This window comes from Shewanella psychropiezotolerans (assembly GCF_007197555.1).
Taxonomy (GTDB): domain Bacteria; phylum Pseudomonadota; class Gammaproteobacteria; order Enterobacterales; family Shewanellaceae; genus Shewanella; species Shewanella psychropiezotolerans.
Genome location: NZ_CP041614.1, coordinates 115,344 through 173,014, shown reverse-complemented (window position 1 = coordinate 173,014; position 57,671 = coordinate 115,344). Strand labels below are relative to the sequence as shown.

Here is a 57,671-nt window from a genome sequence, read left to right as displayed (position 1 = left end):
ATGTCATGGTGTTCTCTTATCTCTATGCAGGTGCTTCATATTCGAACTACACAGAATTATGGCTAAAAGTCGGCAAGCAATTCGGTCAGGCAAATATTCAACTGGAAGTCACCCCAACAATCGATGATTGGTTTGGTGTCGACGGCTGGCAAGGGGTTAACTACGCCATTCATCCGAGTTATGAATTCAGTAACGGCGTGAACGTTTCCGGCTCCGTGGGCTATCAAGACTTAGACGGCGAAGGTGCCGAAGGTTGGGGGCACTGGAATCTGGGTGTAAGTAAGGTCTATTTAGGACTTAAATTCGACCTTAGATACCATGGCAGCACAGTCGATGAAACCCACAAGGTTTACGGCACTCAAACCAAAATTTTTGATGACAGATTCGTTATCGGCATCAACAAAAGCTTCTAAAATAGTTTTATATAAGTGCTTAGAAACAGTTTTACCCTGCAACCTAGCTCAATACACAGTTCAATACACGTCGCTATCTATTGCTTAACTTTTGACAAACTTTCGCCAGCCTACTCCAGGCTGGCCTTTTTTATGCTGTACCCTTCCAGATAAAGCAAAAGGACTATGCAACTCATAGATAATTTATTGAGATGAGTAATTAATTTCCCCTTGCTACCGGATTTTTATGGAAAAAATCTACCAGAAAATCAATTAAGGCTCGCTGTACTGGCCCCATCAGCTTATTGCTGGTAAATAGTAAAGAAACCTGCTGAGGGGGAGCGCTGTACTCAGGTATTAGTTCAACCAATTCTCCCTGTTCGATCAAGCGCCTAACTTGGAAAGTCGGCAACTGTATGATCCCCTGACCTTGCAAACAAAATTCCAGTAAGCATTCAGAATCATTCGACTCAATGTCGCCATGCACTTTTACTTGTATAGGATTATCGTCAATTTGATAAAGCCAGCGCCTCGGAGTATGTCTCGCATTATTAATCAAACACCGATGACCTTTCAGTTCCTGTGGGGTAAGAATGACGCCATAACGCTCCAGATAGCTGGGAGATGCGAGGGTTTTGATCTGGTACTCTCCTAGCGTGCGCGCAATCAAACCTGAGTCAGGTAAATTACCTACTCGCAGTGCCAGATCATAACCCTCTTCGGCCAAATTTACGTTTCTATTCGTCAAAAAAAGTGACAGGTTAACCTCTGGATGCTGGTTTGAAAATTGCGATAACACAGATGGCAAAACATATTTCCCTAGAATTAATGGCGCCGTAATCCTTAAGTCGCCCTTTAATTCTGTACTGGATGGAATCGCCCCTTTTAGCTCCGCCACGCTCTGGCTAATCAACGCCATCTGTGCCAAATAACTTCGCCCTTCGCTAGTTAAGCCTATGCTCCGCGTTGTCCGCTGCAATAAGCGTACTCCCAACCACTTTTCTAGCTCACTCACCTGTCGACTCACTGCAGAGGGAACTAAATTCATAGCATGGGCCGCACCGGAGAAACTCTTATATTCAACCACTAATTGAAAGGTAGATATCGATTTAAGAAGATCCATGACGTTCTCATTGTTCAGAATTAATCACTAATGTTGTGAATTTTAGATTATTGCTCACATTTATTGAACCATTTAATCTACCGACAATATAAATCCAACATTGAGGATGGTTTATGGCGCTCATAACCGTAGAAGAAAATAGAGTGATAGACCAAGCCAGTAATGAGGGAACCAGAACCTTCGGGACTAGATTAGCTAAAAATCACTAATCCAGTCTGCCGCACTATGAAAACTCGAAGACTCAGTGTTCAGATCTCTCTGGTCATCTGATCCCCCTATACATTCACCTTACACATAAGAGGCATACAAGATGACTTATCGCTACCAAATAACACTGGTTTTTTTACTCGGTTTCTTTATCGACTGCATTAATATCTTCATGTTGGCAATCGCCCTGCCTTCGATTGCCAGTGAATTCCACACCGATACCTCAACCGTAGCTTGGGTTGCCAATGCTTATATCCTGGGAATGACTTTAATCATTCCCATCAGCCCTTGGTTAGCCAGCCGGTTTGGGCCAAGGAATATTATCAGCCTATCTATGGCCTTATTTACCATTTCAGTGCTCTTATGTGGTTTTTCAAGCAGTTTTTATGAACTCGTCAGCTGGCGATTTATCCAAGGATTAGGTGCGGGCCTTATGATCCCCATAGGACAATCACTGACCTTCAGCCAATTCAAAAATAGTCAGCGAGCCAAAGTTTCTACCTTAGTGATGGCGGTAGCATTAATTGCCCCTGCAATCTCACCAATGATAGGAGGGATTATTGTCGAACACTTCTCTTGGCGCTGGGTATTTTTCAGTAATGCTCCGCTCTCAATACTGGTGTGCCTGCTAGCATGGAACTGGATTCGAAATGAAAGAAGGGCCGCAGTCTCAAAGCCAGATATCTGGGGGTTGCTACTTGTAAGTGTAGCGTTAACTGCACTGCTAATGGGAATGTCAGTTTATGCTAACGATCAAAATAGCTTAGTTGGGGTATTCACCCTGCCCACAGTGGCGGCACTTACCCTACTTTATATCAAACACGACAAAAACCATGAAGACGCCATTATTAACCTAAGCCTACTCAAAAATAACAAGCTGACCTTGTCGGTCATCATCTATTACGCCATTCCTGGGGTATTTACCGGCGTTAATCTGCTCAATATATTTTTCTTACAAGACATATTGAATTTCAGCGCAGATAAAACCGGTATGTTTATGATTCTCTATGGTTTTGGAGCTCTTATTGCCATGATGTTCTGTGGCCGGAGCTACAACAGAATTGGACCAAACAAGCTATTTATCAGTAGCTTAATACTACACAGCGCAGGTATATCTACCTTGCTATGGGTTCACCCAGGCTCACCACTCATGGTAATCATGCTGGCGTACACACTGATGGGCATTGGCGGAGGCTTAGGAGCTAACTGTGCACAGACAACCGCATTGATGGATTTTGATAAACATCAAATGTCAAAAGGCAGCGTGATCTGGAACATCAATCGACAGGTATCTTTCTGCGTCGGAGCAGCTTTCTTTACCATGGTCTTTAATCTGCTATGTGTTGCCTTGCAGCTCCCAAAAATCGAAGCCTATCACCTTACATATTTAATCGCCGCCCTGATTGGCATATTGCCACTCTTGTACATCAAAAATCTAAACTAAGGTACTTCAATGAAAAATACAAAAATACTCGCCACAGAAAGCGTGCACACAATCCATCAATTGATCCATCAGGTTTTTACTCATTCAAAAGAAAGAGGAAAAAACGCCTTATCCGAGCTACTAACGTATTTCGATCCGAAATTTACCATGATCACTCAACAAGGCATCGTCGTCGGTTTACCTCAGGTAACACAGCTGTTCAATAGTGCTTTAGGAAAACGCCCTGAGTTAGAGATAATCATTAAGGATGTTATGCCAGTCTTCGACGAGAATGGCATAGTGACGATCCGCTACCGAGAAATCCACCATGAATATGCTCAGACTACAGAGCGTCTTGGAACAGCAATCATTGATACAACTGGTGAGAAATTACGTTGGCTTTATCTACATGAAACGCCTGTCAGTCCATAATTAGCACTTAGTCTCATCGCATATTTCAAGCAGGCTTAGATAATGACCTATCAAGCCTGCATCATAGTAGTCTGTTCATAACCAAGTAAAATACTACATAGCCACCTCAAGCTTTTCTTTCACTTAAAACTTACAGCTCGTAGAAAAAACCTAAACCCTATTATCCCCTACGCCACAGGCCAGAATGCGGCTGATATTGGCAAGGCTACGGCCTGACTCTTGTTGCCAGGTGTTGAATACTGCTTGCACTTGTTTGAGCCCACTCTTTGAGCTGAAACCAAAGTCCACCAGCTTGTGCGCTTTCATATAAGCTTGCACATCACTGGTTAACAGGAAGGTATCCTTGCCCATGGCTCGCAGAAAGTAGGGACCCGTATTACCACCAAGTCGAGTGCCTCTGCGTTTAAGCTGTGCCCATAAGCCGATAATATCCTCACCAGGCCAGTTGGCGATATATTCGGCCAAGCTGCCATGCTCTCTGGCAATATCTTGAATCATCAGCGCATTATCATAGATGGCCATGGTCTTCTTCATGTGTCTGATAAGTGTCACATCGCTGGCCCTATCATGTAACTGCTCAGGCGATAGCATCAGCACCTTCATAGGCTCGAAACCGAAAAAGGCTTTCTCGTAGGCAGGCCATTTATTCTCGACGATGCGCCAAACAAACCCTGACTGAAACACCTTCTTGCTCATCTCAGACAGCAGTTGAGCATCGTTATACTCACCTATCTCATCGACACTGAGAGTCACCTCTAGCAGGCTTTCCAGGCCTTCATCACCACCTTTGCGGTCACTGGCTCTTTGATAGATGGCAGAGAAAGATTCTTGTCGACTCATATTGAAATATCGATTCCTAACTAAATAATCTGTCCATAGTAAGAAATATAATACAGAAAGCAATGACTTCCCTTAGAGACTCCAATGATACTGGACAAAAACCGAGCAAACATCTAGTTTTAATAACGAGCCAATTAATAAACAATCAATATTTATCGGCAAGTTTAGTTACTACGATTTAACTATCGGTTATTTTGTCATTGGGAGAATCTATGGACGCTGGGCAACTGTATAGAATGCTAGTCTTTGCAAACGTCGTCGAACAAGGATCCCTCACCGCTGCAGCTGAGGAACTGGGTATTAGTCGATCCATGGTCAGTCAACATCTGAAGAAATTAGAGCTAAGATGTGAAACACAGTTGATTCAGAGAACCACGAGAAAAATGGCGCTCACCCATGAGGGTCAAAATTTCTATTATTATTGTGCCGAACTGCTTCAGCTGGCCAAACAGGCCGAAAATGCGACTCACCCCGATGACATTGAGCTACATGGCAGTATTAAAATTTTAGCTCCGATTTGTTTCGGTGAACACGATCTGATCAAGCATATAGGGGCGTTTCATCGACTTCATCCTAAGATACACATTTCGATACAGCTCGAAGATCGACACATGAGTCTTCGAGAGAATAAGATCGACATAGCGATTCAGGCTGATGCCCAGATAGTTCCACAAATAGAAGCCATCAAACTAGCACAATTCGATGAATATCTTGTCGCCAGTCCGCAATACCTTGAACAACATGGTTCGCCACTACACCCGGATATGCTACAGATGCACCAATGGGTGTTGCAGGCGTCGAATCAACTCCCTAAACGATGTCAGATCAAAAATAGCTATGGCGATAAGTTTACACTCAATATCAATCCATTTATCAGCTGTAATAGTAACTTAGGGGTCATGAGCCTAATCAAGCAAGGGCTCGGCATTGGAATATTACCAAGTTATTTAGCCCAGCCTCAGATAGCCAGCAAACACTTGGTGCACATTTTGTCCGACTATCATCTACAAGAGGGAGTCATCTACGCAACTCACCCGTTCAACGATGTGGTACCACCTAAGGTGAAGGCTTTTCTCGACTTTATTGAAGAGCGGCTAAAGGCTTAATTGAAAAACGGCTAAAGGCTGAATGGCCTCAAAAGGGAATAACCATTTCTTCAACAATGCGCCTTGAATTTAAAGCCCTGAGAAAGCTCTGAATTAATCATAAATTTAATGGAATTGGTATCATACTCGGATAGCTTATGGGTTTGCGCTCTAAACTGTAGCGACTAAAGTTATCTATAGGACTTACTTTTATCTTTGAGGGCGATAGCTGATGGAGCTGTTTTATCATCCACTTTCCCGCTATTCACAGAAAGTCCTTATTGCCCTCTACGAAAAACAAGCCAACTTCTACCCAAGAATCATAGAACTCACCGATCCTTTTTCCCGCAAAGAGTTCAGTCAGTTTTATCCTCCGGGTAAGGTGCCACTCCTCAAGACCAAGGCCGGAGAGTTAATTCCTGAATCGAGCATTATTATAGAATATGTCGATCATGAATTTTCCACTGGCACTCGCTTGCTACCTAGAGAACAGAAAGTCGCTCTGGATACGCGCTTACAAGACCGCCTGATAGATCAAGATTTCAGTAATATATTATTTGAACTCGAACGCCAAAAACTCGAGTCTGGTGACAATAATCAGATACGCATTAAGTATTTAGAAAATGACATTAACCGCTTTCTTCATTACTTAGATGCCTTGTTAGAACATAATCACTGGTTATGTGGCGATAGTTTAACCTTGGCAGACTGCGCGCTTTTCCCGTGCCTGTATTGCGCACAAGACCATTTTAAGTTATTTGAATATGACAACTTGGACAGATACTGGCATCAGGCTCAATTAAGAGGCGCATTTCAACAGGTAACAGAAGAGGTCGTTCTGGCACAAATAGAAGTCCTCTCAGGAAGGAGGCCAATACCTTAGGATAAGTACCTAGATTCTAGTAACTTTTAAATATTCCGCTCTTTCTTCAGTTGTAGAAACTGCTTCCACTTAATCACTTCCGGGGGAAGTTCCGGGGCCGGACCTTCGAAGTTAACTTCTTTGATCATCGTCTCTATGGGGACTTGCTTACCTCGACACACAAACACGCCGCGTACATGTACGATGCAGTGTAGGGTAGCGCCACTGACAAACCTTTGTTCGATATAAAAGTATTTCTCATCCCAGCCCACCAGCTTGGTCTCTATCTCGAACTTAGTGAAGGGCTTGATGTCTCTGATGTAGGTAAATTCGGCGGCATTGACGATTGGCATCCATTTCATCTTGATGAACTTCTTCAGGAACCCCATCTCGGCCATCATATAGGTACGGGCAAGATCCAGAAATGCCGGATATCTTGAGTTAGTCACATGCAAATTAATATCACAATCAAAGGGCAAGGCACGATAGGTGATACGGCTGGTGTCGAGGAAACCGATAGAATTACAATGGCGTACTCGCCAGACAAAAAGCCAAATTAACCTGAAATAGAGATTCATTCACAGTCCTTACAACTAATACTTAAAACATACTTAAAACGATACTTAAAAAACGGCATTTAATACATGCTACTTTAAAGAGCTCGAAAGGCTAACAGAGGTCATACCAGATCACAAGTTGCTAATGTAAGAGTAAGGGCATATCCAAGCCTTAAGATTTAATCGCAGCATTCTGGTATTTATCAGTGTTAAATGGTATTTATCACTTCCTTAAAAAAACCAAGAGCCATTTGGCCTCCGATATAAGATTATTATTTTATGAAATCAACACTTATGATAATGGTTTTATCTATGCTGTTCATCACGCTAAATTCGAATGCGCAGGATAGACAGACCGAGATATACCTCTATGAAACAGCGACATCTGTAGACATCAAGATATCAGCAAGCCTATTCGGAGAAGAGTTAACGTTTAAAGACCAAAAACATGACATCACCATCAGAAATATGGGAGAAGATACTTTTGATGTTGATGCTAAATTTTTCCGCCACTCCATAGAATCACTACCTGGATCTGAAACAGGTGCAGAGCCAGAATTTGCATTCAGTAATCAAATCATGACAAGCCTGAAACTTGTACCCCATGAAAAAGTGATCTTAGGAGGCATTGAATCCTGGTCTAGTAATACTCAGGAAGACGGAACAGTCACTGAAACTCAATCCAAGAAAGTTTTCACCTTAGAAAGGCTCGACTGATCGAGATCTCATTCCAGTCGGTATATGTCTCAACATTCCTATCTTAAAAAACGCCCCAAAGCGCTAAGTTACCGACTCAAATCATCGTTAAACAGCCAATAAAAATGCCAATCGGAAAACCGATTGGCATTTTAATAACTGGTACAGCATAGAAGCTAAGCCAGCTTTTTACTCGCCGCCGATACCACTGTGGCGCAGCAGAGCATCTATCTTAGGCTCACGCCCACGGAAGCGTTTAAACAAGACCATAGGCTCTTCACTGCCGCCCATCTGTAAGATATTTTCAAGGAAGCTACGACCAGTTCCTAAGTTAAATATCCCCTCCTCTTCGAAGCGCGAGAAGGCATCGGCAGAAAGCACTTCGGCCCACTTGTAACTGTAATACCCTGCGGCATAACCACCGGCAAAGATATGGGCGAAGCTGTGCTGGAAACGATTAAAGTCGGCGGCTTTGACCACGGCAACTTGCCTACGCACTTCATCCAGTTTGGCTTGAATCTTGGCACCCTGCTTAGGGCTGTATTCCAGATGTAACCTGAAATCGAATAACGAGAACTCGAGTTGACGCAGCATCACCATGCCAGATTGGAAGTTCTTCGCCGCTAACATCTTATCTAACATGGCTTTCGGTAACGGCTCACCCGTTTCATGATGTCCGGATATCTCGGCTAACGCCTCCTCCTCAAAACACCAGTTTTCCATAAACTGACTAGGCAGCTCTACCGCATCCCAAGGCACACCATTGATACCAGAAACTCCGGCAACATCTATCTTGGTCAGCATATGGTGAATACCATGACCAAACTCATGAAACAGGGTGGTCACCTCATCGTGAGTAAACAAGGCAGGCTTGCCGTCCACTGGTGCATTGAAGTTACAGGTCAAATAAGCCACAGGATCTTGCAGACCATTTGGTGTCAGGCGACGGCCACGACAATCATCCATCCAGGCACCGCCACGCTTACCTTCACGGGCATAAAGGTCTAGGTAGAAGCTTCCTCTATGTACACCGTCACTATCGGTAATATGGAAGAAGCGCACATCTTTGTGCCAGCTATCAAACTCTTGCTGCTCTTTAACACTCAGGCCAAATAGACGAGACACGGTATAGAACAAACCCGAAAGTACCTTGTCTTCAGGGAAGTATGGACGCAGTAACTCTTGAGAAATCTCATATCTGTGATGTTTCAGCTTCTCGGCATAGAAACTTAGATCCCAAGGCTGAAGATCACTTGCATCGCACTCTTGCTTGGCAAACTCAGTCAATTCAGCCAGCTCAGTTTTGCCTTGCTCTTGAGAGCGGCTCGCAAGTTCATTAAGAAACGCCAGCACTTGCTCAGGTGTTTCGGCCATCTTAGTGGCCAATGACTTATGCGCAAAGCTCTCGAAGCCTAACAACTGGGCTAGCTCGTGGCGCAGAGCGACAATCTCATCCATCAAGGGGCCGTTATCATATTCACCGGCGAAGGGTCCCTGATCGGATGCACGAGTCACAAAGGCGCGGTAGCACTCTTCACGTAGGTCACGGTTATCACTGTAAGTCATAACAGGGAGATAGGATGGGATATCTAAGGTAAATAGCCAGCCTTCTAGCTCCTTGGCTGTTGCCATGGCTTTAGCTGCGGCAATCGCAGACTCAGGAAGACCGGCTAAGTCGCCCTCATCAGTGATCAGTTTACTCCAGGCCTGAGTGGCATCGAGTAGCTGATTCGAAAAGCGACTAGTCAGCTCAGACATACGCTTGACCAGCTCACCATATCTGAGTTTGTCTTCATCGCTGAGGCCGATACCTGACAACTCGAAGTCACGCAGACTATGTTCGATAACTTGTTTCTTGGCCTGGCTCATCTGTTCGAATTCACTCGACGCTCTCAATGACTTGTAGGCTTCATAGAGTGGTTGATGCTGACCGACGAAAGTGCCGTACTCAGACAGCAGAGGCAGACAGGCATCATGGGCCTCGCGCCACTCTTCACTACTGACAACAGAATTCATGTGAGAAACTGGTGACCAAATCTTGCCTAGCTCATCGTCCACCTCTTCTAGAGGGGCAACTAAATTATCCCAGGTAAAGGGAGTCGACTGGGCTAGCACTTGATCAATTTTACTGCGGCAGTTAGCGATACCTTGCTCTACAGCTACCTGAATATGTTCAGGTTTAATCTTCGAAAATAGGGGTAACTTGGTGCTGGTAAGCAAAGGGTTGCTCATGTTTATTCCTCAGCAAATTAACGAGTCTGTCTATGAGATATGGGCGAAGTGAGTCATATTCAAGAAGAATCACTAAATTCCGGTATAAAATGCTTACCTAGCAGACGAAACCATAGAGAACATTGATCTGGTTCAAAATATTGATTTACTCATAATTTACACTTTAGCTATTGATAACCAGCCCACAAATGAAACACGTTCTCATTTACATTCAAAGAGTAAGGAATATCATCATCCCATAGACATCACTTCGCCTAAATCAGTTTAATTATGCACAAGATTGTTAAATTATCGCTTATACCCAGCCTAGTCATTGCCATTTTTTCCGCCCATGCAGATGATATTTCAAACATAGATGACTCTCATAGCATCAATAAGTTTCCAGCAAAAAAACAGGTTGAAACTCAGTTAGTTGTAGACTTAGGCTGGGACTCTAAATACGTGTCTGAAGGCCGTAATAATCTCGACGGAGGCGGTATAACTTGGGGCACAGTTGCCGTTCAGCACGGCGATCTCAATGTGTATGCAACCGGCGGCCGCGCCGATAGCCAGGACTACACCGAGTGGAACTTTGGTCTGGAATATAATATCTCACTTTCAGACACTGTCGGGGTCAATTTAGGTTACCAGAGGCTCGAATTTTATGGTGATGAGCGCTGCAGTGATAATGAGTTGTTCGCAAGCTTAACTTACCAGGCGAAAACCTGGTTAATCCCCAGCCTTAGCTACACCTACTCAACCGAGGCAGGCGGCTATTTCGTCGAAGCAAGCATACATAGCCCTTGGACATTGAGCCAAGGTCTTACCGTTACTCCCTACATTACTCAGGCATTTGACTTCCAATATGTCACCGAAGAACATCAGGGGGTTAACCATTTTCAGTTCGGTGTAGAAGCCGAATGCCTCATTAGTGACCGACTCACACTATCGGGCCATTTCAGCCACACCTTAGCCCAGGAAGATATCAAACTTGAGGCCAGAGCCGATGGTAATGAGACGAATCTGGATCAGACCTATGCAGGCATTCATCTGACTTGGAATTTCTAACCTAAATATGGCTAAGCAAAACTGTGTAGAGATAAACTTGGTTAAACCTCTCTTTATCGTCTAAATTTACCCTTAACTTATAGTTAAAAATGGATGGTGAGAAATCATCTCACCAAATCTACACTAATGGCAGGGAACGCCGTTAGCCTAATCTATATTTGAAGCATCAAGCATATAGACTCGAAGCTAGCAATACAGAGTAATAGAGGAACAGGGAATGTCACTCTTCAATATCCACAAACTCGTTGCGCGTCAGCGTTGGTTAATCAAGCCTATATGGGTATTGCTGATCTTGTTCGTTAACTCTCCTTGCCAAGCTAACGGCAGGACCTTACTCACCAATGCCGATGCACCTCCTCTGGGCATAGGTGTTGCCTTAGACAGTGAAGGGAAACCGATTGCCATCCCCACCACGAGAAGTGCCCTTGAGTATCACCCACCAGAGATCCACACATCTAAAAAAACCAAGAGTAAAAAAAGTAAACCCACTAAACGTGCTAAGAAAAAAAGTGCCAAAACCCTGTCGAGAAAGCAGAAGTTGGCCAGTAGAACCAATGTCGCCAACGATCCAGGTTGCCGCTGGCTCGACAAGCGCATGGATAAATTAGAGAAGAGCCTGTCTTTCGCAGGAAACCAAACAAACTATGGATTTCATCGAGATGAATTAAAAATAAGACATAGGGAGTGGCTGTGCATGAAGTGTGGTGCAGAGGGGCCAAACCAGAAAGATCATGACTCTTGCCAGTATCGGCGTTAACTGCAATTTCTGTCTTACAGGTAAGATTGCAATTTTTTCTCTGTATTTCGGGTCTGAAGATAGAGCACTGGTTCAAGACATAAATTCCCTCTACAATGAGGCATGCTTTTTTCGAGCAACCTTTTAAAGACTTTTTGGAGATAAAGATGGCCCAACATTTTGACTATATCTGTCTTGGCGCAGGTAGTGGTGGTATTGCATCGGCGAATCGTGCGGCTATGCGCGGCGCTAAAGTACTTCTTATCGAGGCTAAAGCCCTCGGCGGAACCTGTGTCAATGTGGGCTGTGTACCCAAAAAAGTGATGTGGTATGGCGCACAAGTCGCCGAAGCTCTGCATCTTTACGCCAAAGATTATGGCTTCGATGTCACGGTAAATAAGTTTGACTGGAGCACCTTAGTCGATAGCCGTGAGGCCTATATCGACCGCATCCACGGCGCCTATGACCGCGGTCTGGCAAGCAACAAGGTCACCTTAGTCCGTGGCTATGGCCGCTTCGTCGACCAGCGCACCATAGAAGTCGATGGCGAGCACTACACTGCCGATAATATTCTTATCGCCACGGGTGGCTCACCAACAATCCCAAATATTCCCGGCGCCGAACACGGTATCGATTCCGATGGTTTCTTCGCGCTCAGAGAGCAGCCTAAACGTGTTGCCGTTATCGGCGCCGGTTATATCGCCGTCGAACTAGCCGGTGTACTGCATTCTTTAGGTAGCGAGACTCATCTATTCGTGCGTAAACACGCGCCACTGCGTAGCTTCGACCCTATGCTAAGTGAAGCCTTGATGGAGTCTATGGCTACAGATGGCCCTAGCCTGCACATCCACAGCACACCGCAAGCGGTAGAGAAGAATGCCGATGGCAGCCTGACCCTTAAGCTTGAAAATGGTGAAAGCTATGAAGTCGATACCCTAATCTGGGCTATCGGCCGCAAGCCTTCTACTGGTAATATCGGTCTTGAGAACACTCAAGTGAAGCTTAACGATAAAGGCTATGTCATCGTCGACGAACAGCAAAATACCACCAACCCGGGTATCTACTGTGTCGGTGATATCATCCAAGGTGGCGTCGAACTCACTCCGGTTGCCGTTAAGGCTGGCCGTTTATTATCTGAACGTCTGTTCAATGGCATGACCGATGCCAAGATGGATTATAAGCTTATTCCGACTGTCGTATTCAGTCACCCAGCGATTGGTACCATGGGGCTCAGCGAGCCTGAAGCCATTGCCGAGTATGGCGAAGACAATGTCACAGTCTATGTCTCTGGCTTCACCTCCATGTACACGGCAATCACTGCTCATCGTCAAGCCTGTAAGATGAAGTTGGTCTGTGCCGGCCCGAACGAGACCGTTGTCGGTATACATGGCCTAGGCTATGGCATGGATGAGATCCTACAGGGTTTCGGCGTAGCTATGAAGATGGGCGCGACCAAGAAAGACTTCGATGCAGTAGTGGCTATCCACCCAACGGGTGCGGAAGAATTCGTTACCATGAAATAAAGCTCAATAAATAGTTATCAGCCCGACTGCTATCTAATACCGATAGGTATACAAAGCGTCGGGCTTTTTTGTGGTTATTTTCTAGATGACGATGGAGTCAATAAGCTAAACTTCCCCTTAAGTGAAAATCATCATCATTTCATAATATGATCTATTATTTTCCCCGCCTAAAAAATAATTTCAGATTAATATATTTAAATTTAAAAATAGGAATGAAGACCGATAAACAGTACAGGGCATGTTATAAACCATATTTCAATAAATAAGTTGAAACTAGATTGATGACAATTTGTAGCCAAATTAAGAGTCAAATGAAACAGCCTCGTGCATCCTTACAATAAACCAACAAACATTGAGTAAATCATTTGTAAACCCCTACGCGTTAATAAATTAAATCCCACGAGGTTAATTCTTCCGGTTATGAACACACCGTTAATTGACAGCCTAACCACATCAAGGGTTACAACGGAAAATGTATTATTCTGCTTCATATAATTTTAAAATGTAACCCGCAAAAATACAGGTGTAATAATAAACCATTACAATTGTCTAGTATGTTATCGATCGGTACAATAAATATGTAACCATAATTAGTGAGTTACATTATTTCCATATTAACCGACCAGTATAAAGTCGAATTTATACTCAGGATAAATCATAAATGAAAACTAGTATAATTATGGCAGCTCTTATTGCTGCTTCAGGGTCTGCTTTCGCTCAAGATAATTCAGATAGTTTTATTAATCATCATTGGGTTGATTTAGGCAGTAATCATACCGACTTGGCAATGGTACAGCGGGATTGCCAGGCTCTAGGCTCCAATTATCATGTCCCCACTGCCGAACATATGAATAAACTTCCAGATGAATTTAGGAAGGCCAATCTCTATGATCGTGCCAGCCTACTTGATGTGGTGGCTCTTGGCTTTGGAGATAAAAGTCGATATAGGAAATACAAGTCTCCTGATTTTTTAGCTAATTATAATGGTGAACCAAGAAGGACTAGCGTAAGAGCTTATGGATCAGGCGTAAGAATTAGAGCAATGTATATAGTAAAAAATAACCTTGAACCGTTTATTGAAGAAGAATTTATTGAAGAAAAGCCATCTTCAGATCCCATTGATATGCTGTTTAATGATTTCTTGTTAACGTTAAAACCTCAGCCCAAGCCAATACACAAGCCCAAGCCAATACACAATATGTGTGTGCAATTACCTATGTCTAATCCCATAGTGCCAGAAACAGAAGGCAATGCTGCAAATGTTGATGAATTAGCTCGTCACGAATTTATACTTGACCCTCTAACGGAAGAAAACAATAACTTAGTTGAGATTGTCATTGGTAAGCACCATCAAGTGGACTGTAATGCCTATGGATTAGAGGGCAATGTTGAGAAAATAGAAACAGGTTTTGATTACCCATTTTATAAACTAGCTAGTTATTCGATATCACATACATTAATGGCATGTCCAGCAGAATCTGTTCGTAAAGAGTTCTTAACAATAGAGAGTGATAAAGTTTATATTTATGACAGCAGCAAACCGTTTGTCGTTTATGCACCAAAGGATTTAGAGGTTAGCATAAAAACACGGTATATTACCCGTTAAATAAAACCGCGATATTTACTCGTCATTTTGGTGGGACTATTATATTAGTCCCACCAAAATAAAATCCACATTTACAAGATGATTTAACGCGTAACATTTACATTAAATTATACTTAACAAAGCCAAATTAATAGTGCCATTCTGATTTAGTTAATACCTAAGGTACACTTGAATGTAAGTTACTAGCTATATTTAAGTATATGGCACGATTAATATCAACAGTGATATTAGTTTATTTCATACCTAATGGTAAGTGAAACAACCACCCCCTATAACCCTCCATTAGAATCAAGAGGGATCAACTACCTTTACTTACATTAAAAAGAGAAGGCTTGAGTGCTGTTAAAACTGGCGGAGTTTTCAAGTAAGTCAAAAGAAAAGTAAACTGGATGAACGCAATAGTGTTTACCTGAATAAAGGCCGCATTGCGGCCTTTATTCAGTGTAAAAGAATTAATGATCGATCATATCGGACAGTACCATAGCCGCGTGAGTTTCAACTACGCCTGAGCTAAAGCCGTACTTGTCACCATATTTGGGTTCTAGTGCATCTTGAACTTTTGATGTGATCTCATCTTGCCAACGTTTTGCCCAGATAAAGTGATTACCATCAGATTCCAACGGAGTATAAGGTGCGATTTCAAGCTGCTTACCCACTTCCGTACGTAAATCCTCGATATAGGTAAGCAAAGCTTTAACATCTTGTTTGGACCCAATATTACCATGACCACCATTAATGAAATCCCAGTGCGAGCTTAAGCGCTTCCCAAGAAGGGAACTTAGATCTTTTTCATATCCATGAAAATTCTCCGCACCAGCGAAATTATAGAATGGCAATTGATCTGGATTGATCATATCGGCAAAATGCACAACACGATCTTCTGGGATCATAATTAGTGTATTGTCTGGTGTGTGCCCTGAGCCAATTGGTGCAATCAAATGAATATATCTTGAACCAAATTTAACCCTCTGTGGACGGGTTAAGTCGTACACTTCATTCGGTGCAGGGACTTTGGGTTCCCTAATGCCTTGCTCGTTAACCACGGAATGCTCATTAATTTTTTTTGCCACTTGTTTACCAGAGATAATCCGCAATGGTCCAACGCCTGGGTACTCTCTTTCTATGGCTTCTTTTAGCTGATTACCGCCTCCAACATGATCAAGGTGGTAATGAGAATACATAATGGCTGTGATCGGCTTATCGGTCAGCGATTTAATAGCCTCAATTAAAGGATCAATGCGATGATCCCCTAGTGGGTCAATAACTAACACGCCAGCTTCATTGATAATAACCGTCGCACTGTAATAATTAACGCCAATCCAGTACGTTTGGTCACCCAATTTTTGGATGGTCGCTTCTGTGCCGTTAAACTGACGATCGAATAAGTGATCGATTTTCTGCCCAGGTTCCAATGATTTTGTGGACGAAGGTGCAACAAAATCTTCGACCAAGGGTCTCACTTCATCAGGAAAATAAATTCGTTGCTGCTCCGTGTTTTGAGTGTAATACGATGCATGAACGTTCGCCGTCAACAGTGCAAGCGCCAGTGGAGCAAGTGTCAAAAATGGTTTCATGGTGTTCTCCTAGTTTGTTTGAATAAACAATAAAGGAGGACAAATAATTAAGACAATGCAAGATTGTTATAACGTTTATAACTAAAACGCAAGAAAATGGAATTAATAACTATGGTCACACCAGACATTAATCTTCGCTCTGTTGATCTGAATTTGCTTACGGTGCTCGAACAACTATTTGTTCATAAACACATCAGTCACGCAGCAAAGGCGCTTAATATGAGCCAGCCAGCGGTGAGCCGAGCACTAGCAAGGCTGAGAGAGCAATTTCAAGACCCATTATTAGTCAAAACCAGTTTTGGTTATCAATTAACACCTAAGGCACAGAGGTTAAGTGAACAAATCACTCAAATGCTGAGTGTGGTAAGGCAAATATTGCAAGCTGATGAGTTTGACCCTTCAGAATATTCCGGCGTGTTTACTATTAGTGCGCTGGATTTCGAGATGATGATGTTGTTACCCAAATTGTTGTCTGTGGTACATAAAAAAGCTCCAAAATTAAAGATACAAATTATCCAACACAATCCATTTATAGAGTTAGGAAAATATCTAGAACAGGTCACTCAGTTACTTTTGTACTCCACAGACGCAAGCCCAACTAATGTCTTTAAGCAACGTTTGTTTAACGATAATTATGCCGTGATCATGTGCGCAAACAACCCATTAGTTAAAGAGGTGGACTCTTCGAGTACGGGATTAACATTAGAAAGCTACATCCAAAGCAGCCATGTGATTGTATCTGGGAATGGATTAACCACGACCGATATTGATATAGAGCTAAAAACACGGGGATATGAAAGAGACGTCGTGTCTGCGATTCCTCACTTCTCTCTTATTCCCGACGTGGTGAAAAATAGCAACCTTATCGCCACCATGCCTCGTAGAATGGTCAATCACTTAAAACCAAGAGACGATTTTTACGTAACAGATTTACCTTTTAAGACGCCGGATTTTCTGGTTGAACAATTTTGGCACAAAATTCACCACCACTGCCCTATTCACCAATGGATCCGAAATGAGCTTAAAGCCATAGCGACCCATAAGTTTGACTAATACATTGTTTCAATAGGGATTGTAGTAGCGTGCTCAGGTGTTTTAACAAAGTTAAAAATTTAAATAATCGGAACGATACAATAAGATAATGCTTAATAAAAATAGTTATCAACCCGACTGCTGTCTAATACCAATAGAGCTCCATAGCAGCGGGCTTTTTTGTGGCTGTTTTTAAGATGACGATGGAGGCAATAAGCCAAACTCCTTTTTATATTTATTCAATTTTATTGAATCTATAGCTAAAATTAATTGAATTTATTGACACTAGCTCTCTGGCTATAATCATTAGCTGTTTTACTTCAACTCGATCCTATGGCAGCCGACAAACAAACATTGAAGCAAAAATACCCTTTAATTAAAGAGTATCTGCCTTTTTTCTTAATCACATGCCTATGCCTGCTCCCCGTCATCTCCTCGCCTATCGCCTTAATACTCGGCTTTACCTTAGCGAGTCTTGGCTTAGTACCTGCCAACCTAGATATAGCCTCACTGACTAAGCGTTTACTGTCATATTCGATCATAGGCTTAGGATTCGGTATTCATCTGCAGACCGCAATATCTGTCACCTTAGACAATCTGCCGTTGATCTTAGGCTCGATAGTTTTCACCTTAGTCTTAGGCTACTTATTGACTAAGGCACTGGGATTCGATGCTAAGACGGGACACTTGATATCGGCTGGCACGGCTATCTGTGGCGGCAGTGCCATCGCAGCGGTGTCACCTGCCATCAACGCTAAGAGCGAGCAATCGGCTATTGCCTTAGCCACGGTATTTATTCTTAACTCGGTCGCCCTATTCCTGTTTCCCGCCCTGGGTCACCTGTTTGCCATGAGCCAATATGACTTTGGTGTATGGAGTGCAATAGCAATACACGATACATCCTCCGTTGTAGGAGCGGCCTCGGCCTATGGCGAAGAAGCCCTCACAACAGCAACCACCATCAAGCTAGCGCGTGCATTATGGATCATCCCTATCGCACTGATCAGCGCCCTGCTGTTTGGCGGTGACAAGAAAAAGATAGCCATCCCCTATTTTATCGGCTTCTACTGCTTAGCCATCGCTATCGCCCACTGGTTTCCCCAGGGGCAAACCGCCTATCAGGCCATTTTCGAGCTATCCAAGCGATTATTGGTTCTGTGTCTGTTCTTGATAGGGGCGGGGATCACTGTGGGTAAGATGCGAGCCGCTGGGGCTAAACCTTTGATACTCGGGGTGACACTCTGGCTGTCGATCGGCACAGGTTCGCTGCTGTATATTTTGTATGTTTAAAAGAAGGACCTAGTTTCTTTCAACCCTAATTTTATTTCCCACCGACAAGCTTAGACTGCTTCACTGGATTTATATCCGAGTACGATCCATAACAAGCACGCGAAGGCGGCAAGATCGATTAAGGCTCTGATTAGGCCACTGGTTAGCATTGAGGCGAGAACGAAGACTGCACAACATAAGATAATTAACCACTGTTTCATACTCTAACCTCCGGCAGACTTTGAATAGGGCTGGAGCTCAACGACTCTGGATATAGCCCAAATAACGCCACAAAGTGGCATAAATAGAAATGCGAAGCAGATCTATCTGAAGTGGTTATTATTTATCAAATTGCGATTTAATCCCAAATACCCGTTTTTACTAACAAATAGCTAGATCGGCTAAGGCTGAATTGAAAATAGCGAGATCTTAACCACATTAAGGGGCATCACTGGCATCATCATTCCAGTGATATTCAGTCAAATGCCCGATACGCTCCACCTCTGCTTTCCCCCTAAATTGCTGAATATAAAAAGCCCAGCATCGAGTTCAGCCTTCAAAGCCTGATCCCCTGTTCTACACTTGAGAGTGTCTAGTCACTGCTGCGGATTTATCAGATATGTCTTTTCGGGATTTATATCAATGGCTCTCTCTTAACTCTATCGGCAGTAAAGTCATCTTATCTATGGTGAGCATCAGCCTCTTGGTACTCCTCCTATCGGCTTCCAACTTTCTAATAAATACCCGAGTAAAGGAAGGCACCACAGATGTGAGCACCCATGAGATCCCCAAGGCCATAGCCGCAATTAACATGCTAGACGAGATTGGTGATATGAATGCCAACATTCTCGAATATGCTCTGGGTGAAGTAGATGAAAGAAATGATTTCGATCGCAACCAGGAGGAATTTACGCTTTATCTGACAAATCTGAAGCAGGCACAGACCATCCACGACAAACGTATAGATGAAATTGAAGATCTCTTCGAAATTTTTCACACCACAGCAAGGGTTAAGGTATTCAACCGATACAATCCAAATAATGAAGAATGGGCCAGGCAGAGGGTTAAGGGCCTTAACGCAGTCACGGGACACAAGCTAGAATTACTGTTAGATAGCCTAAAGGAGAGCGAAATAAAAGATGTTGGTTCACAACCAGAACTCGATGAGGTGATATACGATGATTTACCTGGTGTTCGTTACTATCTGGAGCTGGTCGATGAAGCCGGGGACATGGTGGCCGACCTTAGCGAATATGTCACCGGCGCGTACCAAGCTAAAGAGTCTTTCGTCGAGAATGCACAAAACTTCGAAGAATACCTAACCAGATTGAAGCCTCTGGAGATGAAACCAGAAGAGATCTCTCAGTTAAAGGAAGTTGAAGCCCTGTATAAGGTGCTCAGAGATGGTGGCTTCGAGGTCTTTCAACGCTACAACTCTTCCAATAAGACCTTAGCCATCACGGCCATCGATGACCTGGAACACCAAATTTTTGCCCGCTTGGAACGGCTACTCGATGAAGTTTCTCTCGATGCAACTGAAGCTGCCAATAGTGAGCTGCTGGGATTGAGAGAGATCACCGCAGCGAATCAATACCTGCTCATTACCTCCCTGATCTTGGTACTGTTACTGTGTGCCAGTATCATCTATTTTTCATATCGTAGTATCACCCAGCCCATCACTAAGCTGAGTGGCACAATGAAACAGCTAGCCGATGGCGATACCGAGGTAGAAGTCATATATCTGGAACGCAATGATGAAGTCGGCTACATGGCAAAGGCGATAGATATATTCAAAATCAATATGATTGAAAGAAATCGAGTCGAACTGGAGCTGGTTAGCGCCAAAGATAATGCAGAGGAAGCGTCTAAGGCGAAGGCCAGCTTCCTGGCGACTATGTCACATGAAATCCGTACTCCCATGAACGGTATCATAGGCATGATAGATCTACTGCTGACATCAAATATGAATCGTGACCAACGCAATATGACCAACACAATTCGTGATTCAGCCTTCTCACTGCTCAATATTATTAACGATATACTCGACTTTTCTAAAATTGAAGCTGGCAAATTAGAGCTGGAAAACATTAATTTTTCGATTGCAGGTCTGCTCGAAAGCGTCGTCGATACCATCACACCGAGTGCCGATGAAAAAATGGTCAGCCTGGAACTCTATACCGACCCTAGTATCCCCCAACACATTATTGGTGACCCGGTTAGGATAAGACAAATATTATTTAACCTTCTGGGTAATGCGGTGAAGTTCTCTTCTAACCAAGATGACAATGGCCTGGTTAGAGTGTCTCTTAAGAAACATGAACTGACCCTTGACTCTGTCTCTTTCAACATAGAGGTGACAGACAATGGCATAGGCATTAACCCAGAAAATCTTGAAGGATTATTTCAACCTTTCACCCAAGCAGAATCTTCAACCACCCGCCGCTTTGGCGGAACCGGACTCGGGCTCGCCATCTGTCATAATCTGATCACATTAATGGGAGGGGAAATAACAGTCACTAGCACACCAGATGAAGGTTCAAGCTTCAATGTATTTATGTCATTCCCCTATAAAGATGAACAGGCATTACCACTTGAAAACTATCGAGACATCTTAGTCATTCAGGATATCAAATCGAGCTGGTTATCCCAGTGTATCGAGGAATATTTTACCGCTAAGAAAATCAATATCATTTCAGTCCCTTACACGAAAATAACTGACTTTATCCGTGATAACCATTCACCCTCGATGCAAACTGTGATGATCACAGATGACTTTGAGTATTGTGAAGCCCAACTGATGCAACATCTAAATGATAAATTAAGAAGTAGCATACGTTTTCTGGTTTTAAATCAATCCTCCAGAGGCGAAGGAATATTCAATGAGCACTCCTTCGCGATCGCTGCTTCACCTCTCAAGATGAGTACCCTTTTCTATGGGTTTCATGTCGTCTTGGGCAGAGAGAGTCCCTTAGAAATGGTCGCCCACGAGAGTCATAAACTCGAGAGGACTCATCTGCCCCTCGAGGAAGCCGAGGACGCAGGACGGTTAATCTTAGTCGCGGAGGACAACCAAACCAATCAGGAGGTGATTAAACGTCAGCTCAACAAACTAGGTTACTCTTGTATCATAGCCGACGACGGCATTCATGCCGAAGAGCTCTATGCTGATTATCAATTTGCCATGGTACTGACCGATTGCCATATGCCCAAAAGAGACGGCTATGAATTAGCCGGAGTCCTTAGAGACATCCAAGCCAAGTCAGGAACATCTGTTCCAATTATCGCCATCACTGCCAACGCCTTAGTGGGCGAATCGGAGAAGTGCATTGCCGCAGGCATGGATGATTATCTCTCCAAGCCTGTAGAGCTGATAAAGCTCAGCAAGATGTTACAAAAGTGGCTAGCTAATTCTAAAAAGCCAGCGACTCAGAGAAAAACACCTAGGCCAGGGTCAAGCTATTTAGATCCAGAGGTGATCAGGACTATTTTTGCCGATGATATGCAAGACTATACCGCCTCATTGATCGATTTTCTGGAGATTAGCCTGCCACAAATAAAAACCATGGCAAAAGAGCGTGAATTTGGAGTTTCGGTAATAGGCGAGCTAGCCCACAAGCTCAAGTCTTCCGCTAAGATGGTGGGAGTCACCTGCATAGGTGTGCACTGTGAGACCATAGAGATGACAGCAAAACAAGAAGATAAGGATTCAGCGAGAAAGCTGATTCAATCACAACTCGATACCCTCAAGAAAATCTTGCCCCTCATCGAAGATGAGATAGAGTCTTTGATCAAGTCGCATCAAGACTAAGGCAGCATTACCTAAGCTCTCGCCCCCATCCCTGACTCATCAGTGGTGTTAACGGCTTCACTTGTACGGCGCATTAGATAACCGCTGAGAATAGAAAACACACAGTAAGCAGAGAAGTAGTAGAAACCCACATCGAAGCTCGCTGTGGTTTTTAACAGCTCTCCCATTCCCGCGGAGGCATTCCCCGCCATGTAGCTCACCATAAGTGCCACCACGAACACATCGGCCATCGACCACTTTGCTATGATGCCTGTAAACTGACCGAGTCTGAATTTAGCCTTAGGTGCAATAGGAGTTTGCTGTATCAACATCAAGATAAGTTTCAATGCTGGAATAACGACACTGAATACCCCTACCAATAGAGCCACCAAGATATTCCCGGATTGATACAGCTCCTCGACAGTCCCCCAGATGCTGCGCGTTTTCTGAAAAACCTCGACCTCACCTTGGATCGTGTCTAGCCCTAACATACTCGACATCATAGTTAGCATATCTCTAGCGCTACCACTACCATCGGCCAGATGGGTGATCCCCGCCTGAGCCAGCTCAGATTTCTCTATACTTCCACTGATGCTTAGAATGGGCAGTGTCACACCTGGGACCAGTAAGGCCAGAGAGAGTAAAATAACGATTGCAGGTAAAATACGTTTCATGTTGTGCTCAGCAGATAGTGAATACCGGATTATACCTGTGATGTAATAGGCAGATCAAAAAGAGCCTAATTTAAAAGAGGGCTCTGAGACTAGTAAAATGGAGCGGGATCGACATTCAAGCTGCTTGGGGAAACACCACGTTCGATATGCAAATCAGACTTAAGTAGATCGACCATTGTCACACTGGTATAGCGTTTAAGTTTGATGGAATAGAAGCATTTGAGTACGGGGTGTAGCGCATCCCTGTCCTTTGCTTCCCAGACTATGCCTATTCGACCGTCCGATAATTCCACCAAAGAGCCCACTGGATATACCCCCACACAGCGGATAAAATCGTAAACTAATTTTTCATCCAGATGAAACGGTGTCAGGCTGAGGAGGATCTTGAAGGCCGCAGCCGGGCTCATGGCCTCCTTATAACAACGTGTTGCTGTGAGGGCATCGAATATATCTACGATACAGCTCATGCGCCCATGTAGGGGGATTTCATCTCCCTTAAGACCTCGAGGATAACCATTACCATCCAGCTTCTCATGATGCATCAGACAAATATCTTTACTGAGGTCCGATAATCCCTTGGTCTCGGCCATAATCTCTATGGCAAAAACCTGATGTAGCTTCATATGCTCAAACTCTTGAGGGGTTAATTTCCCCGGCTTATGAAGCACCTTATTATCGACCTTAATTTTACCGATATCATGTAAGATCCCACCCACGGCCATCTGCCTGAGGATCTCTTTATCCATCTTGAGGTATTTACCGAAGGTTACCAGCAGAAATGCGACGTTGATCGAGTGCTCTAACAGATAGGCGTCTTTCGTTCTCAGGGCCGATACACACTTGAGAGCATCATCGTCGAGCAATGCAGATTCGATCATATTATCGGCTAGTGCTTCAAATGGCGCGACCTCGATGGCTTTGCCCTCGAAGACCTCTGACAATACCTTCTTGAGCAGAACTTTCGCCTCAAGGATCAATTTCTTAGCATGTAGCTGAGACTTATCTCTACTTGGCTTGATTTTCTTGACTACAGGTTTAGGCGAAATGGCGCGTTTGAGTCCACAGCTATCGGCCGAACGTTCAACATCAATCCACACATATTCGATGCCACTCTTCTTCAGCTTAATAATCGAATTTTGATTACGGATCTGTCCAGCATTGGCTATGGCTACCTGACCTTTCTGGTCTATGGCCGACACAAACATACCTATGTCCAATTTAGACACAGGAAATTTAACTAATGCTTTAGAATCCGCCGAACCGACCATGTGCTCACATCCCCCCAAATGACCTTCTGGCCTAGAGTTTGTTATTAAAAATTAGACTCTTTACCTTGATACATCTTCATATAAGTATTCTAGTACGCCAGATGCCTTATCGACATTTTGTTTTTAACTTGGCGAGAGGGGGCATTCTATTCCTAGAAAGCTTAAATCACCACTTTAAAATATCAATAACAGAACCGCTCGATTTAAAAACATACTACGATCATACCAACTAATTAAGTAACCAGTTGATTTCAAGTACCCATAGAGATAAACCTAAGAAACAAGTTGCAACCCCATACATGTTAGTCTGTAATATTAGCTGGTTCCATAAAATACCATCGAGTTAAGCATCTTCATCATAAGGGCTGAATACTGTCGAATTAAAGCCCAAGTTCACAGCTTAAAGGCCTACAGCTTGACACTTTTCGGCTCGCCCTTTACTTTGTGGTAAAGATTCTTATTACCAATTGTTTTTATGAGTCTTAATAGCTGAGTTCATGTCGCTACATGAGCGTTCACTATTCTGATCTGTTTGGAGTTTTTATTGGCTGCCCTATTGCTGTCACAGGCTATTTCGTCTCTTACCGATAAGCTGAAACAATTTAATTTCCAGTCCCCTAGCGATCCCATCATTCAACTGTCTGTCAGTATCAAAGCCTTACCCGTTATAGCCTGGTTATCAGCTCAACCAATTTATCCAAGGATCTATTGGAAAGGCAGAGATACCGAAGAAGAGGTCTCCGCTATTGGTAGCTGCAAAGACTTCTTCTATGACGAGGCTGTAGACGATAACCAGCTCGCCATGGCGTACCAGGAACAACGCACACTAACCAATAATCAAGACATTCGCTATTACGGCGGTGTCGCGTTCGACAGAACGACTGAGTCCTGGCCAGAATTTGGCAGGGCCAGATTTGTTTTACCCAGAATAGAGTTAAGACGCAGTGGTACTGAATATAAGCTACTGGTTAATTTAAATTGTGAAAACCAGGATACCGAATCTGAGCGCCGAAATGCCATCGAGAGCTTAGCTAACTTAGCCGCCCCTAGACCACTACCACCGCCAAATAAAGTCAGTTTGCTAGGTCGTAGTGACAGGCCGGATCACTATCATTGGACAGAATTAGTTAATCGGGTCACTCACCCTAAATTTATCAAAGAGACCCCCAAGGTAGTGTTATCTCGCCTGACTCAACTAGAAGTCAATGAAGAGATAAATCCTTGGATGTTGCTTGCCTGCTGGCAAGGTCGTAACCCAAATAGTTTTCAATTTGGCTTTCAGTTTAGCCCGGATCGTACCTTTATCTCCTGTACGCCGGAGCGACTATTTCGCCGCCGTCAGAGGGAGCTATTTACCGAGGCATTAGCTGGCACGACGACACGGGGGCTAAATCAAGAAGAAGATGCCTTACTCGCAAAACAGCTAATGGAAGATAGCAAAAATAGCCATGAAAATCAGTTAGTAAGACAGCATATCGTCGATGTTCTCACTCCCTTAAGTAACTATGTCGGCGCAGAAGAGACACCTAAGGTGTTTAAATTAAGTCATATTCAGCACCTACACCGCTCTATTCGCGCCGAGTTAAAACCTGGCGTAGATGATTTTCAGCTATTACTTGCCCTGCATCCAACTCCAGCCGTAGGAGGACTCCCCAGAGAACCGGCAATGAATTTTATTCGTCAACGAGAAGGATATAGCAGAGGTTGGTATGCTGGTGCTTGTGGATATTTTAATAAATATGAAAGTGAATTTGCCGTCGCTATTCGCAGCGCGCTGATTGAACCTGGGCGGATAAATTTGTTCGCCGGTGCAGGCATAGTATCCGGCTCCGAGGCTGATGATGAGTGGCTAGAGCTGGAAAATAAGCTCACCACAATACTCTCGATATTAACGGAACTCTAAATGCTTAGGTGGGTGATTTAGCGGGTTTATTGTTTTATACCATTCCGAGTAAGTATCTGATCATTCAGCGGGAGTTCAAAGCACTGTAGGCAAGGCGAATGTTTGAAGCTAATAGTTATTCTATATCGAGAACATTCAACGTAGCATAAAGGGTTTTGAAACCCGCACTGCGTGAGACTCTCAGTGTTTCCACTTCTGTGTTGCATTGACTTAAAAGGGAATAACCATTTCCTCATCAATGCGCCTTGAATTGAAAAAACTGAGAGTCTCTGAACTGACCAGATACTTATATGGAATGGTATTAGCGTCACTTAGCTGAGAGGCGTTCGGCATTCTCACCTACATAATGACGAAACAGCTGTTCAAGCTCGCCACTGGCTATCAATTTTGTTAGCTCTTTATCGAAGTGAGTTTTTAGCAGCTCCCCCTTGTCCGTCTTGCTAAATACAAAATAGACCTCCAGCCGAAATACATCCTCTATAATGACAAACTGCCTTGGTTGATTCAGCTCAGCCACTTTAGTGAGCATGGCGGGCTTATAGTCGAGAACCGCATCGATTTTCCCTTGATTTACCCGGTTAAGCAGATCCAACAAGTTAACACTCTCTTCATAGTACATAGCAACGGGGATCAATTCATCGAAGCGATAATCTAACAGTGCCTGCACCTTCTTTTGAGCTAAGCTGCCTATGCCCTGCCACAATGCTGCTAACTCCGGCGTTACCGCCACATCTACGGTATCGACTTCAATAGGAATATCACTGTATATTGAGTTGGCTTTATCATCGGGATAGAAGCCAAGCGCCATATCCGCTTTATGATGATGTAGTAAATACCTGACCCGAGAAAAAGGCACCATGTCTATTTCCAGCAGCCAGTCTTCAGCGGGAAAAATTCGTCTTAAAATATCGAAGTAATAACCACTGCCATCATGATTAGTATATCCAACCCAATTTTCGGTAACGATATGTATGCGGGCAGGTTCAGTTAGACCACTGATGGGTATTGCGCTGAGTACAATCAAAATCAATCTGCAAATTAGCTGCTGCATTGCCTTAGCCCCGAGAAACCTAGCTTAAGTTTAGATGCTAAAGTTACTATTTGATCACTAAGCTGGATTTTTACTTGCCAGTACCCTCTACACCTATATACTGTGCCGCCCCTACCGGGGCAAAATAATCAAAAAACACTCACTAAGACGCCTATTCCATTAGCCACTTAATTGAGTGTTAACCATAACCAGCGGGTTCCCTCACCCCGTATCAAAGCTTAGTCTATAAAAAGGTCACAAAATGTTATCCTTATCGACAACACAAATTCGTCGTGCACTGCTTCTGCTCGTCGGCTTCCACATATTGATCATATGCGCCAGTAACTATTTAGTTCAGATGCCGTTTCAAATATTTGGCTTACATACAACCTGGGGAGCATTCAGCTTCCCATTCGTTTATCTTGCTACAGATCTGACCGTAAGAATTTTCGGCCAAAGTAATGCGAGAAAAATAATTTTTAAGGCCATGCTTCCCGCTTTAGTGATCTCTTATTTAATGGGTGTCCTGTTTCACCAGGCTAATTTTCAAGGTATTGGCTCACTGGCAGAATTTAATAGCTTTGTATTTAGGATCGCATTTGCGAGTTTTGCGGCCTATCTTGTTGGCCAATTAATGGATATCACCGTTTTTGCTAAATTAAGGGATACTAAGTCCTGGTGGGTAGCCCCAGCCGCTTCAACATTAGTCGGTAACCTGATCGATACTATCGTCTTCTTTGGCATCGCTTTTTACGCCTCCAGCGATAGCTTTATGGCAGAGCACTGGCCTGAGATTGCCAGTGTCGATTATGGCTTCAAACTTATCGTGAGCTTATGCCTGTTCCTACCTGCATACGGCATTTTATTAAAGGTTTTAGAACAAAGAATCGTCAATATAAGACAAATGTCGAACAGATAGCATTCACTGACCATGTCTGCTTCAATGCATTAAAATGGCGGCACTCAATTTTATCCATGAGATGTCGCCCTCCCCCTAAAGTGATTATCAATATTAATTGATATAAAAACAGCAATAACATTTCACTTAATAATCTTTATTTACAAAAGCTTATGTAACATCTAAATCAATAACATGCCCACTATCCAAATCTTTACAATAAAACACCTTGCCAAACTTAATGATAATGATTACCATTTGCATGCGTTCCAAGAACTCACTCTACAAGGCTAAGGTAAACACTTCATCTCTGTTTTAATTGGCTCACTATTTAGTTAACTTTTATCAAAAGTTAACTAAATAGAAAAGTTAAGCGAGTTTTGCATAGCACGACATTGCTCACACACTCTTATAGCCGGGATATCTTTTATCCCGGTATTTTTTTGCCTGATTTTCACCCTGCAGCAAACTAACAACAAAATAAACCCAAAATCACACAAATAAAACTTGCCAACGATAATGATAATGATTACTATTTACGTGCGTTCCAAGAACTCACTCTACAAGCTAAGGTAAACACTTCATCTCTGTTTTAATTAGCTCACTATTTAATTAACTTTTGTTAAAGAGTTAACTCAATAGGAAAGTTAAGCGGGTTTCGCATAGCACGACATTGCTCACACACTCTTATAGCCGGGATATTTTTATCCCGGTATTTTTTTGCCTAAAATTTTTGACTGAAGCCAATTACCGATTCGTATAAAGATGTGGTCACTCAGCGAGAGTTTAGCGCTTCAGAGGCAAGGCAACGAGTGAGTATGTTCCTACCAAGCGGCAACAGTCCTATCAACATAACCAATAGCCATGCATTATCAGTTAATGAGTATCAAGAGGAAGGAAAGGCCAATATCAGCCTATGTCCTGCTTGTAGAAGATTCAAATTGATAAAACGACAAAACAATTGTTTGTAAATTCCAATCAACAAGATACAAGGTAAGCAATTGATTTTAAATGTGGTAAACGTTAACTCAAGCCTTATTAATATAAAATACCAACAAAACACTTGCACAACCAAATGATAATGATTATTATTTACATGCGTTCCAAGGACTCATACTTACTTATGTGATTCAGCCTATGTTTTATGTCATAGGTCATAATGAAGTTGAGTTTTCAAGCACGACATTGCTCACACACTCTTTATAGCCTGGATTATATTTTCCAGGCTTTTTTTTGCCTGTTACGCGCTAGCCTCTACACTCCAACTTGCTCTTCACACGCTAGCCGCTTCCAACCTTTTCTATGATTTGTCCTATAACCTGAGGACAATTACGTGCCATTGAAGTGTAGCCCTTCATATGGCGTATCTGTCCGCTCCTCTTTAGCCTTATGATATAAACCTATGGTGAACAAGGTACCCTTGCCCACTGTAGAACTCACCTCGATAGTGCCGCCAATACGTTTGATGATGCCGTAGCTTAGAGATAAGCCTAAACCTGTACCGTCCTTTCGAGTGGTATAGAAGGGATCGAAAATTCGGCTCAGTTGCTCCTGAGGTATCCCCTTGCCTTCATCTTCAATCTCTATCTTGACGCCGATAGGTTCATCCATATAAACCCAATCATAGGTCCTGATCCAGATCCGTCCCTGCTCATCCATAGCATGGGCTGCATTAACCACCAGATTAATCAAAACTTGTAGCAGCTGAGGCCGGTTCACCTCAATGGGATAACTGGCATTGAGTTCTTGGTTCAAGATAACTTCCTGCTCCTGAATCGAATGCCTCACCAACACCAACATCTCTTCGATGATAGGGGTCAGTTGATGCATCTCCAGCGGCGCATTGAACTCTCCGGGGCGACTGTACTGTAATAGACTATGAATAATGGTACTAATACGTCCGACCTGCTGAATAACCAGATCTATCTCTTCCTCGACTATGTCTGCATTATCACCGAGTTCAGACTTAAGCAGCTCCATATTGCCTAAGATCACCGCTGTCGGATTGTTAATCTCGTGTGCTATCCCGGCGGTCAGTTCGCCTAAGGCAGTCAATTTTTCGTTAGTAACCAGCTGCTGTCGAGTCTCGTTTAATAGTGCCACGTTGTTCTGCAGCTCTTCGGTCTTCTCTTGCAAGCTACGGGTACGCTCCTCGACTTTATCCTCTAATAGCTCTGATGCCGCCTGGATCTGCGAATTTCTACGCTGCAGCAGGTCTAACATACGATCAAACTGTTCGGCTAAGTTAGAGAGTTCATTATCCCGCTCTAAGCCCAAAGAGCCGATGCGCAAATTACGCCCGGACTGGACCGCTTTAACCACATGGTGAATTCGCTCTATCGGCTGCAGCAAGCTGTAAGCGCCGCGATAGACTAAGAGTCCAGACACCAAGAGAACCAACATTAAGATAGTCCCCAACTCTATGATATTCAGCAGATAATTATGAATAAACGGCGATTCTGAGAAACCGGTATAAATCATGCCGATGCGGTTACCCTGAATATCTACCAATGGTGAATATGCCGAGATAAACCAATCATTAAACACGAAGGCTCGGTCGACCCAGAGCAGGCCCTGGGACAATACTTGCTGTTTCACCTCTTCCGATACCAGGCTGCCCAAAGCGCGTCCCTCGGTTTCGCCATCCTTAGGAAAGAAATGTAAGGGGACATTGGTACTGATTCGAATATTATCGAGGAAGATGGTCACTGTGCCTATAGAGCGCTCAGGCAAGGTACCTTTGTCATAAACCAGATCACGAATATGATCGACTATGCGAGTATCGCGGTTAAATAGAATGCCACCATCCAGATACCAGGCGATATTGCCACTAGCGTCAGGAATAGGTAACAAGCTACGGCTGAGTAAGCCCCTATCTTCAACCGTCTTAGTAAGCTTCTGAGATCTGGGAGTTTCAACCAAAATAATATTGGCAGCCGCAACCAGATCAGGGTCAATTCTGGCAAGTCGATTTGGACCCAATACCATCATGCCAGAATAGGCATCACTCCCCTTAACCTTAGGCAACATCAAGCGAAGATCCGGATCTGCAGCGGCTTCAGATACACTGACCAAACTGAGGAAATCCAAATCCAATTTTCGTTTTTGTGCCTCCAGGAAGACATCTATCCGCTGACGGGAGTCATCTTGTCTGGTGTCAAACTGCCTGAACTCATTCTGGAACTTCCAGGAATTCATCACTAACTCTAGCTGTTTCTCTTGACTCTTCTGCACCGAAACCAAGGTATTACTAGCAACCGTGAGGTCAGCCTTAACCTTCATAAACAACTGCTTACCAGTATAACTGATATTCCAGTAGATAGTGATAAACACTAAACTGACTAAGGTCAATAATATAGGTAACAGAGTTAGAATAAGAATTCGATAGCGTACCTTAGCTTGCATCTGCTTCCAATTAACACCGAATACCCGAGGGAAAAAAGACACCTTAATTTTCCTCTTCTTTATGTGTACTGAACCACTCTTTATACTTGCGATCTAAGGTCTTTCGCGACACCCCTAGGTCTCTGGCGGCGGCAGATTTATTGCCCTGATGTATATCAACAACTTGCATCACATGGTGCTTCTCTACTTCCTTTAGGCTCCAGTCCAGAGGGTAGCCCGATTCGTTTGACGATTCACTCTTAGGCTGCTGCTTCCAATATTCTGCCGGCGGCTTACCTAATAAGATGCAACGCTCGATCATATTGCGCAGCTCACGAATATTACCGGGCCAGCTATATTGCTGTAATTTAAGCATGTCTTCATGGCTCCAAACTACCTCCTTGACCCCGAGCTCGGCCGCCAGCTGCAAGGTAAAATGATGAGTCAGTTCGACCACATCTTCGGGCCGTTCTCGCAAAGGAGGGATGACAATATCTAATACATTGATACGGTAATAAAGATCTCGTCTGAAGTTACCTTGTTCAACCTCTTCCGCCAGCCTTCTGTTCGTCGCCGCTAGCACCCTGACATCGATATTAATCTCTTTCTCACTGCCTACGGGACGTATCGTTCTCTGCTCCAGAACCCTTAATAGGGCCGTCTGCATCTTGAGTGGCATCTCACCAATTTCATCGAGGAACAATGTCCCGCCAGAGGCGAAACTAAATAAGCCCTCGCGACTGCCCTTAGCACCGGTAAAAGCACCGGCCGAATGACCAAAAAGCTCACTCTCCAACAGGTCTGGAGCGATAGCGCCACAATTCACCGCCACGAAGGGCCCCTGTCTACCACTGAGGAGATGAAGCTGCCTGGCCACCAGCTCTTTACCGGTGCCGGATTCTCCCTCAATCAAGATCACCGCATTGGTTGGTGCGACACGCTCGATCACGTGTTTAACTTCTTGCATGGCATCGCTGCTACCTATTATGGTAGAAGATTGACCGATAGAGACTTCCCGACGCAGCATCAAATTTTCACGCTTGAGTAGACGCCTCTCTATGCAGCGGTCGACCGCCTTCATCATCTGCTCTAAGTGAAATGGCTTCATGATAAAATCGGAAGCGCCGGCTCGCAGCGCCTTAATGGCGACATCCATATCGGCATAGCCTGTCATAAAGATGATATCTGAGCGACGCTCCTGATCATCGAGTGCCTCATGCCATTCGATGCCTGAGCGCCCTGGTAAGCGTATATCGACAATGAGCAGATCAAAGTGACAACGACTTCTCAGCTGTTCGGCGTCTTCGACGCTCGCGGCCGTCTCCACTAAGGCAAACTTCTTGGATAAGGCTTTTTTCAGGAAACTACGCATTCCCGGCTCATCATCTACAATCAGCACAGACACCGCAGAGGGAAGTGGTTTGGAATCTTTCTTTAATTGGCTCATATTGTCTACTTTAGGACATTTTGACTCATTTTAATGATGATTCTAGCATCAAGTTTAGGCAGAAAGGTCACTGTGAACCAAAGAATGCGACGCTTGGGACAATATGTCTGCCTAGCGCTGACAAAATTTGCGACTCGACTCGCACTTTTAGCCATCTTGTGAAGCGGATGTAACTGGCTGTTACTTGGCATTGAAATTGCTAGTTATAAACAAATTATTGGATGACTCCATATGGCAGGGGGTCCTCTTATTAGAATAGCCAAGGAGTATGCATGTTAAACCTAAAATCTATCTTCAGTATTGCATTAGCCGCGACGTTAATAACGGGCATGCCAGCCCACGCCGAAGAGATAATAAAATTAGCCACCACCACCAGCACCGAAAACTCTGGTTTATTGAAAAATTTACTGCCAAAATTTGAAGCCGAGTCAGGTTACCAGGTGCAGGTCATTGCAACTGGTACAGGCAAGGCATTAAAGCTCGCTCGCCAAGGCGATGTCGATGTCATCATGACTCATGCCCCCGCCGCCGAAGCAAAATTTGTCGATGAAGGCTATGGTCTGCTCCCTCGCGGCATCATGATGAACGACTTTGTGATCTTGGGCCCTAAAAATGACCCGGCAAACATACGTAGCAGTAAGACAGTTGAACAGGCATTTGCTAAAATAGCCGAGTCAGGTGAGCTGTTTATCTCTCGTGGGGATAATTCAGGCACTAACATGAAAGAGTTGATCATCTGGAACAATGCCCAAGTAGATCCCTCTTTCGAAGGATATAAGTCAGTAGGTCAAGGCATGGGTAAGACCTTACTCATGGCTAATGAATTACAAGGTTATACTCTGTCAGACCGAGGTACTTTCGTGGCTTATAAGGCCAAGTTGGATATGACAATCGATTTCGATGGCGGACAAGCATTAGCTAACCCATATCAGATCATGCTGATAAATCCAGCTAAATACCCAGATCTTAACCACAAAGGCGCGAGAGCCCTAAGTGATTGGTTGATCGGTGCCGAAGCTCAAGGCATGATCAATAGTTATACCGTTAAAGGTGAGCAACTATTTAAGGCAACTTATAGCGAATGACTCTAAGGTTCTGGTTAAACAGCTTTTTAAAATGCGATACAGCAGACACATTTGAAGGTCTGAATATGCCGTTATCTGAATCGGTCTATCACAGATGAATGAAGGCTGGTTAGCCCTTTTACAGCAGGCCTTGAGCCTGCTGTTTTCATTGGACCCCGAAGTGTGGTCCATCGTCTCCGTCTCTTTTTCTGTATCTTTTGCAGCGTTATTGATCACCTTGCTGCCCTCTATGATACTAGGATTTGTGCTGGCTTTCGGACGCTTTCCCGGTCGCTGGTTTATCACCAATCTCATTCAAACTCTGCAATCTATCCCCACAGTGGTCATAGGTTTACTCGTCTATTTGATGCTAACCCGTATGGGGCCTCTGGGTGATCTTAGGTGGTTGTTCACTCAAAAAGGCATGATCTTAGGCCAGATACTCATCTGTGCTCCGGTTTTGGTGGCCATGAGCCAAGCCGCCTTTACCAGTGTTGACCGCAGAGCCTGGGAAACTTCCCGCACCTTAGGCGCCTCCTGGCTTAGATCTATCTGGACCTTGTGCAGAGAGTTGAAAGTTCCCTTGCTGATGGCCATTGTGGCAGGCTTCAGTCGTATCTTGACCGAGGTAGGTTGTTCCATGATGGTGGGCGGTAATATTGCCGACGTGACTCGCAATATCCCCACCGCTATCGCATTGGAAACCAGTAAGGGGGATTTTGCCCAGGCGATAGCCTTAGGTTTAGTCTTGCTCATACTCTCTCTGGTGCTTAACTTCACCTTAGGTATTCTCAGAGGCAAAGCCGAACCGAGGAGCCACTAACTTATGGCCAACTTGATAGCGCAAAATATCGAGATGTGCTTCGATGAAAGACAGCTATTCACTATTGACAGAGTACAACTGTCAGAGGGAAACACCATATACCTACAGGGTGATAACGGCAGTGGCAAGACCACCTTAATGAAACTGCTCGCTGGCTTGTTGAAGCCAAGCCGCGGTACTATTACTGCCGAAGGTTTTGCCCCACTGCCATGGTGGCGTTCCAATCCTCTGCTAGGTAAGGCGGTTTACTTGCATCAACACCCTTACCTGTTCGATGGTAGCGTTGAATATAACCTACGCTTCCCACATACATTCAGCGATATGACAGCCAGAGAGCTCAATCAACGCACTCTTGCCGCGATCGAGATGGCCCAGCTAACGCATCTGTGTAAACAGACTGCCTCCAGCCTATCCGGCGGCGAGAAGCAGAGGCTCGCCATCGCCAGAGCCTGGATAATGCGACCCAAGTTATTACTGTTAGATGAACCCACTTCTAACATGGATAAATATTCTCAACAGCTGGTGCTCACTATGATCAGTGAACTGCAAGAGTTTGGTACAGGCATGTTGATCAGTAGCCATCAGGCTTGCGTGCTGACCAGCTTATGTAATCAAACCTGGATTATAAAAGATCAGACGATAATATCGTCGGGCGCCGCTGTTAATCCAGCGAATACAGCTCCAATAAACATACAGGACTCTCAATATGTCATTGCAAATTGATGCCGTGATCTTAGCCGGCGGGATGGCTAGACGCATGGGTGGAAACGATAAAGGCTTAGTCGAGCTAAATGCACAACCTATGATAAAACATACAATCGATCGGATAAAACCTCAAGTTAAGGGGATCCTGATCAACGCAAACCGTAATCAAACCCGTTATGCTGAGTTTGGTTTCCCTGTCATCAGCGATGAAGATACAGGTTACTTAGGTCCACTAGCGGGAATGATCACCGCCATGGGAAATACCCAGGCAGATTACTTGTTGATCGTACCTTGTGACTGTCCCTTGCTACCAACCGATCTTGTGTCACGCATGCTGACACAAGTAGAGAGCCAAGGTGCCGAGTTAGCTGTTGCCAGTGACGGTAAGAGAGAGCAACCCGTGGTCTTGTTGCTCAAGCCCAGTTTAAGAGACTCAATGAAAGCCTTCTTAGATGCTGGCGAACGAAAAATAGATTTTTGGTACGCAAAACATCACTGTGTTGTCACTGATTTTTCAGATCAACCCAATGCCTTTGTTAACGTAAATACGCCAGAACAAAAACAACAACTTGCTGAGGCAATTGCCAAATAAATTTCGAGGTCTAAATGAGCATCCCTTTTACCAATCCGCTATCGATCCCTGTACTCGGATTTTGTGCCTATAGCGGCACAGGAAAAACCACCCTACTCAAGAAACTCATTCCTGAGTTAAATAGTCGTGGGGTTAAGTTAGCGGTGATTAAACACGCCCACCATAACTTCGATGTGGATATTCCGGGAAAGGACAGCTTCGAGATGCGCAAAGCGGGTGCTCGCCAGATGTTAGTCGCCTCCCATGTACGCTGGGCTCTTATGACCGAAGATGCGGTCGAAGGAGATCCTCAGCTGCCACATCTGTTGCAACAAATAGAACAAGATAAGGTCGACATTGTTTTAGTCGAAGGCTTCAAGAAGCTTGAGTTACCCAAGATCGAACTACACAGAGCCGCCCACGGCAAACCCTTTATTCATACTCAAGATGATAATATCCAGGCTATCGCCTGTTGTGCAGACACCCAAGTCCCTGGTGAATTGCACCGTTTGGATATCAACGATGTCGCTCAGATAGCCGACTTTGTTATCGAATATATCGGCAAGTGGCAAGTATCTCCAGCCCCTCTACCACTAGCTCCCTCTTCTGGCTGTGAATTTGGGATGAGTGAGACACTCTCCGTCAGACAAGGCGTAGATAATATTCTCTCGTTTGTAAAGCCAATCACCGACACCGAGCGGTTAGCATTAGATGATCTTAGCGGCCGCGTACTCGCCGAAGATGCAATTTCTCCCGTAGATGTACCGCAGAATACCAACTCGGCTATGGATGGCTATGCATTCAAGCTCTCCGAGCCTAGGCTCGAGCGCTACAGCATAGTCGTCGACGTGATGGCCGGACATCATTATAAAGGCACGCTGCAGGACGGCGAAGCCGTACGCATCATGACAGGTGCACCCTTGCCCGCTGGCGCCGACACCATACAGGCCAAGGAGCTTGCTAATGAACAAGGCACAAATGTCAGCTTCCAGGGAGAAATAACCTTGGGCCAGCATGTGCGTTTAGCCGGAGAAGATATCGCTAAAGGCAAGACAGCACTGGCAGCCCATAAGCGTATGCAGGCGCCGGAGCAAGGCATGTTGGCATCCTTAGGATTCGGTCAGCTGCCGGTATTTAGACGCCCTAAGGTGGCCGTGTTTTCCACCGGTGATGAAGTCTGCCAACCCGGCGAGCCATTAAAACAGAACTGTATCTACGACTCTAACCGTTTCACCATCAAGTCCATGGTGCGTAAACTAGGTTGTGAGGTTATCGATTTAGGCATCATTCACGACTCAGAAGATGCTCTCGCCGAAGCACTGCAACAGGCCGCCATGGATGCGGATATGGTCATAAGCTCAGGCGGCGTATCGGTCGGCGATGCCGACTTCATCAAGCTTGCCTTAGATCGAGTCGGTAAAATTAACTTCTGGCGTATCAATATGCGTCCGGGACGACCGCTGGCCTTCGGTCAGATTGGCGACAGTTTATTCTTCGGCTTACCGGGTAATCCGGTTGCAGTCATGGTCTCCTTCATCCAATTCGTGCAACCGGCTCTACGTAAGCTAGCCGGTGAGAAAAACTGGCAGCCTAGCCTAGTTCCCGCGATTGCCGATTGCAAAATGCGCAGCCGTGAGGGACGCACAGAATTTATCCGCGGCGTCTACCACTTAGATCAGGATGGCAGGTTACACGTGACCACAACAGGCGCACAGGGCTCTGGGATGTTGAGCTCTATGGTTAAAGGCAATTGTCTTATCATCATAGGTGAGCAAGATGATCAGTTAAACTCTGGTGATACCGTTTATATTCAACCCTTTGCTGATCTTCTGTAACTTAGAATATGCACTGCATATTGTCTGAAGCAAGCAGAAATTTGCGCCGTTAGCTTAGCGCCCCGTTGTAGGTAATTAGTATGAGTTTGATGGTCGATACCTTTGGTCGCAAGGTGGAATACTTGCGCCTTTCTGTCACCGACAGATGTGATTTCCGTTGCGTCTACTGTATGAGTGAAGACCCTTGCTTTCTAGAGCGAGAGCAGGTGCTTAGTCTTGAAGAACTGGCATGGGTTGGGCAAGCATTTACCGAACTCGGCGTCAGCAAGATCCGCCTCACAGGTGGCGAGCCCCTAGTTCGTAGCGACTGCGACAAACTGGTCAAGCAACTCGGTGCACTGCCAGGCTTGTCAGAATTGTCGATGACTACCAATGGCTCTCGGCTAACTAAGTTTGCCGAAAAGATGCGAGATTCAGGCTTAAGCAGGCTCAATATAAGCCTGGATACCCTCAAGCCTGAACTGTTTACCGAGCTCACCCGCAATGGCAAGGTCGAGCGAGTCATCGCGGGTATTGATGCCGCCAAGGCCGCCGGATTTAAGCGTATCAAGATCAATGCAGTGATCCTCCGCGGTCAGAATGACGATGAGGTGTTAGACCTTATCGAGTTTTGTCGCGATCGTGAGCTGGATATCGCCTTCATCGAAGAGATGCCACTGGGCATTATCGATGAGCGTAAGAAGAGCCGTCACTGCAGCAGCGACGAGGTCAAATCGATTATCTCCAAACGCTATCAACTCAGCGTCTCCAATAAACGCACCGGTGGCCCGGCGCGTTACTACACTATGCCCGGCAGCTCGATCCATGTTGGCTTCATCTCGCCCCATAGCAATAACTTCTGCCATGAGTGTAACCGAGTACGTGTCACCGTCGAGGGGCGCTTACTGCTCTGTCTCGGCAATGAACACTCGGTGGATCTCAAGGTCATAGTGCGTGAGTTTCCCGGCGACATAGAGAAGTTAAAAGCCGCGATCTTGGATGCGATTAAGCTCAAACCCAAGGAGCATATATTTGATGTGGAAGGCGAAGTGCAGATACTGAGATTCATGAATGCGACCGGTGGCTGAGTTCGAGAGTGCCCGCCGACATAGAAAACTAAAAACCACCCTATTGTAGATGCGATTAAACTTAAGCCTAAAGAGCATATATTTGATGTGGAAGGCGAAGTGCAGATACTGAGATTCATGAATGCGACCGGTGGCTGAGAAACATGTATTTGCCGTGGAAGGCTAAGTACAGATGCTGAGGTTTATGAATGCGACTGCAGGCTAATCAGCACGTATTTGACGCTGAAGGCGAAACGTTTCATGAATGCGACTGGAGGCTAAGCGGTATTAGCCGCTGGTTTTATGACATGCTAAACTGCGCCTATCTCCTCTAGTTACCTCAAAACTGAAACCGGACATCATGGCGCTATCACGGAAAAAGTGGAACAATATCATTATTCTCGCATCGATCATGATGATATCTATCCTCACCCTGTTAGATCAGAAGACGGCAAAACTCCCCGACGATGCCCACCCGCTATTCGACGACAACTCGCCCTTAGTCCAGCTACAACTCGACGCTCTCTGGCTCAACAAGGGCAGTAGAGCCTGGCAATGTCACCCTGATGTACTCAACTGCCAATTTTGGGCTAAGGCATGGAGTGAAATTCATTTGTCAGCCCTAGGGCAGGGTATTGATATCCTTGCAGCTATTGATGAAGATATTGATAAGCAGAGTGCACAGAGAGTCGTTATCCAGATAGCCGATAAACAACAGCCGCAGTTATGGCAGTTTTACCCTAAGCACGGCCTGCTCAAGTCGCCAGCCAACAACTGGTATCTGATCCCCCCAGTCAACGTGAAGCCCTATCACCGATAATTAAAGCCAAAGCTGTAATCGACAATTAGCAGCTTAGACAAGCAGCTAATCACATATCTATCTCCAGAGAACTCATTATGCCCGAACTGCCCGAAGTTGAAGTTACCCGCCAAGGAATCACTCCACATCTTGTCGATCAGGAAGTCATCGGCTTAGTGGTACGTAATGCCAGCCTGCGCTGGCCAGTGCCTCAGATAGCCCAGCAGATAGTCGGTCAGGTGATACGTAATGTGCGTCGCCGGGCTAAATACCTGCTTATCGACACTGACGCCGGCACCACGATTGTCCACTTAGGCATGTCAGGCAGCTTACGCATAGTGCCAAGAAGTACTCCAGTGGAGAAGCATGATCATATCGATCTCGAGCTTGCCAGCGGTAAGATACTCAGGTTCAACGACCCCCGTCGTTTCGGTGCCTGGCTCTGGTGTGAACTGCCAGAAGAAGCCCATCCACTGTTATCAAAATTAGGGCCTGAGCCGCTCAAAGATGACTTTACCCCCAAGTATTTGTTTGATTCGCTACAGAACAAGAAAAAAGCGATCAAGCTCTGCCTGATGGATAATCATATCGTGGTTGGTGTAGGTAATATTTACGCCAACGAGGCGCTATTTGCGGCGGGGATCCATCCACAGACCGAAGCAGGAAGACTAGACATCGAACGCCTGACTATCTTAGTCACCGAAGTTAAGTTGATACTCGCTAGTGCCATCAAACAAGGTGGCACGACGTTAAAAGACTTCACTAATGCCGACGGTAAGCCTGGTTATTTTGCCCAGAAACTGCATGTCTATGGTCGCGGCGGCGACACCTGCACCCAATGCGGCAATCTACTCAGTGAGATAAAATTAGGCCAACGGGCAACGGTATTTTGTGGCATCTGCCAGCACAAATAAGCTTAATAATTATTTAGATACTAAATTACTATCAAGCAGTTTTACATAATTTTCGCAGGATGAAGTATGAAAATAGTCAATGTCGTCGGTGGACTTGGAAATCAGTTGTTTCAATATGCTTTTTACATTGCTTTGAAGCAACAGTTCAATGAAGAAGTAAAGCTAGATATAAGTCAGTTTAACGACTATAAACTACATAATGGATACGAGTTGGAGCTTGTGTTTCAGCTAGGTGAAACTTATAGTACGAAAAAAGAGGTAGAAGCTATTTATAGTAAAAATAGCACCTTACCGCAAAAGATACTCAGATACTTCCAAAGAAAAATTAAAGTTGAAGAAAGACGAAAGCATGAATTTCAATATAAAAATGTACTAGTAGGTCTAGAAAATAAGAATGTGTACTTTAGAGGTTACTGGCAGAGCTATAAATATTTTGAAGCTGTTGAAGAAACACTAAGAAACACTTTGAAATTTCCTCCAGTGTCTGAAACGAACAATTTAGAATTACTTAACAAAATAAAAAATCACAATACTGTGTCCATACATGTCAGAAGAGGGGATTATGTTGGCCATTCAACTTTAGGCGGGATTTGTACGACAACATATTATAAAAATGCAATAAATCTAATAAACCAGAAAGTTGATAAACCTCTGTTCATTGTTTTTTCCAATGATATTGTTTGGTGTGAAGAGTATCTTTCATTGCAAGATGCCATTTTTGTTGACTGGAACACTGAAGAGAAGTCTTATAGGGATTTACAACTTATGAGCTCTTGTAACCATAACATTATCGCTAATAGCTCATTTAGTTGGTGGGGAGCATGGCTTAACAATAAACCAAATAGGATTGTTATAGCGCCAGATAAGTGGATTCAGGGAGTTGAGTATATTAACGACCTAATCCCTTCAACGTGGAACATTGTTTCGATATCCAACTAAAAACCTTAATCGACTCCCCCTATAATTCATCACCTAAAAACTACCGCGATCATAATACATTGATAGCGGTAGTATTATTTATCCTCCTCTATATTCTTTATAAACCACACTGTATTACATATATAGATTTAGAAACGATACTCATAAGTGCCAAATAAGCTGGCATCGGACTCACTCTCCTGGGTATCAAACTCGGAGCGTGACACAGTACCGCCGACACTCATCATGCCTTTCCAGATAGGCATACGATAGCTAAGCTCCAACATCAACAGGTCTTCTTTCGGCCTTTGTGCCACCCAAGCGTTTGCAGGGCTAGAACCATCTTTATTTAACTGGGCATATCTGAGAATCGAAGTGATACCTTTGCTATCTTTAAACTGCCCAATTAAGCCTAAGGCATAGACTATCGCATCACTTTCATAGGTACTGCCGTAAGTTTTACCGTAATAGCGCGAGCCTGATTGATAAGTTGAATGCTCATACATACAGTTGAAGCTATTATCATCTTCACCGCAGGCAACCATGGTATCTGTATACTCGAAGAACAACTTATACTGAGCATTGTCGAAGTTGAATCGAGTATCTATACCGCCAAAATGACCACAGTCGACAATATCCCAAGGCGCTGAACCATTGCTATCTTCACAGGTTTTTTCATAATAGATACCGAATGGGATGTTGAACCAAGTATCGCTGAAACGAATATCATAGCCAGCCATCTGATTGCCATAATTTGTACAACCTGCGCCGCTACAATCTTTCTGACCACTTATCGATTTCAGTGCGGTCTCCCAGCTACAGTCCTCGCCCTCACCACAAAACTGAGTAGACCAAGAAAAACCCACCTCTAGCTGGCGAAATGGGCGAATCGAGCTGCGAAAATTCCATAATAACGGGTTAGCGACGGCGCGGTCTTCCTCTAACCGACTGATACCAGCGGTAAGCGTCCAGGGGCCTAACCAAGACAACCAAGGCGTTTCGAAAGCGGCGGCATTATTTCTGCTAATCATGAGTGATGGCAAGGGACGGGCGTTGTTCGATCTATGCAATGCAGAGTCAAACCCTGGTCCCCACCACTGTTCGACCGCCCCGGCAGTGATCATCCAATTACCCAGAGCCATAGCGAAATATGAATCATCAAGACGGAACTCTTCACCATCAGCAGGATCGTAATGAGCCGATGCCGACACCTTGAATGCAAAACGATCGCCCATATATTCGTGGGAAACTTGCAGATCTCCTTGCTCACGATAATCGGAACCAAAATGTTGAAAGCGCGCCGCATCGGTTGCCGCGGCCGCCTTGATGCGGGTATTGCCTCGGTTGCCGACGGCACTGCGGTAATAATAGTTCACCCTTGCGTATGCCTCGGCCAAGGCAGGGGTCAGAATCGATGGCTCTGTCTTAGCTAGATCGACGCCGATACCAGACCACATTAGAGGATAGGTGTTAACAGGTACGGTAATAACACCTGCATCGGCAAGAGCTTGAATATCTGCCCGCAGATAGATATCAGAGACATCGACCCAAGGTGCAGCCAACAGGGAGGATGAGAAAACCAGACTTAAAACTAATCCAAGTTTGGCAAGAAATAATTTAACTACTTTTATCATGACTTAATTACTTAACCTTCTTTAACAGAGCCTTAGAGACTTCTGGATGTACAAACTGACTGACATCACCACCATGATAAGCCACCTCTTTAACCAAGGTTGATGAGATGAACGAGTTCTCTTCTGCCGGTGTAAGAAATACACTCTCCAGATCTGCGTTAAGGCGACGGTTCATGTTGGCTAACTGAAATTCATACTCAAAATCAGACACGGCCCTCAAACCCCGGACCAACACACTGGCCTGTTGTTCCTTGGCAAAATCCACCAATAATCCAGTGAAGCCTACCACCTCAACATTAGGTAAATGTGAAGTGACCAGTTTAATCAGTTCCACACGTTGCTCTAATGAAAACTTAGGTTGCTTAGAAGGATTGGCCGCGATACCGATAACCACATGCTTAAATAACTTGGCCGCTCGCTCGATTAAATCCGTATGACCATTTGTCACGGGATCGAATGTCCCAGGGTAAATAGCTTTTGTGTGCATAGTTAGCCTTTCGCCATTATATTTTCGATGATCTTGGTGGTAGAGATACCATCTTCAAAACAGAGGACCTTTACGACACCACCGGCAGCCATCACCTCTTTGCCACCAGCTATATCTTCAATTTTATAGTCACCCCCCTTCACTAACATGTCAGGTAACAGGTGAGAGATGATCCGCTGGGGGTATCCTCGTTAAAAGGTACCACCCAGTCAACCGAAGCTAGGCCTGCAAGTACAGCCATGCGCCTATCGAGAGGATTAATCGGTCTGCCGTCCCCTTTTAAACGTTTTACAGAATCATCATCATTGACTGCGACAATGAGCCTGTCTCCCAAAGCTTTCGCTTCCTTCAGGTAGCTCACGTGTCCAGCATGGAGAATATCGAAGCAGCCATTGGTCATCACAACACGCTCACCGCGTAATTTCGCCTGTTCCAGTGCATAAGCGAGTTGCTCCTCTGAAACCACACCAAACCCCATCTCACCATGGCTAAGGGAAAGAGCCTCTATCAACTCAATTCGACTAACCGTAGAGGTACCCAGTTTAGCCACCACTATTCCCGCTGCCGTGTTGGCAATAGCGCAAGCTTCCGGCAGTGAGCTACCTGCAGCCAGTGCTGTAGCGAGTGCTGAGATAACAGTATCGCCAGCGCCAGTCACATCATGAACTTCTCGGGCAATGGTAGGGATATGTAACTCAAGCTTATCTGATGTGATCAGAGTCATGCCTTTCTCTGAGCGAGTAACGAGTAAGGCCTCAAGCTCAAACTGTTTCAGTAGTTTATGTGCTTTTTCAACAAGATCGGCTTCGCTAGTAACCTCGCCAGCAACCAGTTCAAACTCACTCAGGTTTGGTGTAAGCAGTGTCGCTCCGCGATAACGGGAAAAATCACTCCCCTTTGGATCGACTAACACCTTAACTCCTTGCGCTCTAGCCTGTTGAATGAAGGGTTGAGGGTCAGCAAGGGCACCTTTGGCATAATCAGATAGCACGACGAGATCGACGGATGAAAGCTGTTCAAGTGCTGCATTTAGTAAGGCTTGGCTCTCAGCTGCAGGATACGGCTCTTCAAAATCCAGGCGGATCAGTTGCTGACTACGGGACATAACCCTTAGCTTAGTGATGGTTGGTTTATCGGTAACGATATGCCATTTAGGCTCAACCCCCAGGGCTTGTACGCCCGTAGTTAATGCATCGGCAGCTTCGTCTTGACCGACAATACCAGTTAATGAGACCTGTCCGCCGAGTGTAGCAATGTTGAGTGCAACGTTAGCCGCTCCACCAGGACGATCTTCTATCTGATTGATGCGAACTACAGGCACTGGTGCTTCTGGAGAAATACGCCCAGTAGGCCCCGTCCAGTAACGATCTAGCATGACATCACCGACAACTAGGACCTTAGCTTTTTCAAATGCAGGCAGAGAAACCTTCATAACACTCTTATCATCTTTGTAAAATTAGGCATGATTGTACCTAAATTTACTAAATACTGTCAGCTTTCCTCTGATTTCCTTTTCAAGTATTAAATCTCCTTTTGCCAAGCCAAGAGCTTCAAAAATATTTACTAGAAATAATAATATTATTCCTCGGTAACTGCTCCTGCGTCACTCTACTTACTATATCCATAATAGTCGTACAAGATAGACATTCATCACGTCCGTGTGACGTGCAAATATTAGAAGCTAATCTTATTCTCAGCTCTGGAATTCTGCTTCGCCCTACCTCCATACGAGGGAGTAAGCGTCATGTTTTGTATGGAAAAAATAGATAATTCAGTCGTATATCGAGAACATGTAACGCTGCATAAAATGTACCTTGAATTGAAAAGCCTCAGTGGCTCTGAACTGAACAGAACAGATATTTAATGGGACTAGTATAAAACCCACTACTACAACATTTTCTAGCTGAGAAGTACTCGCGGCATTTGCTCAACGTGCACTAGATAAATGACTTTACATAATTTACGGCTTCCCCTTGTCGGTTCACTTCATAAATAAGACTTTGTAATTCAAGAAGTGAATTATTTCATACATATCTGCAATAGATTGCTACGACAGACTTTCTGTCTTTCTGCTTAAACTACGAAGTATAAATACAGACATAGGGACTGAAGATTAACTACTGTATTTTTTTCATTTTAGCAGTAAAATACCACATTATAAAAATAGCCTCAGCAGGAAAGGTAGTTTGTTTGAACTTGGTATAGCTGGTAATTCTGGTTGTGAGCTTAGTATTTCCAAAATCAATCATAAACTCGCTGTCGTAAAGCGCTCATCTTCGAAGCATTACTCTTCTAGGCTAAAGCTACAGATGCAAAAGCAAGAGTTATTTGCTAAAGAGTGTGATCTAAAAAATATTGTAATCCCCAATATAATCACGAGTCTCAGTGAAGCGGAGAGTTTTGAGTTTACGATGGAGTTCGTTCACGGCTCAGGCTTTGATGAACTCTCTTTGCAATGCGGAAAGCAAACTCTAGATCAGATAGTAGACGCATTAAAAGAGCTTCTAACCTATGAGATTGAAAAATCACCGATAACGACTGTACCTGCCCATATTTTTCAAACTAAAGTACAGCAGGTTATTAAAAACTCCGAAGCAATAATCGCCTCTGGCAAACTCACAGACTCAACATTACGCGCTTTAAAAGATGCCTCCTTAAAAGCTAATGTTGACAGAACTATTCCTCAAGGAATATGCCATGGCGATCTGACTCTCAGTAATTTAATTTACTCTAAGCTCAATAAAAAAGTTTATGTTATTGATTTTCTAGATTCATTTATTGAATCTCCCATAATTGATATCTGTAAAATTCGCCAAGACACACTACACGGCTGGAGTCGATGCAAGTCAGAGCTGAGGCATAATGCCAGAACAACTCAAGCACTAACCTATCTTGATGAGCAATTAGCGCCATTTTTTAGCCAGTTTGACTGGGTTAATGAGCACTACGATTTTTTCCAAGATATAAATATTTTAAGAATTATTCCCTACGCTCACTCAGAGCAAGTTATAAACTTCATCAATCAATATTTCGGAGCTAAAAAATGATCAACTTATTAATCCCCATTGCTGGTCAATCTTCACGCTTTCCCGATATGAAACCTAAGTGGATGCTTACCCATCCTATGGGGTATATGATGGTTGTTGAAGCCATCAAGGGTATTAACTTTGAAGAGTTTGACCATATTTACTTCATCGGACTGAAATCTCATGAACTGCAGTTTAACGTAAAACAAGCCCTGCTCGAGCAACTCGATGAGATCGGTATTTTAGAAAAATCTGAGTTGATTTTACTCGAAAACACCACTAATTCTCAGCCGGAAACCATCTATGCAGGTATAAAACAAGCTAAGATTAAAGGTCAGATTATTATCAAAGATTCTGATAATTTCTTTAAACTTCCAAGTGTTAAAGGCAATGCAGTTGCTGTTAGCGATCTCAATGAATACTCAAAGATAAATGCATCTAACAAAAGTTATGTCGAACTGAATGAACATGGGTTAATTGACAATATTGTTGAGAAGAAAGTTGTCAGCTCTCAGTTTTGTGTTGGCGCATATGCCTTTGAGCATGCCAGTGAATTTTGTGAATATTTCGAACGCTTAGAAAATGATGACCTTTACATTTCTGATATTATTTTTTCAATGATATTAGATAGTAAGCAATTTTCAGTGTTAAAGGTTTCAGAGTATTGTGACTGGGGAACAATCAAAGAATGGAATGAGTATAAAGCCCAATATTTTACACTCTTCATTGATCTAGATGGCACACTAGTAAAAAATTCAGGACAGTACTCCACACCTAAATGGGGAGAAACAGAAGCTTTATCTGACAATGTCCAAGCCATCAACAGGCTCCATGAAACAGGTAAAGTAGAAGTCATCATTACCACTTCACGAAAGCCTTCTTTTAAAAAGCAAACTTTAGCTCAGCTAAGTCGAATCGGCCTACAGTTCGATCAAATCATTTATGGTTTAGTTCATGGAAAGCGTATTGTTATTAATGATTATGCTAAAACCAATCCCTACAAAAGTTGCGATGCCATCAATCTAAAACGCGATTCTCAAGACCTTAAAGATAAGCTAGAAGGGACTATTGGCTTTATGCTATAGCGAGACTATTTGATGAGTAATAAAATAAACAATATTACCGTTGTTCTTCATGGGCCTGTTCAAGCTAATCCTGATCGGCCTATGGAACCTGGTATAACAGAAAAAGCACTGCTATCTATTCGTAAGCACCTGCCAGGAGCTCATATTCTCCTCTCGACATGGGAAGGGCAGGCCAACAGACGGTCTCCATATTGATGAGCTAGTATTAAATCAAGACCCTGGGCAGAATATCATCGCCTATGACTTTGATGGTAGCGCGCTAAAAGAAAACAACAACCGCCAAATTGTTGCAATCAGAGAGGGATTGAAACGGGTAAAGACTAAGTATGCTATCAAACTAAGATCTGATAATTTTCTACTCCATAGTGGCTTTATTGGTTGGCAGCAAGCATATCCATTGCATAACCCTGATCTACGGCTCTTTAAAGAGAGGGTCGTAGTTTCACACCGGCTCACTAAACTCTATTCAGATGGCTGTCCGATAGTGCGTCACCTCTGCGATTTCTTTGCTTATGGGTTAACAGAAGATCTGTTAAAAATGTGGGATCTACCGCTTTTCCATTCGATAAAAGTAAGCTTGGTCAGGGCCAACATATGAGTGCGTCACAGCGAATTTTATCGGCTGAGCAGCATTTCGCCTCTCGCTGGATCACTAAGTTAAACCCTAGCTCCTCATACCTAAAGGGTCACTTTGATTACAACGGAGACCTCAAGCAAGAGTGGGAACTCATCATGGCGAATAATTTAGTTATTGTTGAAGCCAATAACCTTGGTTTAAAAACCATAGGCAGGCTAAAAATCACCCGTTATCGAGCTAATGAAATTTCCCATGCCGAATGGCAAATGCTGTATCAAAAATATTGTGCTCCCGACTTCTTTGCCCCACGCTGGCAGCTAAGACTCGATAAAAGCAGGTATAGAAAGCTGAAAGCACCACTGGCTAAATTAAAGCTCAAAATGAAACGTAAAAAGGATGCTTTAAGCATGTGATTTTCACCAATGCCGGGCAATATTGCTCGGCATCGGTATTACCAATAGGTATTAATCACCAGATAAGTTTTAGGTAAGATTTAGCTACAACTTCGGCAGATACTTGATTAAAGATCTCTAGCTCACCAATGTTAGGTGGTGTGAATAAGGCTTCATCGATTTTTGCCGCTAAAGCTTTAGGATCTCGTCTTGGCACCAGATAATGAGCCAATTTTCCAGTTAAAATTTCATCTGGGCCATGATTACAATTGGTACTCACTACAGGTGTACCACAAGCTAATGATTCGATTAAGACTGTCGGTAAGCCCTCATAATCAGAGCTTAAAACTAATAGTTTGGCCTGTTTAATCCAAGGAAAAGGATTAGTCTGAAACCCTGGAATAATCAATCGATCCCTAACACCATACTTATCCGCCACTTTAAGGGCTTTCTTGCGATTCTTACAAAGCAAAACTAACGGAATCTGACTATCGATCTGTTTGAGAGCTTGGAATAACACATCATGTCGTTTGGCTTTTGCAAAACGACCAACATGAATAAGAAAATCCCCATCGGGTATCTCATCATTCTGCTGCTCTGAACACTCAAGGATATGTTCGATATCAAAAGGATTGTAAATGGTACGAATCGTTTTTGGTTGGATGCGGCCGACTTTCACTATCTCTTTCTCGATTCCCTTCGAAACCGTTACCAAGTTTTGACCGTTTAGCGCCTTCACCGCCTTTAGCATTTTAAAATAAGCAAATGGTCCCAGCTTAGCTTGCCTACTAAGTGACTCCTCAACGGATGAATGGATCACGAAATAGAGTGGGGTAACAGATGTTTTTGACATCAAAAGGTTAGTTAGATCTAAGTTAGATAGGAACAGATCAAATTTACCCGCCTTTTTCTCGACATCTGCAATCACTTTTTCCAACACAACAACAGATCGAGACAGTTTACTGAACCCAGTCAAGTTTTTATCATTTTTATTGAAGCAGAATGTAACGGGAACTAGATCTGGAATATCGTGCAAACACTCATCTTGCATCACCAGCAAGTGAGGCCGATGGCCTTGTGCGAGAAGTGCTTTAGCAAGCGTTAACATCACTTTTTCAGCGCCACCACCTGTTAACGTGTCAATCGCGATAGCTATACGCTTTGCTGTCATAATTTACCCTCCAGTAGGTCCGATATCTCATTCAAACAGATAGCCAGCCCATTAAAACTTGGACTAGCCTTCATATTACGCAGTAAACCAGCCACAAGTTGTGGCCGTTGCATTGATTGAATTCCATTCAAAATTGAATCGACATCACTGTCGCACCCGTGGATCAAGCCTAGCTCAGAGCACGCCTTGATTCTAGGTGGCTGATCTTTTGATACCGCAATCGCTAAAGTTGGCTTATTGATCGCAATAGCCTGCAATAAAGTGTCTCCACCACTTAACACTGCAAACCTTGAAGCGTTAACAAGGTTAATAAACTCGGTATTCTCGACCTGCTTAATTGCAATAACCCCCTCCACTTGCTGCATCTCATTAGGGTAGTTCGGACCATAAACCATCACAGATTTTAAACCAATCTCCTGATAGCTTTTAGCTGCTGCCGCTGCGAAGATATCTGCCGCTAATTTACCAGAGAGTATGTGCCCACCAGAACCAGAGTTAAAGACAACAAACTCCCCCTCACATAGCTGATACCTTGACAAGATTTCATGCTGTTTTTCCGCATTTGGCTGGCTGAAGACTGGACCGATAAAAATAGGTTCAGGTTTATTGATTAACTGCAGTTTTTTACGTTCAATCCAACTGATATCACCGAGAACAAATTCTGGTTGCACCACCCAATGCCTATGAGTCACTCTGGCGCGGGATAACTTCATCCCTCTGCTACGCTTACGCTTATGTTGACTAATAAACACAACCTTCGCCCCAAGGTCAAAAGCATGTTTTAACTGTGACTTACGACCAGAGGCATCGAAAAGCACTAAGTCAGGTTTAAACTTTGAGGCTATATCATTAACCTCTTTCACTCTTTTTGTCGGTGTATCATCTAACAAATGAGCAGGAAAAGGGCAATCTGCAGCATAGAGAGTATGCTTATTCAATATAAACTCAACTTCAGCCTCCGGCCATTTCTCGCATATGGCAGTCGCAATAATAATTGATCGCATATATTCGCCAATCCCCTCAGGAGAAGATACTGGCACAAACAGGAACTTAGGCGATTTAGTAATCATAAGTCTTATGGTGTAAATAATTAAGATGAGTCGAAAGCACGCATAGTAACACCTTTTCATTATCCGCCTAGGTTCTCACAAGTAAATTTGCTACAATCCCATACATTTCCCCCTTGAAAAATCATATATTGAGCCGATAGTGGAAGAGCAAACAGTTCAAGTAAAGGTGTCGTTAATCGTCACCACCTATAATTGGCCGCAAGCGTTGAGAAAAGTCCTCGAAAACGTCAAGCAGCTAGTTGAGTATCCTCATGAGGTAATAATTGCTGATGATGGATCCGGCCAAGAGACGATTGATTTAATCAACGCATACCAAGGCGACTTTCCTTGTGCGCTAATCCACAGCTGGCAGCAGGACGCAGGCTTTAGAGCAGCATTAAGTCGCAATAAAGCTATCCAAAAAAGCAGTGGCGACTACATCGTTTTTCTCGATGGCGATACCATGATCAACCCCTCTTTCATCAAGGATCATAGGTTATCGGCACAACAAGGGATGTTTGTTCAGGGTAAGAGAGCCTATATAAATGAACAGGCAAGTAGGCACCTTCTTGAGTCTGATAGAGCTGCCCACACTCTGATGATAGGATTGGAACATAGGGATCAGTCATTCCGGCTAGCATTTCTTCCAACATTCATGACAGAAACAGTTAAAACTCAGATAAACAGGGGAATGGGAGGCAACTGCGCATTTTGGAAAAAAGATATCATTCAAGCAAACGGCTATAACATCGACTTCGAGGGTTGGGGACCTGAAGATATTGAATTTTGCCAGCGACTCCTCAACGCTGGACTCAAGTGCAAGCGACTCAGATTTAAAGCCACCTGTTTTCATATTTTTCACAAATTACGCTCAAGAAAAATGTTAGATAAAAACCAACTGATCTATCAAAATACAGTCTCAAACCAGCTTACACGCTGTAAAAATGGGCTTGAACAATCCAAATAAAAGTAATGTAGCGGGACATTACTTTATATCATATATGGCTGGAAAACTAAAGACTTGTACCTCCATATTAAACCAACGGAAATGGAATAGAATAAGTGGATAGTTTTAGTAAAATTACGGTTGTTTTACACGGTCCAGTACGCTCTTCCGCGCAACGTCAGATGGAACTAGGTATAACTGAAAAGGCTATTGCCACCATTAGAGAGTTTCTGCCCGGCTCTCATATCATTTTATCTACCTGGAGAGATCAAATTGTAGATAAACTCGATGTGGATGAAATAATACTTAGTGAAGATCCCGGATGTAACATTATCGCATTTGATGCAAATGGGTGCCCATTTACAGAAAACTCTAATCGTCAAATAGTGGGAATAAGAGAGGGTCTAAAGCGAGTAAAAACTGAATATGCAGTAAAATTAAGAACTGATAATTACCTTACGGGCAATGGTTTCATAGCCCAACAACAAGACTTCCCAGTGCGCGAACCAAATTTTTCATTTTTGAAAGAACGGGTTGTGGTTGCTCACCGCTATACAAAAATGATGACTGACGGCTATAAAATCAGTCGGCATATATGTGATTTCTTTGCCTATGGAAGAACTCAAGATTTAATCAATATGTGGGATATTGAATTATTTGAAGATTATAAACTCAACCCAAACCTATTAGGACGCCCACAATATCTCGGCGCCCCGCAGAGAATAACTTCAACAGAACAAAAGTTCACAACTCGATGGATAAGTAAATTTCGTCCCGAAATTAGTCCAATGAAAACACATTTTGATATGACTGATCATGATATTTGGATGAAAATTTTACTAAATAATCTCATTGTTCAAGATGCAAAAAACTTAGGGTTAGGCTCTATAAAACGGTTAGATACCCTCAAATACCGTGTCAATGAGATGTCTCATATTGAATGGCAATGGCATTATAAAAAATATTGCGATAAAGATTACCCCGCAAGTTTAATAGCAGTAATAACCAAAACCTTCCTTTTTCGTTGGGCTAAAGCTCCAATTTCCAGATTAAAGAAACGTTTTAGCCGTAAGCAACATCCTCTCGGCCAAACCTAAAAAATATTACTAAGAAAATCACAGATTAAAACTGTCTAACATTCCTTATAAAAGATGCTAGACGACATCAAAAATACACATCAAGGTGTTAACATAATTGAGTTGGACTATTGCAGTAAATAGTTACAGCAATAACGAATCAAAATTTGAAACAACCTCATCAATTTGTATCAAGCTCATTAACTCAGTCCCTTTTACTCTAGCTCCCCAAGGTACATCGCCCTCTTTTTGCTTTGCAATCACCTCATCATAAACACTAACCACCGAGTCCAAACAGGTATAGGGACCCGTCCTTCGCGGATTTGAGTGGGCATAAAGCCCTATAACTGGCGTGCCTTGAGTCACTGCCATATGCGCTGGTCCGGTGTCGGGTGCCAGAACAATAGAGGCTTGCTTTAATACGGCTAATAACTGAGTCAGCGAGGTCTTGCCCACCTGGTTTTCGAGGGAGACTGCACAGGCTTGCGCAATGCGCTTGGCTAACTCAAGCTCTAAAGGGACAGGTCCGCCACAAAGTATCACTCTAAAACCTTGAGATATCGCATGCTCTGCCACCGCGGCGTAGCGCTCAGGTAACCAGTTGCGCTCGGCTTTACTGGCGGCGGCGCAGATAACTAAGGTTTTATCGCCATCGGGGATAATCTTCTTTGCAAATTCGGTATCGGCGAGAGGTACTGGAATCTCCCAGCTTGGAGTGAGATCTGTCACCCCTATCGCTTTAGCGAAGCCCATGAAGCCTTCGAGCACATGGGGAGTGGCAAGAGGCTCGACACTCTTATTCGTCACCAGCCATTGGCCCTCTTTCGCTCGTGCCCGATCGAAGCCAATCCGCACCTTCGCGGATATCGCCAGTGAAGCTATGGTCGCTCTCAAGGCCACTTGCATGTGTAGCAGCACATCGAACTTTTTCCCCACCAAATCCCTGCGTAACTTGAAATAGCTACGCCAGCCCAGTGACTTGTCAAAAACGACAAACTCGACACCATCCAGATGCTCAAGCAGCTGATATTCAATTTTTCCGATAACCCAAGTGATCTTAAGCTTTGGATATTGCCTCTGTATCGCCTGTACCATAGCCACGGCATGACACACGTCACCGATTGCAGACAAGCGCAACAAACACAATGAATCGATATTATCTAGTTTTAAGCTCATAAGGCCAGAGAGTGAGATATGAATCCAGAGAGTTTAATTGAGATCTCGATTAGGTTCCAAGCTTTCAATCAAGTTCCACCAAATATAGCCAAAATCTTAACTCTCACCCACATGCCCCTCAACATTGAGAGCAAACTCCCTTATTATAACTACAGAGACACTCAGCTCAGAACATAATGGTCCTATGAACATCACCGACACGCCAATTGCAGATCTAAAACTTCTTTCGCCTCGCGTCCATGAAGACGAGCGCGGCTGTTTCTGCGAAACCTTTCGTGACTCCTGGTTTAGGCTGCAGATAGCCGATGTTACTTTCGTGCAAGAGAATCATAGCCGGTCGATAAAAGGCTGCTTGAGGGGATTACATTTTCAATCGCCACGCAGCCAAGGCAAGTTGATACGTGTGGTCGTTGGCGAGATATTCGATGTTGCGGTCGATCTACGCGCAGACAGTCCAAGTTTAGGCCAATGGTTCGGCACCTATCTATCGGCAAAAAATCGTCAGCAGATGTGGCTCCCGCCAGGCTTTGCCCACGGATTTTATGTCACCTCAGATTCTGCGGAGATAATATATAAGTGTACCGAGTATTATGCCCCGAGTTCGAGCAAACCCTCTCCTGGAACGATGAAACCTTAGCGATTGACTGGCCTCTTCAGGGGCAATTACCTATATTATCAAGCAAAGATAATATGGGACTCTCCTTCGATGCCATAACCAAGGGCTTGTGATTGTGGATACTCATAGCAACAAAACAATTTTAGTTACTGGCGGTGCGGGCTTTATCGGTTCGGCGTTAGTACGCTTTCTGATAAACGAGACGCCCCATATCGTCATCAACTTAGATAAGCTGACCTATGCAGGCAACCTTGAATCGCTGACGAGCATCGAGGCCAATCGGCGCTACCGGTTTATCCATGGGGATATCTGTAATAGCGAGCTTATCCAGTGCTTATTGACTCAATACAATCCGGATATCGTCATGCACCTCGCGGCCGAAAGTCATGTGGATCGCTCCATCGACGGCTCGGCTGAATTTATCCAGACCAATATTGTCGGCACATACTGCCTCCTGGAGGCTTGCCGTAATTATTTTGCGCGACTAGATAGCGAAAAACAGGCGACATTTAGATTTCACCATGTCTCAACCGATGAAGTCTTCGGTGAGTTAGGAGACACTGGGCTGTTTACCGAAAACAGCCCTTACCAACCTAGCTCGCCCTATTCGGCGAGTAAGGCGGCGGCAGATCATCTTGTGCGGGCCTGGAGTCGCACCTATAAACTTCCGGTCGTGCTAAGTAACTGCTCGAATAACTATGGCCCCTATCAATACCCTGAAAAACTCATCCCTCTGGTACTGCACAAGGCTTTAGCTGGCGAGCCCCTGCCCATATATGGAGATGGTCAACAGATCAGAGACTGGCTCCATGTGGAAGATCATGTGCGGGCACTCTACCTTGTAGCCTTAAGGGGAAAACTCGGTGAAACCTACAATATTGGCGGCGGTAACGAGCGGACTAATCTGGAAGTAGTGACGAAAATATGTGAGCTGTTAAACACACGCATCTTAGATAAACCCCAAGGTATTGATGACTTCAAACAACTCATCACTTTTGTGACTGATAGGCCAGGTCATGACCAACGCTACGCCATAGATGCCAGCAAAATAGAGCAAGAACTGAGCTGGCAACCTGAGCGAAGTTTTGCATCTGGTTTAGCCAGCACCTTAAACTGGTATATCAATAACCCCACATGGTACCAACAGCTCATAAATTCAGACAAACCTGATGGTCAGACTCGATGAAGTCGATATCACGCGCACTCATCATAGGTAAACATGGTCAACTGGCTCAGGCTTTAATCGCCAGCAAGCCAAACAAGATTATTGCCACAGCCATGGGCCGAGATGATGTCGATATCGGCTCATTAGAGTCAATCATAGCCGCGATTAAACAGACCCGCGCCGAGCTCATCATCAATACCGCCGCCTATACCCAAGTCGACATGGCTGAATCTCAACGAGACCAAGCATTCTCAGTCAATCGAGATGGTGCTGGCAATATCGCATTGGCGGCGAAACGGACCCAGACTCGCCTGATCCACCTTTCGACCGATTACGTATTTAACGGCAAGCAAAACAAGGCCTACTGCGTCGATGATGAGCCGAGTGCACTCAATGTATATGGCGCCTCTAAGCTAGCCGGAGAACAAGCGGTCATAGCCACTAAATATGAGGAAGTCTGCATAGTACGCAGCTCCTGGCTCTACTCCCAATTTGGCACTAATTTCGTCAAGACCATGCTCAGGCTCATGACACAGCAGCCCAAATTATCGGTGATTGATGACCAGACATCCTGCCCAACTTCGGCATCTGAGCTAGGCCAGTTTATCTGGAGTCTGAGCCAACAAGAAACGTTAGCCCCTATCTATCACTGGAGCGATGCAGGGAAGGCAAGCTGGTATGAATTCGCCTTGGCCATTCAAGATATGGCACTGAATTTAGGTAAACTTGATACTCGTATCCCCATTGAGCCCATCTCATCCAGTCAGTTCTCCAGTGCCGCATCACGCCCCCTATTTAGCTTGCTCGATATAACGGCCTCCCGGCAGATAATGACGGCTAAACCTTGGCGAGAGAATCTAACATCAGTGCTGCAACAGCTATAATTTTTTCGAATCATACAACTTGATGTAGAATAAGCTCAGCCCTAAAGCTTCACTTTAATTTTAATCACTTAAGTCAGACTCTATGCCAGCTAACGTTCAAGCAGATCAGCCCAAGATGACCATGCAGATAAAACAGACCAGCCAAGGCGCTATCGCATATTGCGTTACCGCCGCACAAGCGATCACCACCGAATGGTTCGATGTTAGTTTTTGGCAGCAACAATCCGCCGTCACAGGTTCATCTAAGGGACGCTATATCACCTGGTTTGTGAAGCCTGATCTCGAAGCATCTCAGAATGAAACACAAGTAGATAAAGACAGTGAATGGGTGTTACGCCATTACTATCGCGGCGGCCTGATAGAGAAGCTAAGCAAGGACAAATACCTGTTCACCGGGTTACACAAGACACGAGCGGTGGCAGAGCTGGCTCTACTGACCCTACTGTTTAATGAAGGCTTTGCCGTACCCAGACCCATCGCCGCCAATGTTGAACGCAGCGGCCTGTACTATCGCGCCGATATCATTATCGAGCGTGTTGCAGGGGCACAGGATCTGGTGGCCAAGCTAAGCACAGAAGTCATGACGGCCGAGCAGTGGCGACAGCTGGGGACTTGCATAGCTAAGTTCCACCAGCGCGGCGTCTATCATGCCGATCTCAACGCCAAAAATATCCTCATCACAGAT

Annotated in this window: 47 protein-coding genes and 4 pseudogenes (2 of these 51 cut by a window edge); 34 read left to right on the top strand and 17 right to left on the bottom strand. The window is 44.2% G+C overall.

Features of this window, described 5'->3' with window-relative positions; all coding sequences use genetic code 11:
• A protein-coding gene (locus tag FM037_RS00805) for a TorF family putative porin (RefSeq protein ID WP_185976932.1) crosses the window boundary here: on the top strand, positions 1–413 show its 3' portion. It extends 346 nt beyond the left edge of the window; only the last 413 of its 759 coding nucleotides appear in the window; its start codon lies off the left edge, out of view; the stop codon is at positions 411–413.
• 199 nt (positions 414–612) lie between these two features.
• On the opposite strand, the gene FM037_RS00800 is transcribed toward FM037_RS00805, so the two are convergent.
• Positions 613–1,515 (bottom strand): LysR family transcriptional regulator, encoded by a 903-nt coding sequence (locus FM037_RS00800; protein ID WP_144044422.1) that lies wholly within the window; start codon positions 1,513–1,515, stop codon positions 613–615.
• Positions 1,516–1,825: 310 nt separating this feature from the next.
• On the opposite strand from FM037_RS00800, the gene FM037_RS00795 reads away from it, so the two are divergent.
• Entirely contained in the window at positions 1,826–3,166 is a 1,341-nt protein-coding gene (locus FM037_RS00795; protein ID WP_144044421.1) for a DHA2 family efflux MFS transporter permease subunit, read from the top strand.
• 9 nt (positions 3,167–3,175) lie between these two features.
• On the top strand, positions 3,176–3,577 hold the full coding sequence (locus tag FM037_RS00790) for a hypothetical protein (protein WP_144044420.1): 402 nt from the start codon (positions 3,176–3,178) through the stop codon (positions 3,575–3,577).
• A 150-nt stretch (positions 3,578–3,727) separates the two neighbouring features.
• Here FM037_RS00790 and FM037_RS00785 read toward each other — a convergent pair whose 3' ends face one another.
• Positions 3,728–4,417, bottom strand: a complete 690-nt coding sequence (locus FM037_RS00785) for a DNA-3-methyladenine glycosylase I (RefSeq protein ID WP_144044419.1) — start codon at positions 4,415–4,417, stop codon at positions 3,728–3,730.
• Positions 4,418–4,629: 212 nt separating this feature from the next.
• Between FM037_RS00785 and FM037_RS00780 the strand changes: the two genes are divergently transcribed.
• Positions 4,630–5,523, top strand: a complete 894-nt coding sequence (locus FM037_RS00780) for a LysR family transcriptional regulator (protein ID WP_144044418.1) — start codon at positions 4,630–4,632, stop codon at positions 5,521–5,523.
• Positions 5,524–5,734: 211 nt separating this feature from the next.
• Entirely contained in the window at positions 5,735–6,385 is a 651-nt protein-coding gene (locus tag FM037_RS00775; RefSeq protein ID WP_144044417.1) for a glutathione S-transferase family protein, read from the top strand.
• 26 nt (positions 6,386–6,411) lie between these two features.
• Here the strand turns inward: FM037_RS00775 and FM037_RS00770 are convergent, their stop codons facing one another.
• Positions 6,412–6,942, bottom strand: a complete 531-nt coding sequence (locus tag FM037_RS00770) for a thioesterase family protein (protein WP_144044416.1) — start codon at positions 6,940–6,942, stop codon at positions 6,412–6,414.
• A 258-nt stretch (positions 6,943–7,200) separates the two neighbouring features.
• On the opposite strand from FM037_RS00770, the gene FM037_RS00765 reads away from it, so the two are divergent.
• Positions 7,201–7,638: a hypothetical protein gene (locus FM037_RS00765; protein WP_144044415.1), complete on the top strand. Its 438-nt coding sequence runs from the start codon at positions 7,201–7,203 to the stop codon at positions 7,636–7,638.
• Between the two features lie 168 nt (positions 7,639–7,806).
• On the opposite strand, the gene prlC is transcribed toward FM037_RS00765, so the two are convergent.
• Positions 7,807–9,849: an oligopeptidase A gene (gene prlC, locus FM037_RS00760; protein ID WP_144044414.1), complete on the bottom strand. Its 2,043-nt coding sequence runs from the start codon at positions 9,847–9,849 to the stop codon at positions 7,807–7,809.
• A 270-nt stretch (positions 9,850–10,119) separates the two neighbouring features.
• On the opposite strand from prlC, the gene FM037_RS00755 reads away from it, so the two are divergent.
• From FM037_RS00755 to FM037_RS00740, 4 genes are all read left to right on the top strand, one after another.
• Positions 10,120–10,896, top strand: a complete 777-nt coding sequence (locus FM037_RS00755; protein WP_144044413.1) for a hypothetical protein — start codon at positions 10,120–10,122, stop codon at positions 10,894–10,896.
• A 217-nt stretch (positions 10,897–11,113) separates the two neighbouring features.
• Complete coding sequence (locus tag FM037_RS00750; protein WP_144044412.1) at positions 11,114–11,653, top strand: hypothetical protein; 540 nt, start codon at positions 11,114–11,116, stop codon at positions 11,651–11,653.
• Positions 11,654–11,799: 146 nt separating this feature from the next.
• Positions 11,800–13,155 (top strand): glutathione-disulfide reductase, encoded by a 1,356-nt coding sequence (gene gorA, locus FM037_RS00745; RefSeq protein ID WP_144044411.1) that lies wholly within the window; start codon positions 11,800–11,802, stop codon positions 13,153–13,155.
• 661 nt (positions 13,156–13,816) lie between these two features.
• Positions 13,817–14,761, top strand: coding sequence for an ecotin family protein (locus FM037_RS00740; protein ID WP_144044410.1), 945 nt, complete (start codon positions 13,817–13,819; stop codon positions 14,759–14,761).
• A 452-nt stretch (positions 14,762–15,213) separates the two neighbouring features.
• Here FM037_RS00740 and FM037_RS00735 read toward each other — a convergent pair whose 3' ends face one another.
• Positions 15,214–16,335 carry an MBL fold metallo-hydrolase gene (locus FM037_RS00735; RefSeq protein ID WP_144044409.1) on the bottom strand — a complete coding sequence of 374 codons (1,122 nt, stop codon included), beginning with the start codon at positions 16,333–16,335 and terminating at the stop codon, positions 15,214–15,216.
• A gap of 96 nt (positions 16,336–16,431) precedes the next feature.
• Here FM037_RS00735 and FM037_RS00730 point away from each other — a divergent pair, with 96 nt between their 5' ends.
• Both FM037_RS00730 and FM037_RS00725 read left to right on the top strand, forming a co-directional pair.
• Positions 16,432–17,388, top strand: a complete 957-nt coding sequence (locus tag FM037_RS00730; protein WP_229381040.1) for a LysR family transcriptional regulator — start codon at positions 16,432–16,434, stop codon at positions 17,386–17,388.
• Positions 17,389–17,700: 312 nt separating this feature from the next.
• The gene (locus FM037_RS00725; protein ID WP_144044408.1) at positions 17,701–18,657 is read left to right on the top strand and encodes a YeiH family protein; all 957 of its coding nucleotides are present in this window, start codon (positions 17,701–17,703) and stop codon (positions 18,655–18,657) included.
• Between the two features lie 50 nt (positions 18,658–18,707).
• Here FM037_RS00725 and FM037_RS28370 read toward each other — a convergent pair whose 3' ends face one another.
• A complete protein-coding gene (locus FM037_RS28370) occupies positions 18,708–18,857 on the bottom strand; it encodes a hypothetical protein (RefSeq protein WP_185976931.1) in 150 nt (49 codons plus the stop codon).
• Positions 18,858–19,255: 398 nt separating this feature from the next.
• On the opposite strand from FM037_RS28370, the gene FM037_RS00720 reads away from it, so the two are divergent.
• Positions 19,256–22,444: an ATP-binding protein gene (locus FM037_RS00720; RefSeq protein WP_144044407.1), complete on the top strand. Its 3,189-nt coding sequence runs from the start codon at positions 19,256–19,258 to the stop codon at positions 22,442–22,444.
• Between the two features lie 11 nt (positions 22,445–22,455).
• Here FM037_RS00720 and FM037_RS00715 read toward each other — a convergent pair whose 3' ends face one another.
• Together FM037_RS00715 and FM037_RS00710 are read right to left on the bottom strand one after the other, a co-directional pair.
• Positions 22,456–23,097: a paraquat-inducible protein A gene (locus tag FM037_RS00715; RefSeq protein WP_144044406.1), complete on the bottom strand. Its 642-nt coding sequence runs from the start codon at positions 23,095–23,097 to the stop codon at positions 22,456–22,458.
• An 89-nt stretch (positions 23,098–23,186) separates the two neighbouring features.
• Positions 23,187–24,365 (bottom strand): HD-GYP domain-containing protein, encoded by a 1,179-nt coding sequence (locus tag FM037_RS00710; RefSeq protein ID WP_144044405.1) that lies wholly within the window; start codon positions 24,363–24,365, stop codon positions 23,187–23,189.
• Between the two features lie 544 nt (positions 24,366–24,909).
• On the opposite strand from FM037_RS00710, the gene FM037_RS00705 reads away from it, so the two are divergent.
• A complete protein-coding gene (locus FM037_RS00705) occupies positions 24,910–26,268 on the top strand; it encodes an isochorismate synthase (protein WP_144044404.1) in 1,359 nt (452 codons plus the stop codon).
• A 307-nt stretch (positions 26,269–26,575) separates the two neighbouring features.
• Here FM037_RS00705 and FM037_RS00700 read toward each other — a convergent pair whose 3' ends face one another.
• Complete coding sequence (locus tag FM037_RS00700; protein WP_144044403.1) at positions 26,576–27,319, bottom strand: substrate-binding periplasmic protein; 744 nt, start codon at positions 27,317–27,319, stop codon at positions 26,576–26,578.
• A gap of 241 nt (positions 27,320–27,560) precedes the next feature.
• On the opposite strand from FM037_RS00700, the gene FM037_RS00695 reads away from it, so the two are divergent.
• Positions 27,561–28,217, top strand: a complete 657-nt coding sequence (locus tag FM037_RS00695; RefSeq protein WP_144044402.1) for a 7-cyano-7-deazaguanine/7-aminomethyl-7-deazaguanine transporter — start codon at positions 27,561–27,563, stop codon at positions 28,215–28,217.
• 1,308 nt (positions 28,218–29,525) lie between these two features.
• Here FM037_RS00695 and FM037_RS00690 read toward each other — a convergent pair.
• Complete coding sequence (locus tag FM037_RS00690) at positions 29,526–31,643, bottom strand: sensor histidine kinase (protein ID WP_144044401.1); 2,118 nt, start codon at positions 31,641–31,643, stop codon at positions 29,526–29,528.
• Between the two features lies 1 nt (position 31,644).
• Entirely contained in the window at positions 31,645–33,027 is a 1,383-nt protein-coding gene (locus FM037_RS00685; protein ID WP_144044400.1) for a sigma-54-dependent transcriptional regulator, read from the bottom strand.
• A 272-nt stretch (positions 33,028–33,299) separates the two neighbouring features.
• On the opposite strand from FM037_RS00685, the gene FM037_RS00680 reads away from it, so the two are divergent.
• The 9 genes and pseudogenes from FM037_RS00680 (at position 33,300) to FM037_RS00635 (ending at position 41,723) form a co-directional block, all read left to right on the top strand.
• Positions 33,300–34,112 (top strand): substrate-binding domain-containing protein, encoded by an 813-nt coding sequence (locus FM037_RS00680; protein WP_144044399.1) that lies wholly within the window; start codon positions 33,300–33,302, stop codon positions 34,110–34,112.
• A 94-nt stretch (positions 34,113–34,206) separates the two neighbouring features.
• Complete coding sequence (locus FM037_RS00675; protein WP_144044398.1) at positions 34,207–34,914, top strand: ABC transporter permease; 708 nt, start codon at positions 34,207–34,209, stop codon at positions 34,912–34,914.
• Between the two features lie 3 nt (positions 34,915–34,917).
• Positions 34,918–35,637: an energy-coupling factor ABC transporter ATP-binding protein gene (locus FM037_RS00670; RefSeq protein WP_144044397.1), complete on the top strand. Its 720-nt coding sequence runs from the start codon at positions 34,918–34,920 to the stop codon at positions 35,635–35,637.
• Positions 35,621–36,211, top strand: coding sequence for a molybdenum cofactor guanylyltransferase MobA (gene mobA / locus FM037_RS00665; RefSeq protein ID WP_144044396.1), 591 nt, complete (start codon positions 35,621–35,623; stop codon positions 36,209–36,211). Before FM037_RS00670 ends, mobA begins: the two co-directional genes overlap by 17 nt.
• 14 nt (positions 36,212–36,225) lie before the next feature.
• Positions 36,226–38,025 (top strand): bifunctional molybdopterin-guanine dinucleotide biosynthesis adaptor protein MobB/molybdopterin molybdotransferase MoeA, encoded by a 1,800-nt coding sequence (locus FM037_RS00660; RefSeq protein ID WP_144044395.1) that lies wholly within the window; start codon positions 36,226–36,228, stop codon positions 38,023–38,025.
• 80 nt (positions 38,026–38,105) lie between these two features.
• Positions 38,106–39,092 (top strand): GTP 3',8-cyclase MoaA, encoded by a 987-nt coding sequence (gene moaA / locus FM037_RS00655; protein ID WP_144044394.1) that lies wholly within the window; start codon positions 38,106–38,108, stop codon positions 39,090–39,092.
• Between the two features lie 340 nt (positions 39,093–39,432).
• Positions 39,433–39,920: pseudogene (locus tag FM037_RS00645) on the top strand (hypothetical protein).
• Between the two features lie 48 nt (positions 39,921–39,968).
• Positions 39,969–40,784, top strand: a complete 816-nt coding sequence (gene mutM / locus FM037_RS00640; RefSeq protein WP_144044392.1) for a bifunctional DNA-formamidopyrimidine glycosylase/DNA-(apurinic or apyrimidinic site) lyase — start codon at positions 39,969–39,971, stop codon at positions 40,782–40,784.
• Positions 40,785–40,850: 66 nt separating this feature from the next.
• The gene (locus FM037_RS00635; RefSeq protein ID WP_144044391.1) at positions 40,851–41,723 is read left to right on the top strand and encodes an alpha-1,2-fucosyltransferase; all 873 of its coding nucleotides are present in this window, start codon (positions 40,851–40,853) and stop codon (positions 41,721–41,723) included.
• 128 nt (positions 41,724–41,851) lie between these two features.
• Here FM037_RS00635 and FM037_RS00630 read toward each other — a convergent pair whose 3' ends face one another.
• The 3 genes and pseudogenes from FM037_RS00630 to hldE form a co-directional block, all read right to left on the bottom strand.
• Entirely contained in the window at positions 41,852–43,336 is a 1,485-nt protein-coding gene (locus FM037_RS00630) for a capsule assembly Wzi family protein (protein ID WP_144044390.1), read from the bottom strand.
• A 7-nt stretch (positions 43,337–43,343) separates the two neighbouring features.
• Positions 43,344–43,823, bottom strand: a complete 480-nt coding sequence (coaD, locus tag FM037_RS00625) for a pantetheine-phosphate adenylyltransferase (RefSeq protein WP_144044389.1) — start codon at positions 43,821–43,823, stop codon at positions 43,344–43,346.
• Positions 43,824–43,825: 2 nt separating this feature from the next.
• Positions 43,826–45,255: pseudogene (gene hldE / locus FM037_RS00620) on the bottom strand (bifunctional D-glycero-beta-D-manno-heptose-7-phosphate kinase/D-glycero-beta-D-manno-heptose 1-phosphate adenylyltransferase HldE).
• Positions 45,256–46,009: 754 nt separating this feature from the next.
• On the opposite strand from hldE, the gene FM037_RS00615 reads away from it, so the two are divergent.
• The 4 genes and pseudogenes from FM037_RS00615 (at position 46,010) to FM037_RS28950 (ending at position 48,924) form a co-directional block, all read left to right on the top strand.
• The gene (locus FM037_RS00615; RefSeq protein WP_144044388.1) at positions 46,010–46,870 is read left to right on the top strand and encodes a phosphotransferase; all 861 of its coding nucleotides are present in this window, start codon (positions 46,010–46,012) and stop codon (positions 46,868–46,870) included.
• Positions 46,867–47,934 carry an HAD hydrolase family protein gene (locus tag FM037_RS00610; RefSeq protein ID WP_152830694.1) on the top strand — a complete coding sequence of 356 codons (1,068 nt, stop codon included), beginning with the start codon at positions 46,867–46,869 and terminating at the stop codon, positions 47,932–47,934. Before FM037_RS00615 ends, FM037_RS00610 begins: the two co-directional genes overlap by 4 nt.
• A 12-nt stretch (positions 47,935–47,946) precedes the next feature.
• A complete protein-coding gene (locus tag FM037_RS30275) occupies positions 47,947–48,129 on the top strand; it encodes a WavE lipopolysaccharide synthesis family protein (protein WP_144044387.1) in 183 nt (60 codons plus the stop codon).
• Positions 48,077–48,924: pseudogene (locus tag FM037_RS28950) on the top strand (WavE lipopolysaccharide synthesis family protein). The gene FM037_RS30275 and the pseudogene FM037_RS28950 overlap by 53 nt, the downstream one beginning before the upstream one ends.
• A gap of 55 nt (positions 48,925–48,979) precedes the next feature.
• Here the strand turns inward: FM037_RS28950 and FM037_RS00590 are convergent.
• On the bottom strand, positions 48,980–50,074 hold the full coding sequence (locus tag FM037_RS00590; protein ID WP_144044385.1) for a glycosyltransferase: 1,095 nt from the start codon (positions 50,072–50,074) through the stop codon (positions 48,980–48,982).
• A complete protein-coding gene (locus tag FM037_RS00585) occupies positions 50,071–51,078 on the bottom strand; it encodes a hypothetical protein (RefSeq protein WP_229381039.1) in 1,008 nt (335 codons plus the stop codon). The genes FM037_RS00590 and FM037_RS00585 overlap by 4 nt, the downstream gene beginning before the upstream one ends.
• Before the next feature lie 205 nt (positions 51,079–51,283).
• On the opposite strand from FM037_RS00585, the gene FM037_RS00580 reads away from it, so the two are divergent.
• Both FM037_RS00580 and FM037_RS00575 read left to right on the top strand, forming a co-directional pair.
• Positions 51,284–52,090, top strand: coding sequence for a glycosyltransferase family 2 protein (locus FM037_RS00580; protein ID WP_185976930.1), 807 nt, complete (start codon positions 51,284–51,286; stop codon positions 52,088–52,090).
• Positions 52,091–52,185: 95 nt separating this feature from the next.
• Positions 52,186–53,166, top strand: coding sequence for a WavE lipopolysaccharide synthesis family protein (locus tag FM037_RS00575; protein WP_144044382.1), 981 nt, complete (start codon positions 52,186–52,188; stop codon positions 53,164–53,166).
• A 123-nt stretch (positions 53,167–53,289) separates the two neighbouring features.
• Here the strand turns inward: FM037_RS00575 and FM037_RS00570 are convergent, their stop codons facing one another.
• A complete protein-coding gene (locus FM037_RS00570; RefSeq protein ID WP_144044381.1) occupies positions 53,290–54,321 on the bottom strand; it encodes a glycosyltransferase family 9 protein in 1,032 nt (343 codons plus the stop codon).
• A 184-nt stretch (positions 54,322–54,505) separates the two neighbouring features.
• Here FM037_RS00570 and rfbC point away from each other — a divergent pair.
• The 4 genes and pseudogenes from rfbC to FM037_RS00550 all read left to right on the top strand — a co-directional run.
• Positions 54,506–55,050, top strand: a pseudogene (gene rfbC, locus FM037_RS00565) (dTDP-4-dehydrorhamnose 3,5-epimerase).
• A gap of 2 nt (positions 55,051–55,052) precedes the next feature.
• A complete protein-coding gene (gene rfbB, locus FM037_RS00560; protein ID WP_144044380.1) occupies positions 55,053–56,123 on the top strand; it encodes a dTDP-glucose 4,6-dehydratase in 1,071 nt (356 codons plus the stop codon).
• A complete protein-coding gene (gene rfbD / locus FM037_RS00555; protein ID WP_144044379.1) occupies positions 56,120–56,986 on the top strand; it encodes a dTDP-4-dehydrorhamnose reductase in 867 nt (288 codons plus the stop codon). The genes rfbB and rfbD overlap by 4 nt, the downstream gene beginning before the upstream one ends.
• A gap of 121 nt (positions 56,987–57,107) precedes the next feature.
• Positions 57,108–57,671, top strand: partial view of a 3-deoxy-D-manno-octulosonic acid kinase gene (locus FM037_RS00550; RefSeq protein ID WP_144048763.1) — the 5' portion only. It continues 180 nt past the right edge of the window; 564 of the gene's 744 nt are visible here — the first part of the coding sequence; it begins with the start codon at positions 57,108–57,110; its stop codon lies beyond the right edge, outside the window.

What these genes read in the sequence shown, in the direction of transcription:
- FM037_RS00800 (WP_144044422.1), bottom strand. Translation starts at nt 1,515, where the DNA reads ATGGATCTTCTTAAATCGATATCTACCTTTCAATTAGTGGTTGAATAT.
- FM037_RS00795 (WP_144044421.1), top strand. Translation starts at nt 1,826, where the DNA reads ATGACTTATCGCTACCAAATAACACTGGTTTTTTTACTCGGTTTCTTT.
- FM037_RS00790 (WP_144044420.1), top strand. Translation starts at nt 3,176, where the DNA reads ATGAAAAATACAAAAATACTCGCCACAGAAAGCGTGCACACAATCCAT.
- FM037_RS00785 (WP_144044419.1), bottom strand. Translation starts at nt 4,417, where the DNA reads ATGAGTCGACAAGAATCTTTCTCTGCCATCTATCAAAGAGCCAGTGAC.
- FM037_RS00780 (WP_144044418.1), top strand. Translation starts at nt 4,630, where the DNA reads ATGGACGCTGGGCAACTGTATAGAATGCTAGTCTTTGCAAACGTCGTC.
- FM037_RS00775 (WP_144044417.1), top strand. Translation starts at nt 5,735, where the DNA reads ATGGAGCTGTTTTATCATCCACTTTCCCGCTATTCACAGAAAGTCCTT.
- FM037_RS00770 (WP_144044416.1), bottom strand. Translation starts at nt 6,942, where the DNA reads ATGAATCTCTATTTCAGGTTAATTTGGCTTTTTGTCTGGCGAGTACGC.
- FM037_RS00765 (WP_144044415.1), top strand. Translation starts at nt 7,201, where the DNA reads ATGAAATCAACACTTATGATAATGGTTTTATCTATGCTGTTCATCACG.
- prlC (WP_144044414.1), bottom strand. Translation starts at nt 9,849, where the DNA reads ATGAGCAACCCTTTGCTTACCAGCACCAAGTTACCCCTATTTTCGAAG.
- FM037_RS00755 (WP_144044413.1), top strand. Translation starts at nt 10,120, where the DNA reads ATGCACAAGATTGTTAAATTATCGCTTATACCCAGCCTAGTCATTGCC.
- FM037_RS00750 (WP_144044412.1), top strand. Translation starts at nt 11,114, where the DNA reads ATGTCACTCTTCAATATCCACAAACTCGTTGCGCGTCAGCGTTGGTTA.
- gorA (WP_144044411.1), top strand. Translation starts at nt 11,800, where the DNA reads ATGGCCCAACATTTTGACTATATCTGTCTTGGCGCAGGTAGTGGTGGT.
- FM037_RS00740 (WP_144044410.1), top strand. Translation starts at nt 13,817, where the DNA reads ATGAAAACTAGTATAATTATGGCAGCTCTTATTGCTGCTTCAGGGTCT.
- FM037_RS00735 (WP_144044409.1), bottom strand. Translation starts at nt 16,335, where the DNA reads ATGAAACCATTTTTGACACTTGCTCCACTGGCGCTTGCACTGTTGACG.
- FM037_RS00730 (WP_229381040.1), top strand. Translation starts at nt 16,432, where the DNA reads ATGGAATTAATAACTATGGTCACACCAGACATTAATCTTCGCTCTGTT.
- FM037_RS00725 (WP_144044408.1), top strand. Translation starts at nt 17,701, where the DNA reads ATGGCAGCCGACAAACAAACATTGAAGCAAAAATACCCTTTAATTAAA.
- FM037_RS28370 (WP_185976931.1), bottom strand. Translation starts at nt 18,857, where the DNA reads ATGAAACAGTGGTTAATTATCTTATGTTGTGCAGTCTTCGTTCTCGCC.
- FM037_RS00720 (WP_144044407.1), top strand. Translation starts at nt 19,256, where the DNA reads ATGTCTTTTCGGGATTTATATCAATGGCTCTCTCTTAACTCTATCGGC.
- FM037_RS00715 (WP_144044406.1), bottom strand. Translation starts at nt 23,097, where the DNA reads ATGAAACGTATTTTACCTGCAATCGTTATTTTACTCTCTCTGGCCTTA.
- FM037_RS00710 (WP_144044405.1), bottom strand. Translation starts at nt 24,365, where the DNA reads ATGGTCGGTTCGGCGGATTCTAAAGCATTAGTTAAATTTCCTGTGTCT.
- FM037_RS00700 (WP_144044403.1), bottom strand. Translation starts at nt 27,319, where the DNA reads ATGCAGCAGCTAATTTGCAGATTGATTTTGATTGTACTCAGCGCAATA.
- FM037_RS00695 (WP_144044402.1), top strand. Translation starts at nt 27,561, where the DNA reads ATGTTATCCTTATCGACAACACAAATTCGTCGTGCACTGCTTCTGCTC.
- FM037_RS00685 (WP_144044400.1), bottom strand. Translation starts at nt 33,027, where the DNA reads ATGAGCCAATTAAAGAAAGATTCCAAACCACTTCCCTCTGCGGTGTCT.
- FM037_RS00680 (WP_144044399.1), top strand. Translation starts at nt 33,300, where the DNA reads ATGTTAAACCTAAAATCTATCTTCAGTATTGCATTAGCCGCGACGTTA.
- FM037_RS00675 (WP_144044398.1), top strand. Translation starts at nt 34,207, where the DNA reads ATGAATGAAGGCTGGTTAGCCCTTTTACAGCAGGCCTTGAGCCTGCTG.
- FM037_RS00670 (WP_144044397.1), top strand. Translation starts at nt 34,918, where the DNA reads ATGGCCAACTTGATAGCGCAAAATATCGAGATGTGCTTCGATGAAAGA.
- mobA (WP_144044396.1), top strand. Translation starts at nt 35,621, where the DNA reads ATGTCATTGCAAATTGATGCCGTGATCTTAGCCGGCGGGATGGCTAGA.
- FM037_RS00660 (WP_144044395.1), top strand. Translation starts at nt 36,226, where the DNA reads ATGAGCATCCCTTTTACCAATCCGCTATCGATCCCTGTACTCGGATTT.
- moaA (WP_144044394.1), top strand. Translation starts at nt 38,106, where the DNA reads ATGAGTTTGATGGTCGATACCTTTGGTCGCAAGGTGGAATACTTGCGC.
- mutM (WP_144044392.1), top strand. Translation starts at nt 39,969, where the DNA reads ATGCCCGAACTGCCCGAAGTTGAAGTTACCCGCCAAGGAATCACTCCA.
- FM037_RS00635 (WP_144044391.1), top strand. Translation starts at nt 40,851, where the DNA reads ATGAAAATAGTCAATGTCGTCGGTGGACTTGGAAATCAGTTGTTTCAA.
- FM037_RS00630 (WP_144044390.1), bottom strand. Translation starts at nt 43,336, where the DNA reads ATGATAAAAGTAGTTAAATTATTTCTTGCCAAACTTGGATTAGTTTTA.
- coaD (WP_144044389.1), bottom strand. Translation starts at nt 43,823, where the DNA reads ATGCACACAAAAGCTATTTACCCTGGGACATTCGATCCCGTGACAAAT.
- FM037_RS00610 (WP_152830694.1), top strand. Translation starts at nt 46,867, where the DNA reads ATGATCAACTTATTAATCCCCATTGCTGGTCAATCTTCACGCTTTCCC.
- FM037_RS30275 (WP_144044387.1), top strand. Translation starts at nt 47,947, where the DNA reads ATGAGTAATAAAATAAACAATATTACCGTTGTTCTTCATGGGCCTGTT.
- FM037_RS00590 (WP_144044385.1), bottom strand. Translation starts at nt 50,074, where the DNA reads ATGACAGCAAAGCGTATAGCTATCGCGATTGACACGTTAACAGGTGGT.
- FM037_RS00585 (WP_229381039.1), bottom strand. Translation starts at nt 51,078, where the DNA reads ATGCGATCAATTATTATTGCGACTGCCATATGCGAGAAATGGCCGGAG.
- FM037_RS00570 (WP_144044381.1), bottom strand. Translation starts at nt 54,321, where the DNA reads ATGAGCTTAAAACTAGATAATATCGATTCATTGTGTTTGTTGCGCTTG.
- rfbD (WP_144044379.1), top strand. Translation starts at nt 56,120, where the DNA reads ATGAAGTCGATATCACGCGCACTCATCATAGGTAAACATGGTCAACTG.